Source organism: Sphingomonas lenta (assembly GCF_002288825.1).
In the GTDB taxonomy this organism is placed as follows: domain Bacteria; phylum Pseudomonadota; class Alphaproteobacteria; order Sphingomonadales; family Sphingomonadaceae; genus Sphingomonas; species Sphingomonas lenta.
The window spans coordinates 338,450-395,861 of record NZ_NSLI01000001.1 but is presented as its reverse complement, the minus strand read 5'-3'; the positions used below and the strand labels follow the sequence as shown (position 1 = coordinate 395,861).

The 57,412-nt window shown below is 70.1% G+C and carries 49 protein-coding genes and 1 tRNA gene (2 of these 50 cut by a window edge); 20 read left to right on the top strand and 30 right to left on the bottom strand.

Annotation, left to right across the window (positions count from 1 at the left end; genetic code table 11):
* From serS to CKY28_RS01835, 5 genes are all read left to right on the top strand, one after another.
* Positions 1-9, top strand: partial view of a serine--tRNA ligase gene (serS, locus tag CKY28_RS01855; RefSeq protein WP_095996623.1) — the 3' portion only. It extends 1,272 nt beyond the left edge of the window; the window shows 9 of its 1,281 coding nt (coding positions 1,273-1,281); its start codon lies beyond the left edge, outside the window; the stop codon is at positions 7-9.
* 145 nt (positions 10-154) lie between these two features.
* A complete protein-coding gene (gene surE, locus CKY28_RS01850; RefSeq protein ID WP_095996622.1) occupies positions 155-916 on the top strand; it encodes a 5'/3'-nucleotidase SurE in 762 nt (253 codons plus the stop codon).
* 10 nt (positions 917-926) lie between these two features.
* Positions 927-1,997: a M23 family metallopeptidase gene (locus CKY28_RS01845; protein WP_095996621.1), complete on the top strand. Its 1,071-nt coding sequence runs from the start codon at positions 927-929 to the stop codon at positions 1,995-1,997.
* A 191-nt stretch (positions 1,998-2,188) separates the two neighbouring features.
* On the top strand, positions 2,189-3,412 hold the full coding sequence (gene tyrS / locus CKY28_RS01840) for a tyrosine--tRNA ligase (RefSeq protein WP_095996620.1): 1,224 nt from the start codon (positions 2,189-2,191) through the stop codon (positions 3,410-3,412).
* A gap of 79 nt (positions 3,413-3,491) precedes the next feature.
* The gene (locus CKY28_RS01835; RefSeq protein ID WP_095996619.1) at positions 3,492-3,803 is read left to right on the top strand and encodes a PilZ domain-containing protein; all 312 of its coding nucleotides are present in this window, start codon (positions 3,492-3,494) and stop codon (positions 3,801-3,803) included.
* Between the two features lie 149 nt (positions 3,804-3,952).
* Here CKY28_RS01835 and recG read toward each other — a convergent pair whose 3' ends face one another.
* Complete coding sequence (gene recG, locus CKY28_RS01830) at positions 3,953-6,001, bottom strand: ATP-dependent DNA helicase RecG (RefSeq protein WP_095996618.1); 2,049 nt, start codon at positions 5,999-6,001, stop codon at positions 3,953-3,955.
* Between the two features lie 77 nt (positions 6,002-6,078).
* Between recG and CKY28_RS01825 the strand changes: the two genes are divergently transcribed.
* Both CKY28_RS01825 and mfd read left to right on the top strand, forming a co-directional pair.
* Positions 6,079-6,345, top strand: coding sequence for an FAD assembly factor SdhE (locus CKY28_RS01825; RefSeq protein WP_095996617.1), 267 nt, complete (start codon positions 6,079-6,081; stop codon positions 6,343-6,345).
* A gap of 133 nt (positions 6,346-6,478) precedes the next feature.
* On the top strand, positions 6,479-9,937 hold the full coding sequence (gene mfd, locus CKY28_RS01820; protein WP_095996616.1) for a transcription-repair coupling factor: 3,459 nt from the start codon (positions 6,479-6,481) through the stop codon (positions 9,935-9,937).
* 152 nt (positions 9,938-10,089) lie between these two features.
* On the opposite strand, the gene CKY28_RS01815 is transcribed toward mfd, so the two are convergent.
* Positions 10,090-11,718, bottom strand: coding sequence for a GGDEF domain-containing phosphodiesterase (locus tag CKY28_RS01815; protein WP_245841498.1), 1,629 nt, complete (start codon positions 11,716-11,718; stop codon positions 10,090-10,092).
* Positions 11,719-11,794: 76 nt separating this feature from the next.
* On the opposite strand from CKY28_RS01815, the gene moaA reads away from it, so the two are divergent.
* From moaA to CKY28_RS01795, 4 genes are all read left to right on the top strand, one after another.
* Positions 11,795-12,796, top strand: coding sequence for a GTP 3',8-cyclase MoaA (gene moaA / locus CKY28_RS01810; protein ID WP_095996614.1), 1,002 nt, complete (start codon positions 11,795-11,797; stop codon positions 12,794-12,796).
* The gene (locus tag CKY28_RS01805) at positions 12,793-13,572 is read left to right on the top strand and encodes an NAD kinase (RefSeq protein WP_095996613.1); all 780 of its coding nucleotides are present in this window, start codon (positions 12,793-12,795) and stop codon (positions 13,570-13,572) included. The genes moaA and CKY28_RS01805 overlap by 4 nt, the downstream gene beginning before the upstream one ends.
* Positions 13,573-13,787: 215 nt before the next feature.
* Positions 13,788-13,862, top strand: a tRNA-Asn gene (locus tag CKY28_RS01800).
* Positions 13,863-13,998: 136 nt separating this feature from the next.
* Complete coding sequence (locus tag CKY28_RS01795; protein WP_095996612.1) at positions 13,999-14,613, top strand: CC0125/CC1285 family lipoprotein; 615 nt, start codon at positions 13,999-14,001, stop codon at positions 14,611-14,613.
* A gap of 258 nt (positions 14,614-14,871) precedes the next feature.
* Here CKY28_RS01795 and secA read toward each other — a convergent pair whose 3' ends face one another.
* From secA to CKY28_RS01780, 3 genes are all read right to left on the bottom strand, one after another.
* Positions 14,872-17,613: a preprotein translocase subunit SecA gene (secA, locus tag CKY28_RS01790; RefSeq protein ID WP_095996611.1), complete on the bottom strand. Its 2,742-nt coding sequence runs from the start codon at positions 17,611-17,613 to the stop codon at positions 14,872-14,874.
* Positions 17,614-17,708: 95 nt separating this feature from the next.
* Positions 17,709-17,960, bottom strand: coding sequence for a hypothetical protein (locus CKY28_RS18110; protein WP_141243827.1), 252 nt, complete (start codon positions 17,958-17,960; stop codon positions 17,709-17,711).
* A 48-nt stretch (positions 17,961-18,008) separates the two neighbouring features.
* The gene (locus CKY28_RS01780) at positions 18,009-18,284 is read right to left on the bottom strand and encodes a hypothetical protein (RefSeq protein ID WP_095996609.1); all 276 of its coding nucleotides are present in this window, start codon (positions 18,282-18,284) and stop codon (positions 18,009-18,011) included.
* A gap of 103 nt (positions 18,285-18,387) precedes the next feature.
* Between CKY28_RS01780 and CKY28_RS01775 the strand changes: the two genes are divergently transcribed.
* Entirely contained in the window at positions 18,388-18,948 is a 561-nt protein-coding gene (locus CKY28_RS01775) for a putative antibiotic biosynthesis monooxygenase (RefSeq protein ID WP_095996608.1), read from the top strand.
* Here CKY28_RS01775 and CKY28_RS01770 read toward each other — a convergent pair whose 3' ends face one another.
* Together CKY28_RS01770 and CKY28_RS01765 are read right to left on the bottom strand one after the other, a co-directional pair.
* Entirely contained in the window at positions 18,949-19,266 is a 318-nt protein-coding gene (locus CKY28_RS01770; RefSeq protein ID WP_245841496.1) for a type II toxin-antitoxin system VapC family toxin, read from the bottom strand.
* A 40-nt stretch (positions 19,267-19,306) separates the two neighbouring features.
* Positions 19,307-19,597: a type II toxin-antitoxin system Phd/YefM family antitoxin gene (locus CKY28_RS01765; RefSeq protein WP_217989538.1), complete on the bottom strand. Its 291-nt coding sequence runs from the start codon at positions 19,595-19,597 to the stop codon at positions 19,307-19,309.
* 83 nt (positions 19,598-19,680) lie between these two features.
* On the opposite strand from CKY28_RS01765, the gene argJ reads away from it, so the two are divergent.
* Together argJ and CKY28_RS01755 are read left to right on the top strand one after the other, a co-directional pair.
* Positions 19,681-20,901: a bifunctional glutamate N-acetyltransferase/amino-acid acetyltransferase ArgJ gene (argJ, locus tag CKY28_RS01760; RefSeq protein ID WP_095996606.1), complete on the top strand. Its 1,221-nt coding sequence runs from the start codon at positions 19,681-19,683 to the stop codon at positions 20,899-20,901.
* Between the two features lie 123 nt (positions 20,902-21,024).
* Complete coding sequence (locus tag CKY28_RS01755) at positions 21,025-21,450, top strand: GFA family protein (RefSeq protein ID WP_095996605.1); 426 nt, start codon at positions 21,025-21,027, stop codon at positions 21,448-21,450.
* Here the strand turns inward: CKY28_RS01755 and trxA are convergent.
* The 10 genes from trxA to CKY28_RS01705 form a co-directional block, all read right to left on the bottom strand.
* Positions 21,447-21,770, bottom strand: coding sequence for a thioredoxin (gene trxA, locus CKY28_RS01750; RefSeq protein WP_095996604.1), 324 nt, complete (start codon positions 21,768-21,770; stop codon positions 21,447-21,449). The genes CKY28_RS01755 and trxA overlap by 4 nt on opposite strands.
* Positions 21,771-21,837: 67 nt before the next feature.
* A complete protein-coding gene (gene addA / locus CKY28_RS01745) occupies positions 21,838-25,272 on the bottom strand; it encodes a double-strand break repair helicase AddA (protein WP_095996603.1) in 3,435 nt (1,144 codons plus the stop codon).
* 3 nt (positions 25,273-25,275) lie between these two features.
* Complete coding sequence (gene addB / locus CKY28_RS01740) at positions 25,276-28,245, bottom strand: double-strand break repair protein AddB (RefSeq protein ID WP_095996602.1); 2,970 nt, start codon at positions 28,243-28,245, stop codon at positions 25,276-25,278.
* Positions 28,238-28,996: a nucleotidyltransferase family protein gene (locus tag CKY28_RS01735; RefSeq protein WP_095996601.1), complete on the bottom strand. Its 759-nt coding sequence runs from the start codon at positions 28,994-28,996 to the stop codon at positions 28,238-28,240. The genes addB and CKY28_RS01735 overlap by 8 nt, the downstream gene beginning before the upstream one ends.
* A complete protein-coding gene (locus CKY28_RS01730; RefSeq protein ID WP_176472936.1) occupies positions 28,993-29,955 on the bottom strand; it encodes an aminoglycoside phosphotransferase family protein in 963 nt (320 codons plus the stop codon). Before CKY28_RS01730 ends, CKY28_RS01735 begins: the two co-directional genes overlap by 4 nt.
* Positions 29,952-30,392 (bottom strand): tRNA (adenosine(37)-N6)-threonylcarbamoyltransferase complex ATPase subunit type 1 TsaE, encoded by a 441-nt coding sequence (tsaE, locus tag CKY28_RS01725; RefSeq protein WP_245841547.1) that lies wholly within the window; start codon positions 30,390-30,392, stop codon positions 29,952-29,954. The genes CKY28_RS01730 and tsaE overlap by 4 nt, the downstream gene beginning before the upstream one ends.
* Before the next feature lie 115 nt (positions 30,393-30,507).
* Positions 30,508-32,850 (bottom strand): sensor histidine kinase, encoded by a 2,343-nt coding sequence (locus CKY28_RS01720; protein ID WP_245841494.1) that lies wholly within the window; start codon positions 32,848-32,850, stop codon positions 30,508-30,510.
* Between the two features lie 116 nt (positions 32,851-32,966).
* On the bottom strand, positions 32,967-36,311 hold the full coding sequence (locus CKY28_RS01715) for a TonB-dependent receptor domain-containing protein (protein WP_095996598.1): 3,345 nt from the start codon (positions 36,309-36,311) through the stop codon (positions 32,967-32,969).
* Between the two features lie 216 nt (positions 36,312-36,527).
* On the bottom strand, positions 36,528-37,949 hold the full coding sequence (gene ahcY / locus CKY28_RS01710) for an adenosylhomocysteinase (RefSeq protein ID WP_095996597.1): 1,422 nt from the start codon (positions 37,947-37,949) through the stop codon (positions 36,528-36,530).
* Positions 37,950-38,143: 194 nt separating this feature from the next.
* On the bottom strand, positions 38,144-38,704 hold the full coding sequence (locus tag CKY28_RS01705) for a YqgE/AlgH family protein (RefSeq protein WP_095996596.1): 561 nt from the start codon (positions 38,702-38,704) through the stop codon (positions 38,144-38,146).
* Between the two features lie 98 nt (positions 38,705-38,802).
* On the opposite strand from CKY28_RS01705, the gene CKY28_RS01700 reads away from it, so the two are divergent.
* The 3 genes from CKY28_RS01700 (at position 38,803) to CKY28_RS01690 (ending at position 41,615) form a co-directional block, all read left to right on the top strand.
* The gene (locus CKY28_RS01700; RefSeq protein ID WP_095996891.1) at positions 38,803-39,282 is read left to right on the top strand and encodes a peroxiredoxin; all 480 of its coding nucleotides are present in this window, start codon (positions 38,803-38,805) and stop codon (positions 39,280-39,282) included.
* Between the two features lie 228 nt (positions 39,283-39,510).
* Positions 39,511-40,941, top strand: a complete 1,431-nt coding sequence (locus CKY28_RS01695) for an AMP nucleosidase (RefSeq protein ID WP_095996595.1) — start codon at positions 39,511-39,513, stop codon at positions 40,939-40,941.
* Between the two features lie 179 nt (positions 40,942-41,120).
* Positions 41,121-41,615, top strand: a complete 495-nt coding sequence (locus CKY28_RS01690) for a hypothetical protein (protein WP_176472916.1) — start codon at positions 41,121-41,123, stop codon at positions 41,613-41,615.
* Between the two features lie 135 nt (positions 41,616-41,750).
* Here the strand turns inward: CKY28_RS01690 and CKY28_RS01685 are convergent, their stop codons facing one another.
* From CKY28_RS01685 to CKY28_RS01630, 12 genes are all read right to left on the bottom strand, one after another.
* Positions 41,751-42,491 (bottom strand): SIMPL domain-containing protein, encoded by a 741-nt coding sequence (locus CKY28_RS01685; protein WP_095996594.1) that lies wholly within the window; start codon positions 42,489-42,491, stop codon positions 41,751-41,753.
* Positions 42,485-44,323: a M2 family metallopeptidase gene (locus CKY28_RS01680; protein ID WP_095996593.1), complete on the bottom strand. Its 1,839-nt coding sequence runs from the start codon at positions 44,321-44,323 to the stop codon at positions 42,485-42,487. The genes CKY28_RS01685 and CKY28_RS01680 overlap by 7 nt, the downstream gene beginning before the upstream one ends.
* Positions 44,324-44,353: 30 nt before the next feature.
* Positions 44,354-45,115, bottom strand: a complete 762-nt coding sequence (locus tag CKY28_RS01675; RefSeq protein WP_095996592.1) for an alpha/beta fold hydrolase — start codon at positions 45,113-45,115, stop codon at positions 44,354-44,356.
* Positions 45,096-45,542 carry a GFA family protein gene (locus tag CKY28_RS01670; protein ID WP_095996591.1) on the bottom strand — a complete coding sequence of 149 codons (447 nt, stop codon included), beginning with the start codon at positions 45,540-45,542 and terminating at the stop codon, positions 45,096-45,098. The genes CKY28_RS01675 and CKY28_RS01670 overlap by 20 nt, the downstream gene beginning before the upstream one ends.
* Positions 45,535-45,939 (bottom strand): type II toxin-antitoxin system VapC family toxin, encoded by a 405-nt coding sequence (locus CKY28_RS01665; RefSeq protein WP_176472915.1) that lies wholly within the window; start codon positions 45,937-45,939, stop codon positions 45,535-45,537. The genes CKY28_RS01670 and CKY28_RS01665 overlap by 8 nt, the downstream gene beginning before the upstream one ends.
* Positions 45,936-46,187, bottom strand: coding sequence for a FitA-like ribbon-helix-helix domain-containing protein (locus CKY28_RS01660; protein WP_095996589.1), 252 nt, complete (start codon positions 46,185-46,187; stop codon positions 45,936-45,938). Before CKY28_RS01660 ends, CKY28_RS01665 begins: the two co-directional genes overlap by 4 nt.
* A gap of 31 nt (positions 46,188-46,218) precedes the next feature.
* On the bottom strand, positions 46,219-47,247 hold the full coding sequence (locus CKY28_RS01655; protein ID WP_095996588.1) for an aspartate-semialdehyde dehydrogenase: 1,029 nt from the start codon (positions 47,245-47,247) through the stop codon (positions 46,219-46,221).
* A gap of 59 nt (positions 47,248-47,306) precedes the next feature.
* Complete coding sequence (locus CKY28_RS01650) at positions 47,307-49,544, bottom strand: S9 family peptidase (RefSeq protein WP_095996587.1); 2,238 nt, start codon at positions 49,542-49,544, stop codon at positions 47,307-47,309.
* A 126-nt stretch (positions 49,545-49,670) separates the two neighbouring features.
* Positions 49,671-51,053: an APC family permease gene (locus CKY28_RS01645; RefSeq protein ID WP_245841492.1), complete on the bottom strand. Its 1,383-nt coding sequence runs from the start codon at positions 51,051-51,053 to the stop codon at positions 49,671-49,673.
* 66 nt (positions 51,054-51,119) lie between these two features.
* On the bottom strand, positions 51,120-51,593 hold the full coding sequence (locus CKY28_RS01640) for a hypothetical protein (RefSeq protein ID WP_095996586.1): 474 nt from the start codon (positions 51,591-51,593) through the stop codon (positions 51,120-51,122).
* A gap of 5 nt (positions 51,594-51,598) precedes the next feature.
* Positions 51,599-51,943 (bottom strand): DUF6152 family protein, encoded by a 345-nt coding sequence (locus tag CKY28_RS01635; RefSeq protein WP_095996585.1) that lies wholly within the window; start codon positions 51,941-51,943, stop codon positions 51,599-51,601.
* A gap of 257 nt (positions 51,944-52,200) precedes the next feature.
* On the bottom strand, positions 52,201-53,736 hold the full coding sequence (locus CKY28_RS01630) for an aminoacyl--tRNA ligase-related protein (protein WP_095996584.1): 1,536 nt from the start codon (positions 53,734-53,736) through the stop codon (positions 52,201-52,203).
* 139 nt (positions 53,737-53,875) lie between these two features.
* On the opposite strand from CKY28_RS01630, the gene CKY28_RS01625 reads away from it, so the two are divergent.
* Positions 53,876-54,784, top strand: coding sequence for a DMT family transporter (locus CKY28_RS01625; protein ID WP_095996583.1), 909 nt, complete (start codon positions 53,876-53,878; stop codon positions 54,782-54,784).
* Here the strand turns inward: CKY28_RS01625 and CKY28_RS01620 are convergent.
* Positions 54,781-55,374 (bottom strand): DUF938 domain-containing protein, encoded by a 594-nt coding sequence (locus CKY28_RS01620; protein ID WP_095996582.1) that lies wholly within the window; start codon positions 55,372-55,374, stop codon positions 54,781-54,783. The two genes, CKY28_RS01625 and CKY28_RS01620, sit on opposite strands and share 4 nt — an antisense overlap.
* Before the next feature lie 45 nt (positions 55,375-55,419).
* Here CKY28_RS01620 and CKY28_RS01615 point away from each other — a divergent pair, with 45 nt between their 5' ends.
* Together CKY28_RS01615 and CKY28_RS01610 are read left to right on the top strand one after the other, a co-directional pair.
* Complete coding sequence (locus tag CKY28_RS01615; protein WP_095996581.1) at positions 55,420-57,147, top strand: DUF885 domain-containing protein; 1,728 nt, start codon at positions 55,420-55,422, stop codon at positions 57,145-57,147.
* On the top strand, positions 57,144-57,412 hold the start of the coding sequence (locus CKY28_RS01610) for an FRG domain-containing protein (protein ID WP_095996580.1). It continues 499 nt past the right edge of the window; the window shows 269 of its 768 coding nt (coding positions 1-269); it begins with the start codon at positions 57,144-57,146; its stop codon lies off the right edge, out of view. The genes CKY28_RS01615 and CKY28_RS01610 overlap by 4 nt, the downstream gene beginning before the upstream one ends.

The following is a 57,412-nucleotide window of genomic DNA, read 5'->3' as shown; positions in this document are numbered from 1 at the left end:
AAATCGTGACCCGCCCCGTTACTCTCCTTTGTCATGCCGGACTTGTTCCGGCATCCATCGTTGTGCGAGCTAACCGGCCGGAGTGCGCGGACCACGATGGACCCCGGAACAAGTCCGGGGTGACGGGCTCTGTGGGTGCAGAGCCGTTCGGCTGATGCGCATCCTACTCACCAACGACGATGGCTACCACTCGCCCGGCCTCGCCGTCCTCGAACGCATCGCGCGCACGCTGTCCGACGACGTCTGGGTCGTTGCACCCGCCGAGGAGCAGTCGGGCACCGCCCGCGCGCTCACCATCACCAAGCCCGTGCGCGTCCGCCGCTTCGACGAACGCCGCTACGCCGTCGGCGGCACGCCGACCGACGCCGTCATGATGGCGCTCGCCAAGCTCGTGCAGCCCTGGCCCGACCTGATCCTGTCGGGCGTCAACCGCGGCGCGAACCTGGCGGAGGACGTCAGCTATTCCGGTACCGTGTCCGCCGCGATGGAGGGCGCATTCGCCGGCATCCGCTCGGTCGCGCTCAGCCAGCTCTACGCCGCCGCTGGACCCGGCGAGAACGTGTCCTTCGCCGCCGCGGAAGCCTGGGGCGAGCGCGTGCTGCGGCCCATCATGGCCGCCGACTGGGCGCCGCGCACCGTTGTCAACGTCAACTTCCCGCCCGTTGCGCCGGAAGAGGTACGAGGCGTGCGCGTCTGCCGGCAAGGCCTGCGCGACCACGGCCGGCTCAAGCTCGACCACCGCACCGACCCGCGCGGGTTCGATTATTACTGGCTCGCACTGCAGCGCATCCCCCACGACCCGGAACCCGGCACCGACCTGGAAGCCGTCATGCAGGGCCATGTCGCCGTCACCCCGCTCCATCTTGACCTGACGCACGAGCCGTCGCTTGCTGCGTTCCGGCGGGCGTTGGCGTAAGGGGTTTCGCATGCGGGGGCTGGTGTTGACGGGAACGGTGCTGCTCGGCGGCTGCATCCCGCAAGGCGTGCGGTCCGAGTACGCAGCGCGCCCGCCCGCCCCGGTCGCGCAAGCGGCCGAGCCGCCCGCGCGCGACTACCAACCGCGTCGCGCCGATGAGGACGTGGTCGCCCTTCCCGCCCCCCGCCCCGCCTGGGAGTCGCGCCTCGTCACCCCCGACGCGCGCACCGTCGAGGCGTCCACCTACGTCGTCCAGCCCGGCGACACGCTGCGCCGCATCGCCGACTCCACCGGCGCGGGGTCGGAGGCGATCGCGCGCGCCAACGGCCTGATCGCTCCCTACACGATCCGCGCGGGCCAGCGGCTCAGCATCCCTGCCGGCCGCTATCACCTCGTCCGCCCCGGCGAGACGGGCATCGCGATCGCCCGCGCCTATGGCGTGCCCTGGTCGCGCATCATCGAGGCGAACGCGCTCGCCGAGCCGTACGTGCTGCGCCTGGGCCAGCGCATCGACATCCCCGCGCCCGCCAGCCCGCGCTCCGTCGCCGCCGAGCGCGCCGCCGCGTTCCAGCTCAATATCGAGGACATCCTGACCGGCGGGGAGCCCGCGCTGGCGAGCAATCAGGCGCCCGCTAAGCCCGTCGCCAGCCCTAAGCGCGTGCTCCCCGCCACCGCCGCGGTCGTCGCCCCCGCCCGCCTCGCGAGCGGTTTCACTTGGCCCGTGGACGGCCGCGTCGTCGCGCGGTTCGGGCCGGGGGGGAGCGGGGTACGCAATAACGGCATCAAGATCGCCGTACCGGCAGACACGCCGATCAAGGCCGCCGCCGACGGCGTGGTCGCCTATGTCGGCAGCGGCATCGCGAACCTGGGCGGCATCGTCATCGTCCGCCACGGCGAGGGCTGGACGAGCGTCTACGGCCACGCGTCCAAGCTCCTCGTCCAGCGCGGCCAGAGCGTGAAGCGCGGGCAGCGGCTGGCGCTGTCGGGCGAGACGGGCAGCGCCGACCGGCCGGCCTTGCATTTCGAGCTGCGCAAGGGCCGTACGCCCGTCGACCCGCTCGCGCAGTTGCCGCGAACCTAATCTCCCTCTCCCCTCTGGGGAGAGGGCCGGGGAGAGGGGCAGTGCGCCAGCGTTTCGATGCTGCCCCTCTCCCGCCTCGCCACGCTCGGCTCCCGCATCAGGTAAACCGTCCCCCGGACGGTTTACCTGATGCGCCCCGGAGGGGAGAGGGAGGCTTGGCGGACAGTTCCGGTGGCTGCTACTCGCCCGCCATGACCTACAGCTCCGACCTCCTCCGCACGCTCGACGAGCGCGGCTACATCCACCAGCTCACCGACGCGGCGGCGCTCGACGCGCTGGCGGGCAACGAGGTCGTCCCCGGCTATATCGGCTTCGATCCGACCGCACCGTCGCTGCACGTGGGCTCGCTCGTCCAGATCATGCTGCTGCGCCGCCTCCAGCAGACCGGCCACAAGCCGATCGTCCTCATGGGCGGCGGCACGGGCAAGATCGGCGATCCCAGCTTCAAGGACGAGGCGCGCGCACTGATGGACGACGAGCGCATCGCCGCCAACGTCGCCTCCATCCGCCGTATCTTCGAACGCTTCCTCACCTTCGGCGACGGCCCGACCGACGCGGTTATGGTCGACAACGCCGACTGGCTCGACCGGCTCGAATACATCCCGTTCCTGCGCGAGGTCGGCCGGCACTTCTCGGTGAACCGGATGCTCAGCTTCGACTCGGTTCGGCTCCGCCTCGACCGCGAGCAGTCGCTGAGCTTCCTCGAATTCAACTACATGATCCTCCAGGCCTACGACTTTCGCGAGCTGTCGAGCCGGATGGGCTGCCGACTTCAGATGGGCGGTTCGGACCAGTGGGGGAACATCGTCAACGGCGTCGAGCTCACCCGCCGCATGGACGACAGGCAAGTGTTCGGCGTCACGACCCCGCTGCTCACCACCGCCGACGGTGCGAAGATGGGCAAGACCGTCTCCGGCGCGGTGTGGCTGCACGAGGATCAGCTACCGCACTTCGATTATTGGCAGTTCTGGCGCAACACGGCGGACGCGGACGTGGGCCGCTTCCTCCGGCTCTTCACCGACCTGCCCCTCCCCGAGATCGAGCGGCTTGAGGGCCTGCGCGGCGCGGAGATCAACGAGGCCAAGAAGGTGCTCGCGACCGAGGCCACCGCCATGTGCCGCGGCCGCGAGGCGGCCGAAGCGGCGGCCGAGACCGCGCGCCGTACCTTCGAGGAGGGTGCCGCGGGCGAGGCGCTGCCGACCTTCGCCGTGTCCGGCCCGGTCGGCATCGTCGATGCGCTCGTAGGCCTCGGCTTTGCCAAGTCTAAGGGCGAGGCGCGCCGCCTCGTCGCCGGCGGCGGCGCGCGCGTGGCGGGCGAGAAGATCGCCTCCGACGCCGCCGTGATCGAGGTCGGCGAGGAGCCGGTGCGCGTGTCGGCGGGCAAGAAGCATTACGGGTTGCTCGTTCGCGGTTAGCCGCGCGTAAACCACCCCTGTTGCGGGCGTCTTGAGGCGCGGCCCGCTACCGCCGCCCGGTCTCGAACAGGAGCGCCGAGTGGCGAGCAACCCAAGGCTGGTGGACGAACGCAGCGAACCTCGCGACGAGGTCCATTACCGCGCGCGCGCCTTCGGGCCCGACAACCGGCCGCTCAACCTCGTCGTGGTCAATATGTCCGCGCGCGGCATGATGGCGCGCTGCGAGACCGAGTACGCCGTCGGCGAGCGCGTGCGCGTGCACCTGCCCGTGGTGGGCCTGATCCAGGCGGAGATCCGCTGGTGCCTGGGCGGGCGGATGGGCTTCCAGCTGGACCGCACGATCGGGCTGGGCGACTATTACGGCCTGCTCGCGGCGATGGTGCGAGGGTGACCGCTCTCCCCCTCTCCCACTGGGAGAGGGGCAAGCCTGCGCAGCAGGCGCGGGGTGAGGGTGACGAGCGCACCGTCACTTGGTTCACCCTCACCCTTCCGCCGCCCTCCGGCCGGCTCCCTCCCTCTCCCGACGGGAGAGGGATGAGGTCATCCCGACCGCAGCAGCTGCACGCCCGCGTCGCGGTCGAACAGGTACAGCGCCACCCGCGCCGCCTGGCCGCGCTCGCCTTCCAGCCCGCCGTCGCGGTCGATCAGCAGCCGCGTGTCGTCGTGCGCGCATTCGAGCAGGTCGCCCAGCATCTCCGGCGGCGCGAGCTTGAACCCGACCTCGCCCGACTGGCGCGTGCCGAGCAGCTCGCCGCCGCCGCGCAGGCGCAGGTCCTCCTCGGCGATGCGGAAGCCGTCGTTCGTCTCCCGCATCAGCGCCAGCCTCGCGCGCGTCGTCTCGCTCATCGCAGAGCCGCGGATCAGCAGGCAGCGCGACAGCCCTCCGCCCCGCCCCACGCGTCCGCGCAGCTGGTGCAGCTGCGCCAGCCCGAACCGGTCCGCGGCCTCGATCACGATCAGCGTGGCGTTGGGCACGTCCACGCCCACCTCGATCACCGTGGTCGCGACGAGCACGCTCAAGCGCCCGCCCGCGAAGGCGGTCATCACCGCGTCCTTCTCCGCCGGCTTCATGCGCCCGTGGACCAGCCCGACGCGCTCGCCGAACCGCTCCTGCAGCGCCGCCGCGCGCGCCTCGGCGGCTGCGAGGTCGATCTTCTCGCTCTCCTCGACCAGCGGGCACACCCAGTAGGCCTGGCCGCCCTCGCTCATGTGCCGACCGAGCGCGTTCACCACCTCGTCCAGCCGGTCCTCCGAGATCACGCGCGTCTCGATCGGCTTGCGGCCGGGCGGCATCTCGTCGAGCTTGCTCACGTCCATCTCGCCATACTGCGCCAGCGTCAGCGTGCGCGGGATGGGCGTCGCCGTCATCGCCAGCAGGTGCGGCGTGGTGACGCCCTTGTTGGCGAGCATCAGCCGCTCGGCCACGCCGAACCGGTGCTGCTCGTCCACCACGACCAGCCCCAGATCCTTGTAGCCGACCGCTTCCTGGAAGATCGCGTGCGTGCCGACCAGGATGTCGATCGAGCCGTCCGCCAGCCCCATCAGCGTGGCCTCCCGCGCGCGGCCCTTGTCGCGGCCGGTGAGCGCGGCGACGTTCACGGGCAGCCCGGCGAGCGTCCGCTGGAGCGTGTCGAAATGCTGCCGCGCCAGGATCTCGGTGGGCGCGAGCATCGCCCCCTGCGCTCCCGCCTCGACCGCGATCAGCAGCGCGAGCGTCGCCACCAGCGTCTTGCCCGAGCCCACGTCGCCCTGCAGCAACCGGAGCATCGGCGCGGTCTGCACCAGGTCGCCCTCGATCTCCCGTACCGTGCGCGCCTGCGCCCCCGTCAGGGAGTAGGGCAGCTTGAGCATGTCCCGGAGCCGCCCGTCGCCGTTCAGCGCCCGGCCCTTCCGCCGCCGCGTGTCGGCGCGGACCAGCATCATCGCCAGCTGGTTCGCGAACACCTCGTCGTAACCCAGCCGCTCGCGCGCCTTCGCGTCCGCCGGGTCGGCGTGCACGCGCGCGACCGCGTCGTGCCAGTCGGGCCAGCCGCGCGCCGCCTTTAGTCCCGGCTCGATCCACTCCGGCAGGTCGGGCGCGCGCCCGATCGCCTGCCCCGCCAGCTGCGCCAGCCGCCGCGACGTGATCCCCTCCGACAAGGGATAGATCGCCTCGCGCTCGCGGAAGCCCTCTTCGCCCTCGATGTCGGGGTGGATGATCTGCAGCTCCTGGCCGTATTGCTCCAGCCGGCCTGAGATCCGCTTCGGCTCGCCGAGCGGGTAGAGCTTCTTCACATAACCGGAAGCGCCGCCGAAGAAGGTCAGGCTGACATAGTTGCCGCGCTTGTCGGTCGCGAGCACGCGGCTCGGCCCTCGTCCGTGGCTCAGCCAATAATCGACCGCGCGCACCGTGATCGCGATCGTGCGGCCCACGTCGCCCTGGTCTAGCTCCTCGCGCGGCCAGCGGTCGAGATGACCCGTCGGCAGGTGAAACAGCACGTCCTTGACGCGCTCCAGCCCCAGCCGCTCCAGCGGCTTGGCGAGCGCGGCGCCCACGCCCTTGAGGCTCGTCACCTCGGCGAACAACGGATTGAGGAGTGCGGGGCGCATAGCTATCTGCGTTCACGATATAGCCTCGCCGACGACGCCCGCCAGCGTCTGCCGGCTTTTCGTCGTCGGAGTGCAGCATGGACCACGAGACCCGCCTCAAGCGCCTGCGCTACCGCGCCTGGCACCGCGGCACCAAGGAGGCCGATCTGATGATCGGCGGCTTCTTCGACGTGCACCACGCCGACTGGACCGCGGCCGAGCTCGACTGGTTCGAGGCGCTGCTCGAGGAGCAGGACGTCGACATTATGGCCTGGGCGATCGGCGTGCAGCCCTGCCCGGACCGTTGGACCGGACCGATGATGGAGCGGATGCGTTCGATCACCTACGTGCCGGTGAGCCGATAATCCCTCTCCCCTCTGGGGAGAGGGGCGAAGCTGCGCAGCAGCAAGGGGAGAGGGGCAGTGCGAAGTTCCTGTCCCAGTCACTCTCCCTCTCCCCAACCGTCTCCCCGGAGGGGAGAGGGAGCTTAGGACTCGAATGCCCGACCTGAAGACCATCCTCACCGCCCGCGCACCCCTCACACTCGCGGGCGTCCCCACCGGCTTCCAGCCCCAACTCCTCGCCGACCTCGCGCGGGCGGCCCCGAGCCGCGCCGTGTTCGTCGCCCCCGACGAGGCCGCGATGCGCGCCGTCGTCCAGTGCGCGCCCTTCTTCGCGCCCGACCTGGAGGTGCTGAGCTTCCCCGCCTGGGACTGCCTCCCCTATGACCGCGCATCGCCGTCGTTGCGCGTTATGGCCGAGCGCATCGCTACGCTCCATCGCCTTCAGGCCAAGAGCGACAAGCCCCAGCTCGTCCTCACCACCGCCAACGCCGCCACGCAGCGCGTCCTCACGCCCTTCCGCATCCGCCAGCTCGTGGCGCGCTTAGCGCCCGGCGAGCGGATCGACCGCGACCGCCTGGCGAGCATTCTCCAGGCGAACGGATACGTCCGCACCGACACCGTCCACGATCACGGCGAGTACGCGGTGCGCGGCGGCATCGTCGACCTGTTCCCGTCCGGCGAGGAACAGGCGCTCCGCCTCGACTTCTTCGGCGACGAGATCGAGTCGGTGCGCACCTTCTCGCCCGAGGACCAGCGCACTACGGGTCGCGTCGACGGCTTCGTCCTCCTCCCCGCTTCCGAGGCGCTGCTCGACGAGGAGTCGATCAAGCGCTTCCGCTCGCATTACCGCGAACGCTTCGGCGCGACCGCGACGGGCGACCCGCTCTACCAGGCCGTATCCGACGGCCGCCGCCTGGCCGGCATGGAGCACTGGCTCCCGCTGTTCGAGGACCGGCTGGAGACGCTGTTCGACCATCTCGGCCCCGACGCGGTGATCGTCCGCGACGCAGGGGTCGAGGGCGCGGCGGAGGGCCGCTTCGAGGCCGTTGCCGACTATTACGAGAACCGAAAGCGCGCCGAGGCCGCCCAGCCCGGCAGCTACCGCCCGCTGCCGGCCAAAGCGCTCTACCTGGACAGCCAGGAATGGGCGCAGCGCCTGGCCGACCACCGCGTCCACCTGACGACCGCGTTCCACGAGCCCGAGTCGGCGGCCGTGCTAGACTTCGGCGTCGACAACGCCCGCGACTTCGCGCCCGAGCGCTCGGGCGGCGCGAACGTGTACGAGGCGGTTGTCCAGCACCTCGACCGCCTGCGCCGCGACGGTCGCAAGCCGGTCCTCGCCAGCTACTCGGCGGGCGCGCGCGAGCGCTTGTCTGGCCTGCTCAAGGATCACGGCCTGACCGGCGCGCGCCCCGCCGAGATATGGCAGGACGCGCTGGGCGCGGCGCAGACCGGCGTCGCGCTGGTCGTGCTACCCCTCGACCACGGCTTCACCGCGCCCGGCGTGGCGGTCTTGACCGAGCAGGACATGCTCGGCGACCGCCTGATCCGCCGGACCAAGCGCAAGAAATCCGCCGACGCGTTCCTCGCCGAGCTCGCCACGCTCTCGCCCGGCGACCTCGTCGTCCACACCGACCACGGCATCGGCCGCTATGTCGGCCTGACCTCGATCCCCGTCGGCCAGTCGCCGCACGACTGCGTCGCGCTGGAGTACGCGGGGGGCGACAAGCTGTTCGTCCCTGTCGAGAATATCGACGTCCTCTCCCGCTACGGCTCGGGCGAGGAGGGCGCGGCGCTCGACCGGCTCGGCGGCGAGGCGTGGCAGCGGCGCAAGTCCAGGATGAAGGAGCGCATCCGCGAGATCGCGGGCGAGCTCATCGCCACCGCCGCCGAACGCGCGCTCCAGCCAGGCGACGTGCTCGAGCCCGATCCGTCCGGCTATCCCAGCTTCGTCGACCGCTTCCCCTATGAGGAGACGGAGGACCAGGACAGGGCCATCGGCGACGTGCTGGAGGACTTGGCCGCCGGCAAGCCGATGGACCGGCTCGTCGTCGGCGACGTCGGCTTCGGCAAGACGGAGGTCGCGCTCCGCGCCGCGTTCGTGGCGGCGATGGCGGGCAAGCAGGTGGCGATCGTCTGCCCCACGACGCTCCTCGCGCGCCAGCACTACAACAACTTCAAGGCGCGCTTCGAAGGCTTCCCGATCGAGGTCGGCCGCCTGTCGCGCCTCGTCACCGCCAACGAGGCCAAGAAGACGCGCGACGGCCTGTCGGAGGGCACGATCGACGTCGTCGTCGGCACCCACGCCGTCCTCGCCAAGGGCGTGTCGTTCAAGCGCTTAGGGCTGGTCGTGGTCGATGAGGAGCAGCGTTTCGGCGTCACGCACAAGGAGCGGCTGAAGGCGATGCGCGCCGACGTGCACATGCTCACCCTCACCGCCACGCCCATCCCGCGCACGCTGCAGATGGCGATGTCCGGCATCCGCGAACTGTCGGTCATCCAGACCCCGCCCGTCGACCGCCTCGCGGTGCGCACCTACGTCATGCCCTGGGATCCCGTCGTGCTGCGCGAGGCGCTGCTGCGCGAGCATTATCGCGGCGGCCAGAGCTTCCTCGTCACGCCGCGCATCGCCGACCTGCCCGACCTTGAGGAGTTCCTGCGCAAGGAGGTGCCGGAGATCCGCTACGTCGTCGCGCACGGCCAGATGTCGCCGACCGAGGTCGAGGAGCGCATGTCCGCTTTCTACGACCGCAAGTTCGAGGTGCTCGTCTCGACCACCATCGTCGAGAGCGGCCTCGACATCCCGTCCGCCAACACGATGATCGTCAACCGCGCCGACCGCTTCGGCCTGGCCCAGCTCTACCAGCTCCGCGGCCGCGTCGGCCGGTCCAAGACGCGCGCCTACGCCTACATGGTCACCCCGCCCGAACGGCAGATCACCGAGACCGCGGACAAGCGCCTGAAGGTCCTTTCCGACCTCGACTCGCTCGGCGCCGGCTTCCAGCTCGCCAGCCACGATCTCGACATCCGCGGCGCGGGCAACCTGCTCGGCGACGAGCAGTCCGGCCACATCAAGGAGGTCGGCTACGAGCTCTACCAGTCGATGCTGGAGGAGGCGATCCTCGAAGCCAAGGCGGGCGGGCTCGCGCGTCGGCAGCCAACCGACTTCTCGCCCCAGATCACGGTCGATGCGCCGATCCTCATTCCGGAGGACTACGTCCCAGACCTCGACCTCCGCATGGGCCTCTACCGCCGCCTCAACGACCTAGGCGAGGCGCGCGAGGTGGAGGCGCTGGCGGCCGAGATGATCGACCGCTTCGGCCCGCTGCCCCCCGCGACCGAGAACCTGATCCGCGTCATCGAGATCAAGCTCAACGCGAAGAAGGCGTGCGTGTCGAAGATCGACGTCGGCCCCAAGGGCGTGCTCATCGCCTTCCACGGCGACGGCCCGCCCAACCCGGCCGGCGTCATGGCCTATGTCGACCGCTTAGGCGGCATCGCCAAGCTCCGCCCCGACTCGAAGCTCGTCGTCACCCGCGCATGGGGCGACCCGAAGGCCCGCCTCAACGGCGCGTTGCAGATCAGCAAAGGCCTGGCGAAGGCGGCCGCCTAACCCAAATTCCTCCCCCGCTAACAGCGGGGGAGGGGGACCAGCCGCAGGCTGGTGGAGGGGGAACAACGGGATGCGGCATCGCCCCGTACCCCCACCACCATGCCCTACGGGCGCGGTCCCCCTCCCCCGCATCTGCGATGCGGGGGAGGAACTTAGCTTGAGACCAACCCGACCAACTCCCCCACCGACACCGCCCCGGCGCACAGGAACCCCTGGTACAGCTCGCACCCGTGCGCCGCGAGGAGGTCGCGCTGCGCCTCCGTCTCCACCCCCTCCGCGACGACGTGCAGCCCCAGCGAGCGCGCCAGCGCGAGCACGCCCTGCGCCACCACCCGCTCGCGCCCGTCGCGCTCGACGCCCCTCACCAGCGCCTTGTCGACCTTGAGGTAGTCGAGCGGCAGCGCGTTGAGGTATGCCAGGCTCGAATAGCCCGTTCCGAAATCGTCGATCGCCGTCCGGCACCCCGCCTCGCGCAACCGCCCCAGCAGCGCCCCCGCGCGGTCCAGGTCCGCGATCAGCCCCGTTTCCGTCACCTCCACGGTCAGCCGCGCCCGCGGGAACCCGGCCTCCTCCACCCGGGCGAGCAGGCGGTCGGCGAAGTCGGCGCCCGCGAGGTCCTCCGCGGTCACGTTGATCGACAGCCGCAGCGCGTCGAGCGCCGCCGGCCAGCGCGCCGCCTCCCGCAACGCCACGCCCTGCACATGCTCCGACAGCGCAGCCGCGAGCCCCGCGCGCTCCGCGGCCATGAACAAGGCGTCCGCCCCGACCGTGCCCCGTTTCGGATGCTCCCAGCGCGCCAGCGCCTCGACCCCGACGATGCGCCCGCTCGCGATCTCGACCTGCGGCTGGAACAGCACGCCGATCTGCCCGCCGCCGATCGCGTGGTGCAGCTCGACCGCCAGCTCCTCGATCGCGCCTCCCTCCTCCGCCGGCCCGAGCGCGTCGCCCGCCCGGCGGAGCAGCGCGCCCGCGTCCTCGCCGGGCCGCGACGACGCCGCGCCCACGCGCGCGCCGACCAGCGCGCGCCCGAACGGCCGGGTCAGCGCGTCTGCGATCCGGGCGCTCAGCGCCTCCCCGCTCGCCCGCGCGCCGTCGCCCGCCAGCAGGAACTCAGGCCCCGACCCGCGCGCCACCATCGCCTCGCCCGCGAACAGCTCGTCCGCCACGCTGCGCAGCCGTTCCGCGGCCTCGTCCAGGATCAGGTCGCCCGCCGCGCGCCCGTGCGCGCTATTGACCAGGTCGAAGCTCGCCAGCGCCGCGCGCGCGGCGACCACGGGGCGTCCCGCCGCCAGCCGTCCCGCCGCCCAGCGCCGCACCGCGTCGCCGACCGCGGCGACCGCGACCGGATCGCCACGCCGCCTGCCGAGCGACGGCGTCCCCCGCCGCCCCAGCCGCTCCGCGAACCGCTCGGCGAAACGGATCGCGTGCACGAACTCGCCCTCGCCCGCCGGGCTCAACAGGAAATGCGTCGCACCCGCCTCGTGCACCGACCCGATCGCCCCCGCGTCCCTGTGCGACACCAGCGCGAGCAGCGCCGCGCCCGCCCGCTCGACCTCCGGCGCGAGCGCGCGCATCGCGTCCAGCCCGTCGGCGAACGACCCGCGCGCATCGACCACCGCCACCGACGCGCCGCTGTCCGCGAACGCGCCCGGCTCCAGCCGGCGCGCGCCGACGACGGCCCACCCCGCGCCGCTCGTGAGCTGCAGGAGCTCGTCGAGCTGCCGGAACGACAGCACGTACAACGGCGCTGCCCGCACCTCCGATTGTTTCTCCCCGCCCACGCGCCGGGTCTAGGCGCGACGGGGCCGCCGGGTAAACGGGCTTGTGGCGCGGCTCGTCCCGTCCTAGCTCACGTTCATGGCTGCGCCCACGAGCTCCTTCGCACCGCTCGTCGACGCGCACGGCCGCGCCATCCGCTATCTGCGCATCTCGGTCACCGACCGCTGCGACCTGCGCTGCCGCTACTGCATGGCGGAGCAGATGACGTTCCTGCCCCGCGCCGAGCTGCTCGCGCTCGAGGAGATCGCCATCATCGCCGAGCGCTTCATCGCGCGCGGTGTCAGCAAGGTCCGCCTCACCGGCGGCGAACCGCTCGTCCGCCGCGACGTGGGCGAGCTCGTCGACCGCTTAGGGGGGCATGTCGGGCGCGGGCTGGAGGAGCTGACGCTCACCACCAACGGCGTGCGCCTAGCCGAGCACGCCGAGCGCCTCTACGCGTCGGGCGTCCGGCGCGTGAACGTCAGCCTCGACAGCCTGGACCCTGCCACCTTCCGCCACATCACCCGCCACGGAGATCTTACCCAAGTCCTCCGCGGCGTGTTCGCGGCGCGCGACGCCGGGTTGCGCGTCAAGATCAACACCGTCGCGCTGTGCGGGCTGAACGACCGCGAGCTTCCCGACCTGCTCGCCTGGGCGGCTGCGGAAGGCTTCGACCTGTCGCTCATCGAGACCATGCCGCTCGGCAGCGTCGACGAGGACCGGACCGACCGCTTCCTGCCGCTCACCGCCGCGTTCGACGTGCTGGCGGATCGGTTCCGGCTCACCCGCGACGCGCACCGCAGCGGCGGCCCGGCGCGCTACTGGCTGGTGGACGGCGGGCCGACGCGGCTCGGGCTGATCTCGCCGCTCACCGCCAATTTCTGCGACGGCTGCAACCGCGTGCGGCTGACGACGGAGGGCAAGCTCTACCTTTGCCTCGGCCATGACGACCAGGTGGACCTCAAGGCCGCGCTGCGCGAGGGCGGCGTCGCCGGGCTGGACGCCGCGATCGACCGCGGGCTCGGCCTCAAGCCCGCGCGCCACCGGTTCGACCTCGCCGTCCCCGCCGTCGCCCGCCACATGAGCGTGACCGGCGGATGACGCGCTACGCGCGGCGCGCGCTCGTCGCTTCGCCCACCCCGCCCGCCCAGGCCGCCGCGCGCGAGCTCGCCGACGCGGACGAATGGTGCGACCTGTCCGAGGCCGACGTCGTGATCGCGCTGGGCGGCGACGGCTTCATGCTCGACACGCTCCACGCGATGCTCGAGCGTCGCCGTCCCGAGGTGCCCGTGTTCGGCATGAACCTCGGCACCGTCGGTTTCCTCATGAACGAGTGGCGCCGCCACGGGCTGGAGGAGCGGCTCGGGCGCGCCAAGCCGTTCAAGGTCACCCCGCTCGCCGCGACCGTGCGCGGCAATGACGGCCGCTCGCACCAGCTGCCCGCGATCAACGAAGTGTCGCTGCTCCGCGAAACGCGCCAGACCGCCAAGCTGGAGGTCACCGTCAACGAACGCGTCGTCATGGACGAGCTGGTCTGCGACGGCATCCTCGTCGCCACGCCCGCGGGATCGACCGCGTACAACCTGTCGGCGCACGGCCCCATCCTGCCGCTCGACTCGGCGCTGCTCGCCCTGACGCCGATCAGCCCATTCCGCCCTCGCCGCTGGCGCGGCGCGATCCTGCCCGACCGCGCGCGCATCGGCGTGCGCGTGCTCGAACCGGGCAAGCGGCCCGTTTCCGCGGTCGCGGACCAGCAGGAGATCCGCGACGTCGCGTCGGTCGACATCCGCGTCGACCGCTCGCGCGAGCTGACGCTGTTGTTCGATCCGGAGCATGCGTTGGATGATCGCATCACGATGGAGCAGTTTATAGCTTGAGGCGGCTTGGCGCGCCCCGCGCCAAGACTCGCCGCAAGCTCGGCCGGCGTCGGCCCGCCGACGACCGACGACGCGGCTTCGCCGCGGCGCTTACCCCGCCGCCGCAAGCCCGCTCGCGACCCACGATACCGCCCCGCCGCGCCACGTGCCAAACTCCTTACAAGAGGCTTGCACCGCGCGTCCGCCCGCGTATAAGCCCGCCCCGACGACGCTGTTCCCTGATAGCTCAGCGGTAGAGCTCTCGACTGTTAATCGAGCGGCCGTTGGTTCGAATCCAACTCAGGGAGCCAGCGTCGTGCTCTCCCGCACGACATTGATTTTGTTTAGCAATTCGTCGCGGGACACATTCCGTTCATCGCACGTTCCACTTCGCGCTGGTAATGCGAACGCGCTTCGCCGCATCCCGCGCGAACGGAGAACGTAAAAATGCGTCTTAACCTTGGTCGAAAGGGCCTGCTGGCTGCGCTCGCCACCAGCACGCTCTTGGTCGCCGGCTGTGCGACCCCCACTACCTACCGCCCGGCGACCGGCTCCGGCTTCAGCCGCCAGGGTTTCAGCGAGCAGCAGGTCGCCCCCGACCGCTTCTTGGTCAGCTTCGCCGGCAACAGCGTGACGGAGCGCGACACGGTGGAGCGTTATCTGCTCTTCCGCGCCGCCGAGCTGACGCTGCAGCGCGGTTATGACTACTTCATCACCGTCCAGCGCGACACCGATCGCCAGGCGCGCGTCTACTCGACGCCGGGCTTCAACAACTTCGGCGCGTTCGGCCCCTATTGGGGTCCGGCGTGGAGCTTCTACGGCAGCCCGTTCGGCTATCGCCGCTTCGGCGGCTTCTATGGCGGTTACGGCGGCTTCGGCGGTTTTGGTGGCTTCGGCTTCAACGATTTCGACATCCGCACCGTCGACCGGTTCGAGGCGACCGCCGAGATCCTGATGCGCCGCGGCCCGATCGCCCGCGACGAGGTCCGCGCCTTCGACGCGCGCGCCGTCGTGCAGACGATCGGCCCGACGGTGGTCTATCCGGGTCAGCGCCAGCGGTAGAAGCGAGCTTCTACCGCGCCCGGGCGCTGACCCCGGCCGGCGACCGGGCGGGCCTTCCTCGCCCGTGTCGACCGACGACGCGGCTTTGCCGCGGCGGGCCATCTAAGATAACGCCGCCGGAGCACCCGCTCCGGCGGCGCTTTTCGTTTCAGACCCACTCAGTGCACGCCGCGGCGAAGCCGCGTCGTCGGTCCTAGCTGAAGCTAGGCCGGCCGGGCTTGGGCGTCTCGCGGCTAGCGTAGGCTAGCCGCGTGCGCCTTACGCCGTCACCGCCCCGTGACAATGCTTGTACTTCCGCCCCGACCCGCACGGACAAGGCGAGTTGCGGTTTACCCGCCCCTCCCACTGCTCCGGATCGTCGCCCAGGTCCGCCGCCTCCGGCCGCACGATCGACAGCGGCGGCAGCTGCGGCGTGACCAGCCCGCGCGCCGCCGCGTCCAGGTCGGCGGTGTCGTCCTCGCCCGTGAACGGGTCGAAGTGGCTGGTGATGAAGTCCGGCAGCTCGGGCAGCTCCGGCGGCATCTCCATGCGGAACTGCGCGTGGGCGACCGTGCGCGTCACGTCCTCGCGGATGCTGTCGAGCATGCGCTGGAAGAGCGCGAACGCCTCCTGCTTATACTCGTTGAGCGGCGTCTTCTGCGCGTACGCCCGCAGGTGCACCACCTGCCGCAGCGCGTCGAGCGTCGCCAGATGCTCCTTCCAGTGGTGGTCCAGGTTCTGGAGCATGATCGACTTCTCGACCTGGCGCCACGTCTCCGGCTCGAGCTCTTGCGCCTTTTCGGCGACCATCGCGTCCGCGGCCTGCTCGACACGCTCCTCGATGATCTCCGGGTCGACCGCCTCCTCCTTGAGCCAGTCCTCGACGGGCAGGTCGAGGCCCAGCACCTCGGCGAAGCGCGTCTTCATGCCCTCCACGTCCCACTGCTCGGGGTATGAGTTGGGCGGGCAGGCCTCGCCGACGATGACGTTCACCGTCTCGTGGCGCATGTCGGTGACGACGTCGTCCACCGTGTCGGCGTCCATGATGTCCGCGCGCTGCTCGTAGATGACCTTGCGCTGATCGTTCATCACGTCGTCATATTCGACGACCTGCTTGCGGATGTCGTAGTTCCTGGCCTCGACCTTCTTCTGCGCGGTTTCGATCGCCTTGGTCAGCCACTTGGACCCGATCGCCTCGCCGTCCTCGATGTTCGACCGCATCATGCGCGCGAACAGCGTGTCGGGACCGAAAATGCGGAGCAGGTCGTCGTCGAGCGACAGGTAGAAGCGCGACAGGCCGGGGTCGCCCTGACGGCCCGAACGGCCGCGGAGCTGGTTGTCGATGCGCCGACTCTCGTGGCGCTCGGTGCCGAGCACGAACAGGCCGCCCGCGTCCAGCACGCGTGCCTTCTCGTCGGCGATCTCCTGGCGGATGCGCTCGACCGCGGCGTCGCGCTCGGGGCCCTCGGCCATGCCCGCCAGCTCGTCTTCAACCCGGAACTCCAGGTTGCCGCCCAGCTGGATGTCGGTGCCGCGGCCCGCCATGTTGGTCGCGATCGTCACGCGGCCCAAGCGTCCCGCCTGAGCGACGATGTGCGCCTCCTGCTCGTGGTAGCGCGCGTTCAGCACCGCGTGCTCCACGCCCTCCTGTTGCAGGAACTCGGACAGCAGCTCCGACTTCTCGATCGACACGGTGCCGACCAGCACGGGCTGCCCCTTCTCCGCATGCTCGCGGATCTTCTTGGCGATGGCGCGGAACTTGTCCTGCGTGTTCTTGTAGAACTCGTCCTCCTCGTCGACGCGACGCACGGGGAGGTTGGTCGGGATCGTGACCACGTTCATCTTGTAGATTTGGTAGAACTCCGCCGCTTCGGTGGCCGCGGTGCCCGTCATGCCGCTGAGCTTGGGATACATGCGGAAATAGTTCTGGAAGGTGATCGAGGCCATGGTCTGGTTCTCGGGCTCGATCGTGACGCCCTCCTTCGCCTCGACCGCCTGGTGCAGGCCCTCCGACCAGCGCCGCCCGTCCATCATGCGGCCGGTGAACTCGTCGATGATGATGACCTTGCCGTCCTTGACGATGTAGTCGGTGTCGCGCTTGAACATGACGTTCGCGCGCAGCGCCTGGTTCAGGTGGTGCACCACCTGCGTGTTCTCGAAATCGTAGAGGTTCTGGCCCTGGAGCAGACCCGCGGCCTCCAGCATGCGCTCCGCCTTCTCCGTGCCTTCCTCCGTCAGGACGATCGAGCGCTGCTTTTCGTCCTTCTGGTAGTCCTCGGGGCTGAGCTGCTTCACGATCGCGTCGACGGAGATGTACAGCTCCGACTTGTCGTCGGTCGGGCCGGAGATGATGAGCGGCGTGCGCGCTTCGTCGATCAGGATCGAGTCGACCTCGTCCACGATGGCGAAGTTGAAGGGCCGCTGCACCATGCTGCTGCGCTCGTACTTCATGTTGTCGCGCAGATAGTCGAAGCCGAACTCGTTGTTCGTTCCGTAGGTGATGTCGGCGGCGTAGGCCGCGCGGCGCTGCTCGTCCGTCAGGTTCGGCACGATCACGCCCGTGGTCAGGCCCAGAAAGCCGTAGACGCGCCCCATCCACTCCGCGTCGCGGCGCGCGAGGTAGTCGTTGACGGTGACGACGTGCACGCCCTCGCCCGGCAGCGCGTTGAGGTAGGTGGCGAGCGTGGCGACCAGCGTCTTGCCCTCGCCCGTGCGCATCTCCGCGATCTCGCCGCGATGAAGCACGACGCCGCCGATCATCTGCACGTCGTAGTGTCGCTGCCCGAGCACGCGCCGCGCCGCCTCGCGCACGGTCGCGAACGCTTCGGGGAGCAGGTCGTCGAGCTTCTCGCCGTTCGCGAGCCGTTCGCGGAAGCGCGGCGTCTGCGCGGCGAGATCCTCGTCGGACATGGCCTGCAGCGCCGGCTCGAACGACGCGATCTTGGCGAGGACGGGGTTGAGCGAGCGGACGTAACGGTCGTTGGACGAACCGAAAATGGATTTGGCGAGACCGCCGAACATGGGCGTGTTCCTGTAGAATGGAGGGGCGCGAGCCGAAGGCCGCGCCGGACGAGATGGCTGCTAAGATGGTGCGGCGCGGGCCGCGCGGAAAAGCCCTATTCGCGCCGGCGCTGCAGCCAGAGACGCGGCGCGGCCGTCACGATCGCGGCGGGCGCGGACGCCGCCGGCTCCGCGACCCGATCGGCCGCAGGGCGTGCCGCGAGGAGCACATGCGCGTGGGCGCGCTCCCGCTCGGGCGCGGCGACCCGCACGGCGACCGCTACCGCCTCCGCTCGCGGCGCACGCGCGTCCGCGCCGCCGCCGGACAGGGCGGCGAGCAACGCGGAGAGGAGAAGCAGCAGCTTCATCGCCTGCCGCTCTAACCGCGCGCGGCTGTATCGTCCACTAATGGCGGCTCAGCGCTCGCTGACGATGCTGGTCGTCGACACGGTCATGAGGCCGCCCACGGGCTTGCCGTTTTTGCGCAGCGGCGCCGAGACGACGCGGCCCTTCTTGAACCCCGCGCACGCCGCCGCTCCGCCCACGCCCGACCTGCACGACAGGACGCGCCCTTGCGGGTCGAGCGTCACCGTGACCGCGACGGTCGTGGTGCTGACCGGCCCTCGCGAAAGGTCCATCACCTGCGCGGGCGCGGCGGCCTGCATGAGCAGCATGATCCAGTGCACGCCCATCGCCGTTTCTCCTCGTCCGATCGCGCCAACGACTGGTCGCCGGTTGCTTACCGAAACGTAAAAACGGCCGGGCCGTTGCGGCGGGCCGACGCGTTGGGGCGGCATGGAGCATTGGAGCCGTTCCGCCGTGCTGGTCGCGAGCCGTCTGATCCACGCCGGCCGCGAGGAGGAGTTCGGCCGCTGGGCCGACCGTTTCGACCAGGCCGCGCGCGAGTGCGCGGGCGGGCGGGGCGGCATGCGGCTGGAGCAGCCCAACGGACTGGTGCACTTCATCCAGCGCTTCGAGTCGGAGGAGGCCGCGCGGCGCTGGTGCGACTCCGACGTGCGACGCCGCCTCGCGGCCGAGGCGGACGCCTTTTCGATCGAGCACAGCGAGATCGCGACCGGCGACCGCGTCCAAGTCAGGCTGCCGAGCGAGGCGTCCGTGCCCAAGTGGAAGCTATGGCTCGCGACCTGGGCCGCCGTTTTCCCGCTGCTGCTCGTCATGAACGCGGCCGTCAAAGCGGTGGCGGGCGGCCTGCCTCAGCCCGCGCAGCTCGCGATCACCTCGCTCGCTATGACGGCGGTGCTGACCTGGTTCGTCCTGCCCGAGCTGCGTAAGCGACTCCGCCCCTGGCTGTTTCGCGACGACAAGGACGGCAGCTTGAAGAAGGAGCCGGGCTGATCACCAAAGGGAGCGGACGGGGTACTCGCGCATCTTCGTGTCTGCGGTGACGAGCGTCAGATCGGCGTGGATCGCATGCGCGATCAGCATGCGGTCGGTCGGATCCTTGTGGAGCATCGGCAACAAGGGCAGCAGCCGATATGCCTCGCCCGGGAAGTCGAGCAACGTCGCGTTCAGGCCCGAGAGCAAGATGCCGATGTTATCGACGCCCCCGAGCCGGTTCCGCACCCGTAACTCTTCATATTCATAAGCGGTGACCGCGCTCACCCCGAACTGCACGTCGGCGTCGGCGAGCGCGGCTCGAACGGCGGAGCTCAACCGAGGGTCATCGAGCCCGATCCAAACCAGGACGTGGGTATCAAGCAGCAGGACCAAATTTGCGGTTCCAACGCTCCTCGACTTCCTGGTCGGTCATGGACGGCGCGAGCATAGCGTCGTCGTCGGATACCTTGCCCTTCCAAATACCCAACGTGTTCAGACGTCGCCTGACGATCGCGTCCCGCTGCGCCTCGCTAAGTTCTCGTACCGGAGCAAGCCGGACTTGCGGAGCGCCCGCCTTCGATAACACCACCTCCTCGCCGCGCATCGCAGCCGCGACGAGTTCGGACAGTCGCGTCTTCGCTTCGCCGATGTTCACGTGGATGGTCACGAGCCGGATGGTAGGTTGGCCAACCTGCTTGGTCAAGCACTCGCGACTGGTTCCCGACCCCCCGCCCGCGTAGAGGCGCGCGCATGACCCGCTCCCCCCTCGCCCAGCCCTTTCCCGACATGCCCGCCGTCGCCGGCGTGACCGTCCGCACGGCGCGGGCGCGGTACAAGGAGTGGGACCGGGCCGACCTAACGTTCGTAACGCTGGACGAGGGCACGACGGTGGCGGGTGTGCTGACGCAGAGCCGCTGCCCTTCGCCCGAGGTGGAATGGTGCCGCGCCGCGCTGACGCTGGGCCGCGCCCGGGCGCTGGTGGTGAACGCGGGCAATTCAAACGCCTTCACCGGCCATCGCGGCCGCGCCGCGGTGGAGGCGATCGCCGCGCGTGCGGCGGGCGGGTTGGGCTGTCTACCGTCGGACGTGTTCGTCGCCTCCACGGGGGTGATCGGCGTGCCCTTGCCGATCGACAAGGCTGAGGCCGGAGTCGACGCCGCGCTCACGGTACCGCCCGCGAGCTGGCTCGACATGGCGGAGGCGATCGGCACGACCGACACTTTCCCGAAGGGCGCGATGACGCGGGCGGTCGTGGACGGCCGCACGGTGACGTTGGTCGGCGTCATCAAGGGTTCGGGAATGATCGCGCCCGACATGGCGACGATGCTCGGCTTCGTGTTCACCGACGCCGCGTGCGAGCCCGAGTTCCTGCAACGCGCTCTGACGGGCGCCAACGCGCGCAGCTTCTCGTGCATCACCGTCGACGGGGACACGTCGACGAGCGACACCGTGCTCGCCTTTGCGACCGGGGCGGCGGGCAATTCGGCGTTGGTGGACGAGGACAGCCCCGGCGCCGACGCCTTCCGCGCCGCGCTCGACGACCTGTGCCGCCAGCTCGCGCTGCTCGTCGTCCGCGACGGCGAGGGAGCCGCCAAGCTGATCGAGATCCAAGTGACCGGCGCGGAGAGCGACCGCTCTGCGCACCGAGTCGCTCTCTCGATCGCCAATTCCCCGCTCGTGAAGACGGCGGTGGCGGGCGAGGACGCGAACTGGGGCCGCGTCGTCATGGCTGTCGGCAAGGCCGGCGAGCCTGCCGAGCGCGACCGCCTCTCCATCCGCTTCGGCGACACGCAGGTCGCGCGCGAGGGGCTAGCGGTCGAAGGATACGACGAAGCACCCGTGGCCGCGCACCTCAAAGGCGACGAGATCGAGATCGGCGTCGACCTAGGCCTCGGCGAGGGCGCGGCCACCGTGTGGACCTGCGACCTGACGCACGGCTACATCAGCATCAACGCCGATTATCGGAGCTGACCCGCCTGCTCGTCACCCCGGACTTGTTCCGGGGTCCATGGCTGTGCGTACGATCCGGCCGGTTTGCGTGTACCACGATGGATCCCGGAACAAGTCCGGGGTGACGAGGTAGGGAAAGTACAAATGGAGGGCGGCTGCTTCTGCGGCGCGGTGCGTTACCGGCTCGACGCCGACTCGTTCGACACCGGCTGGTGCCATTGCCGCATCTGCCAGCGCGTTTCCGGCGCGCCGGCGCTGGTCTACACGACCGTGCCGCGCTCCAGCCTCACGATCACCCGCGGTGACGGACTGACGACCATCCAGACCACCAGCTTCGGCGAGCGCCGTTTCTGCGCGCGTTGCGGTACGCACTTGGCGATGACGGTCGCGCACGAGCCGGATATGATCGACGTCACCGTCGCCTCGCTCGACGCGCCGGAGCGCGTCGCGCCCGGCTTCCACATCTTCTGGGCGGACAAGATCGCCTGGTTCGATCCGGGCGACGACCTGCCCCGGCACAAGGCGTCCCGCTCGGGCGACCCAACGCCGCCCGAGCAGGGCGCGGCTTAGCCCAACTGGCCCTCGAGCCAGCCCTTCAGCTGGCTCTTCGGCGCGGCCCCGACCTTGGTGGCGGCCGGCACGCCGGCCTTGAACAGGATCATCGTCGGGATGCCGCGCACGCCGTAATTGCCGGGCGATTCGGGGTTCTCGTCGATGTTGAGCTTCACGATCTCGACCTGCTCGCCCAGCTCGTCCGACAGCTCTTCCAGCGCCGGGCCGATCATCTTGCACGGCCCGCACCACTCCGCCCAAAAATCGACGAGCACGGGCTTGTCGCTCTTCAGCACCTCGTCCGGGAAGCTCTGGTCGGTGACGGTCTTGGTGGGCATGTGGGTACTCCTTCGTTTCGGGTCCGGCATCTAGGACGCCGGCGTCCGTCCCTCAACGACGCTGACCCTAGCTTTGCTCCGCAGCCGCAAAGCGCGGCTTGTGCCTGTCGAGCAGATCGGGCGGAAGCGTGAACAGCACCGGCCCCGCGGTATAGAGCAGCCCCGCCTCGAGCGTCCGTCCGGGGAAGATCACCCGCAGCGCGGCGGCGTAGGCGGCCATCTGCCGCAGGTGGAACTCGGGTATCTCGTCCAGCGACTCCGGCACGAGCCGCGTCGTCTTGAAGTCGACCACGCGCACGAGCGCGTCGCCGATCAGCAGCCGGTCGACCGTGCCCGTCACGACGCCGCCGTCCACCACCGCCGTGATCGGCGCCTCGGCGAGCGAGTCGGGCCCGAACAGCTCGGCGAAACGAGCGTCCTCCAGCACGGCGAGCACCGCGTCGATGATCTCCGCGCGCTCGCCCGCCTCCTCGACGCAGGCCACCTTCTCCAGCCAGTGATCGGCCGCCGCACGGCGCTTATCGGGTGGACAGGGCGGCAGCCGCTCGAACAGCGCGTGCATCAGCGTGCCGCGCTCCGCCGCCTTGCGCTGCGCCTGAGAGGGCGGCGGGTTCGCCACCTCGTCGCCGCGGATCGCCGAGGGCGCGAGCGGCCGCGGCGGACGCGACTCCTCCGGCAGCGGCCGCCGCGCCCAATCGGGCAGCATGGGCTTGGGTCCGTCAGGACCCCGGTCCGCCCCGCGCCGGCCCACCGGCTTCTGCGGCTCGATTCCGCGGAACTCGCGTGGCGCCCCGCCGTACACCCGCGGCACGCCCAGCGCGTCGAACGCGCGGTCGGCGGCCGTGTACCAGCTCATCACGGGCGCGACGCCCTTGTTGCGCGGCCCCAGCGAACCGGTGATCACCAGCCGCTCCTCCGCGCGCGTCGCGGCGACGTAGAAGAGCCGCCAATGCTCCTCCAGCTCGCGCCGGTCCGCCTGGGCGATCGCATCCGCCATCGGCCCGCCCCGCTCGGCGGCGCGCGGGCGGAACACGGGGATGGGCTCCGCCCCCTCCTCCGGCGACCATTTCAGGACCGATCGCGGCGTCAGCGTCGGATCGACGGTCGCGTCCGCCAGGATCACGAGCGGCGCCTGCAGGCCCTTAGCCGCGTGCGCCGTCATCACGCGCACCGCGTCGAGCGGGGCGGAGGGGTCACGCTTGATCTCCACCTCGCCGCGGTCGAACCAGTCGAGGAAACGCTGGAGCGACGGCGTGGTTGTTGTCTCGAACTGCAGCGCGGAGTTGAGCACCTCCTCGATCGGATCGCGCGCTTCCTCGCCCAATCGCAGCAGCAGCTTACGTCGCCCGTCGAGCTGGCCCGAGAGAAGGTCCTCCAGAAACGCGTAAGGTGTGAGGAAGTCCGCGACGCTCAGCATGTGGCGGAGCGGCTGGAGGCGTTCGGGCGGCTGCGTTTGCTGCAGGTGCCGCCACAGGCTCGTCGAGCGTCGCACCGCCGCGTGCATCAGCTCGTCCTGCGTCCAACCGAGGAGCGGGCTGACGAGCAGCGACGCGAGCGACAGGTCGTCGTCGGGCTGGAGCACGAAGCGCACCGCCGCCAGCAGGTCCTGCACCGCCAGCGGCGCGTTCAGCCTGAGCCGGTCGACGCCCGCCACCGGCACGCCCTCCGCGTAAAGGCGGGCCACGATCAGCGACGCGAGCTCGCCCCGGCGCTTCACCAGCACCATGATGTCCTCAGGGCGAAGCCGCCGGCCCTTGGACTCGAGCATCAAGCCGTCGCGCAGCCACTTCTTGATCTGTGCGGCGATCCGGCGGGCGTTCTCGCGGACGGTGTCGCTGACCCAGCCCTCCTCGTCCTCGTCCGCGCCGCCGTCGACCACCGGCTCCCACAGCGTCACGGTACCGGGGCCGGGCACCTCGCTCCGATGCGGCTCGGGCCGGTCGTAGAGGCCGAGGCCGGGCGCTGGGATCACGTCGAGCGCGCGGTCGACGAACTCCAGCACGGGGCGCGTGGAGCGGAAGGACTGCACCAGCGACAGCCGCTCGAACGGCAGGCCGCGGTCGTTCTCGGGCACGTCGGCGTCGTACACCTCGCCCGCGCGCCGGGCGAAGCTCTGCTCCGCGGCCTCGAAGAAGCGCGGGTCGGTGCCCTGGAAGCCGAAGATCGCCTGCTTGTAGTCGCCCACCGTGAACAGGGTGCGCGTACGCGGAGCGTAGATGCCGCGACCGACGAAGAACTCGTCCACCAGCGCCCGGACGATCCGCCACTGCGACAGGTTGGTGTCCTGCGCCTCGTCGATCAGGACGTGCTCGGTCACCTGGTCGAGCTTGTAGCGCACCCATTCGCCGATGCCGGGTTGATCGAACAGGTCGACGGTGCGCTGGATCAGGTCTTCGAAATCGACCGCGCCGACGCGCCGCTTCGCCGCGGTGTAGGCGCCCGCGAACTCGCGCCCGACCTCCAGCCCGTCGGCGAGCAGGTCGGCGTACCCCGCGCGCGCGGCCTTGGCGAGCATCTCGCCCGACCAGTCGGCCAGCTCCTCCGCGAGGCGCTCGTACTGCGGCTCGGCGTCGAGCACCTTGGCGGGGATCTTCTTCAGCTCACCTTTCTGGGTCAGCACCACGCCCGCGAGCTCGTCGAGCGTCGCGAGCCGCGCATGCGCCTCCGAGCCGATCCAGCGCTCCACCGCATCGGCGTTCTTGGTCCCTGTCGCCGTTCCCCAAGCCCGGTTCGCCGCCGCGATCCGTCGGAGGCCGCCGCAGTCGAACCCGCCGCACTCGCCCGCCAACGCGTCGGCGATGTCGCCGTCGGGCAGGTCGAGGTTGCGCCGAACCCATGCCTGTATCCCGAGCGGCAGCGCGTCCATCGCCCGTGCGCTCCGGGCGCACTCGATCAGGAAGCTCTCCGCCGCGCCCTCGCCCAAGCGCCGGCTCAGCGCGCCGACGATCTCGACCGGCCGCCTGCGCCCCTCCCGCTCCGCTTGGGCCAGCATCAGCGCCAGCGTCTCGCGCAGCAGCACCGCCTCCTCGCGCGCCTCCAGCGGGCGGAAGCCGGGCGCGAGCCCCGCCTCGACCGGAAAGGCGGCGAGGATCGACTGGCAGAAGCTGTGGATCGTCTGGATGCGGATGCCGCCGCCCGGCGCGTCGAGCACCTTGGCGAACAGCGTGCGCGCTTGGGTTTGCAGCTCGGGCGTCGGGTCCTCGCCCAGCGCCGCGAGGTCGCCCGCCAGCTCGCCCAGCGGCATGCGCACCCAGGCGGCCAGCCGCTCGCTGATCCGCCCCGCCATTTCGGCCGCGCCCGCCTTGGTGAAGGTGAGCGCCAGGATCGCGTTCGGGTCGACGCCGCGCAGCAGCAGCCGGAACACGCGCGCGGCGAGCACCTGCGTCTTGCCCGTACCCGCGGAGGCGGACAGCCACACATGCGCGTTCGGATCGGACGCCGCCTCCTGCGCGCCCTTGAGACGCGGCAGCGGCGAGATGCGATCGAGGGCTTTGGCGGCCATCGGCTACTCCACCCGCCCGTACCACTCGTCGCGGCGCATGAGCTGGTCGTACTCCGCATAGGGCGCGTATTCCGGCACCAGCTTGGCGGTGAACGGCTCCTCGCCCGTCAGCCATTTGCGCGCCGCCTCGACGAACTGCGCCGCCGCGCGCGTCGTGAACTCGTCGGTGACGATGCGGTCGCGCTCGCCCGACGGGTGCACCGGCGAGACCACGCGCCCGAAACCCTCCTTGAACTTCGCCAGCGACCAATATTCGAACGCTTTGGCCCGCCCCTCCACGTTCGGGAACCCGCCCCGCTCGGCGATGACGCCCAGCATGCCGAGCTGCATGGAGAAGCCCTCCTTGACCGCCGCGGTCGAGGGCGCCTGGCCCGTCTTGTAGTCGATAACGCCCAGGCTCCCGTCGGGCAGTCGGTCGATGCGGTCGTAGCGCCCGGTCAGCGTCACGCCCGCGATCTCGGTCCCGCCCGAACCCTCGACGGACAGGATGCGCCGCCCCTCCGCCGCGGCCTCGGCGACGGTGGACGCGATCCACTCGACCGCCTCCATCAGCCGGGGCGACCACAGCGCCCGGATCATCGGATGCGTGAGCTCGTCCTCCATCAGCGCCCGCGCGCGCTCGGGCAGCTTGGCGGGGTCGGCGCGGTCGTGCCGGAACCACTGCTCCAGGATCAGGTGCACCGCCGTGCCGCGCCAGCGTGCGGACGGGTCGGCGTCGACCGGCTCCAGCGGGTTCAGCCCCAGCACGCGCCGCGCGTAGAAGGCGTAAGGGTCGGCCTTGAGCCGGTCCACCTCGGTCACGGAGATGCGATCGGGACGCAGGTCCGCCGGCGGTGAGGGCGCGGGTCGGTCGGCGGGCTTGAAGTCGCCGGGGTCGTCGATCGCCTCCGCCCAGCCCTCCAGGTCGTACGCCCGCTCGAACCGCTCGCCCGCCAGCGCCTCAAGCCTCAGCCAGAAGCGCGACGCCAGCGTCGGCGCGCTCTCGTCGCGCCTGGCCCGCGTGATCAGCGCCTGCGGGGCGCCCAGCGCCTGCCCGAAATCATGCGCCGCTAGGCCGACGCGCCGCTCCAGCCCCGGCAGCCCGAGCTCCTGCCGGATGCGCGGTGCGAGCCAGGGGTCGGGCGCGGGGATGCCCGGCCATACGCCCTCGTTCAGCCCGCCGAGGATCATCAGGTCGGCCGATTGCAGCCGCGCCTCGATCTGCCCGTAAATGGCGAGCCGCGGGTGACCGCCGAACGGCGGCCGCACCGCCTGCTCGTCGAGCAAGGTGCGCAGCAACGGCGCGACGCCCTGCGGGTCGATCAGTCGCGGCCCGTGCCCGCTCTCCCGCTCGAGGTCAGCGAGGAACTCCGCCGCGCACCGCCCTTCCGGCCGTGCCCAGATCGCCTCGCCGCACAGCGCCTGCGCCGCCTCGCGCAGGCACGCCACGAACGCGCCCAGCGGCTGCGGCCCGTCGCCGTACGTCCGCGCGACCGGTTCAAGGCAGGTCCGCGCCGTCGGCCACCAGTCCATCGCGATCGCGCGCGCCTTGCCGTCGGGCGCGAGCGGATCCTGCAAGTGCCCGTCGATCCCCTCCAGCCCCGGCGCGGGCCGCGGGCCCCGCAGCACCTGGTCGAGCGCCCGCGCCCCGCGCAGCCACTCGCCCCTACCCTCGCCCGACTTGACGAGCGGGTGCTTGAGCAACGTCAGCAGCGACAGCGGCGGGAAACGCTGCGCCGCCGCGTCCGCCAGCGCCAGCAGGAACGTCCCCGGCGGCAGGATCGCGAGCGGTCGCCCGGCGGAGTCGTCCGCCTCCACGCCCCAGCGCTTCAGGTGCGCGCCCACGCGCCGCGCGAGCTTGCGATCGGGCGTGACCAGCGCGGCGGTGCGCCCCGGCGTCTCCAGCACCTCGCGCATCGCGAGCGCGATCCCCTGCGCCTCGGCGGCGGGCGTCGGGAACTCCGCCGCGCGCACGCCCGCCAGCCGCCGCTCCTCCGGCCGGAGCGCGCTCCACGCCCCCGTCGCCTCGGCGGGTGCCAGCGCGTTCTGGATAGCCTTGCCGCGCGCCGCGCTCGCGTCGTGGTCGGATCCGTAAGGCCAGGTCGCGACCTCCGCCCGGTTCACGCCCATGCGGTCGAGCAGCACCTTGAGCCCGAACTGCGGGTGCGTCTCGATCGAACGCCGCGCGCGGCCCGTGTCCGGGTCGGGCTCGTGCGGTCCCAGCGAGTCCCACTCCTCGTCCGGCATGGCCGTCGCCAGCCCGGCGAACACGACGGTGCCGTCGCGCATCGACGCCACGCACCGCATCAGCCGCGACACGCAGGGCGACGAGTCGGTCACGCCCGCCGCGCAGACGAAGCCCGCCGGCGGCTCGACGGCCCAGCGCTCCGATAAGCGGCTGATGAGCCGCGAGCGGCGGTCGACGGGGTCGATCATGCCTAGCCTGGCGAGCTCGTCGGGCCAGCGGTCCAGGATCACCTCGAACAGCTCGAGCGAGCGCTGCCAATGCTCCGACAGCTCGGGCGTCAGATCCAGTTCGCGCAGGCGCTCGGGCTCGATCTCCTCGAGGCGCATCTGGTCGAGCGTGCGCGCCAGCTCGCCGGCCAGCCGCACCGCCTCGCCGGCGTCGATCTCCGCGCCGCGCCGCGCCCGCTCCTCCGCGATTAGCCGCGCCAGCATCATGCGCCGCCGCATCGGCGGCACGGCCGGCGGGACGGGATCGTCGCCGACGGGGTCGAGCGCGGCGCCCACGCCTTCGCCGATGTCCGGATCGCCCAGCGCCACCATGCGCGGCAGCAGCAGCCCGCCGCCGCTCGCGCGTACGAACGCTTCCGTGATCGCGCGGACGGAGCGGTTGTTGGGCAGCAGGATGATCCCGCGCGCGATGCGGCCCGGCTCGTCGCCGTACCGCTTCATCAATCCCGCGACGAGCGAGTCGGCGAACGCCCGGTGGGCGGGGATGGTGTAGACGCGGGGCTTGCGCGCCTCAGCCACCGGCGAGCACCGCCTCCGTCGCCGGGATCGCCTTGGGAGAGCCGACGTCGAACCACATGCCCTGGTGGACGACGCCGTAGAGCCGCTCCTTCTCGAGCGAGCGGTTCCAGAACAGGTTGGTCGAGAACGGCCCGTCCGGATGGTTCTCGATCACGCGGGGGTCGAGGATCTGCACGCCCGTATAGACGAAGGGCGCGACGCGGCCCTGCTTGCGCCGCGCGACGATCCGCCCGTCGCCGCCGATATGGAAGTCGCCGCGGCCGGGATGGTTGTACGCCCTCGCGAACGGCACCACGAGCAGCAGCGCATCCATCACGTCGCCGTCCCAGCGATCCGCCAGCAGCCGGATCGCGTCCACCGGCCCGTCGACCCAGAGATTGTCCGAGTTCACCACTAGGATCGGCTCGTCGCCCAGCAGGTGGCGCGCCTTCACCAGCCCGCCGCCCGTCTCCAGCAGGCGCTCGCGCTCGTCGGAGACAATGATCTCGATGTCGGACGCGTAGCGCGCGAGGTGCGCCTCCAGCGCGTCGGCGAGATAATGGACGTTGACCACCGCACGCTCGACGCCCGCCGCGCGCAGCCGGTCGAAGACATGGTCGATCAGCGCCTTGCCCGCGACCTCGATCAGGGGCTTGGGCCGCGTGGCGGTGAGCGGGCGCATGCGCTTGCCCAGGCCCGCCGCCATCACCATCGCGGTGCGCGGCACGGGCGCCGACGGCTGCGGCCTCAGCGCGAGCGCCGCCCTCCTCATCGCGCCAGCGCCACCGGATCGCCGCGCATCTCGGGAGGCAAATTCGCGTCGAACCAGCGCGTCACGGGGCCGAGCACCTCTTGCTGGAGGTCGCGCTCCAGATAGCCCCAGACGCGCGGCAGCAGCGTCGGGTAGCGCGGCTTGCCGTCGCGCTTCCACAGCCGCGTGAAGATGCCGACGATCTTCGCGTTCCGCTGCGCGCCGAGCACATGGTAGGCGCGCATGAACGCGTCGCCCGCGCCGGTGGCGTCGCGGTAGCGGCGGAGCATCAGCTCCTCCAGCCCCGGATCCACGTCGCGCCTGGCGTCCTGCAGCAAGGAGACGAGGTCGTAGGCCGGATGCCCGGCGAGCGCGTCCTGAAAGTCGAGCAGCCCGAGCCTGTCGTCGACGAGCATCAGGTTCTCGGCATGATAGTCGCGCAGCACCGTCACCGGCTCGGGCGTCAGCGCGTGCTCGAAGACGCTGTCCCACGCGGCGCGATAGCCCTCGACGTCGACGTCCAGACCCACCGCCGGGCAGTACCACTCGGTCAGCAACGCCGCCTCGCGGTGCAGCACGTCGCGGTCGTACGGCTCCAGGGGTCCGGCCGGGTGCTTGTGCAGGTCGACGAGCACGTCCACCGCCGCCTCGTAGAGCGGCGTCATGCGGCCCGGCTCGGCGTCCACCGTCTCGCGCATGCGCCGGTCGCCGAAGTCCTCCAGCAGCACTAGACCCTGGCCCAGGTCGGACGCGAGAATGCGCGGCGCGCCGAAGCCGCGCTCGCCCAGCCACTCGCCCACCGACAGGAACGGCCGCGGGTCCTCGTGCGGCGGCGGCGCGTCCATCAGAACGGCGGACGCGTCGCCGCGCTTCACGCGGAAATATCGGCGGAAAGAGGCGTCGCCGGCGAGCGGCAGCACCTCAGCCCCGCTCCATCCCGCCCGTCCCAGAAACTCGTCCGCGCCCGCAGGCGGCGTCATGTCGACCATCGGCCTTCCCATGCCGCGGGCGCATCCCAAGTCAAGGCGCGTGCGCCGTCCGGTTCGATCGAGAGCGTGAGGCGCAGCGCGTCGGGCCAGCGGTCCGGGCCCGCGCGCTCCGGCCATTCCACGACGAGCACGGAGTCGCCCAGCGCATCGTCGAGCCCAAGCTCCTCCACCTCGTCCGGATCGTCGAGCCGGTACAGGTCGACGTGCAGCACCGGCAGCCGCACCTCCGGCGGGCCATAGGGCTGCACGATCGCGAACGACGGCGACGGCGCCTCCCCTTCCAGCCCCAGCGCGGCCAACAGCCCGCGCGCGATCGAAGTCTTGCCCGCGCCGAGCGGTCCGGACAGCGCGACCACATCACCGGGACGGAGCTTCAGCGCCAGTTCCGCTCCGACCGCCTCGGTCGCGGGCGCATCCGCTAATCTCAGCACCTCCCTCTTCCCTCCGGGGAGAGGGTCGGGGAGAGGGGCAGTGTCGAGACGGCGGCGCTCGGCCCCTCTCCCCTGCCCTCTCCCCGCTCTGCGGGGAGAGGGAGAATGTGGCTCACCTTCTCGGCAGCTCCACCGTGACGAGCGTCCCCTCGCCCACCTCGCTGACCAGCTCGATGCGCCCGCCATGCGCTTCCACGAACTGCTTGGCGAGCGGGAGCCCCAGGCCCAGCGCGCGCTCGCCGCTCGGCTGGATGCCGGGCTCGGCGAAGCGCTGAAACGCCTGTGCCTGCGCACCCTCATCCATGCCCGGGCCGTTGTCCGACACCACGATTCGCGCGCTCGTCGCGTTGCCGTCGGCGTGGAGCAGGACGCGCCCGCCCTCCGGCGTGGCGGCGACCGCGTGGCGGAGCAGGTGCTCGACCACCTCGCGCAACCGCTTGGCGTCGCCCGTCACGCGCCCCGTCGAGCGCGCCACCTCGACCGCGAAGTCGAGCTTGCGGCGCTTGGCGGCCGGCAGCACCGTCTCGGCCGCTGCGCGCGTGACGGAGGCGAGGTCGACGTCGCCGCGCTCCATCGCCCCGTCCGCCGTCGCCCCCTGCGTCAGGTCGAGCACGTCGTCGATCAGCAGCCCCAGCCGCTCGACCGAGTCGAGGATCGCTTCGACATAGGCCGAGCCTTGGCTCGACAGCTCGCCCGCATAGCCGGAGTGCAGCATCTCCGCGAAGCCGCTGATCGACGTCAGCGGCGTGCGCAGCTCGTAGCTCATGTTGGCGACGAACGCCGTCTTGACCTTGTCCGCCGCCTCCAGCGCCTCCGCGCGCTCGCGCAGGGCCCGCTCGATCTTGCGGCTGTCGGTGATGTCCAGCATCGTGAACAGCGCGTTGCCGTCGGGTAGCGGCACGGCGGCGAACTCGAAGTGCCGGCCGTCCGCGAACGCCACGCGCCCGCCGCGCTGCTGCCGCTCGACGGTGGCCGAGCGCACCAACTCGCCGATCAGCGCCGCGCGGTTCGGCGTCGCGAGCCTGGGCGCGGCCTCGGCGGCGAAAGCGTCGACGCGGGGGTGCCCCGCCAGGAACTCCTCCTCGAAGCCCCACAGCGCGCGAAAGCGGTTGTTCCACAACTGCAGCCGGCCGTCGGAGCCGAACACGCCGATCGCCTCGAACAGGTTGTCGAACGTCGCGGTGCGCACGCGCAGCAGCGTGTCGCGCGCGCTCGCCAGCTGCACCTGCTCCGTCCGGTCCTCGAAGATGAGCAGCAGTCCCCCATCGGGCAGCGGCTGCGCCACCACGCGCAGGTGCGTGCCGCCCGACAGGTGCCACGCCTCCTCGGCCGCGCCGTCCGTCGCGGTGAACCACTCGCGCCGTTCGGCCTTCCAGCCCGGGAAGTCGCGCACCTCGGGCAGGCGGTTCGCCTCGCGCATGCGCTCGAGCACGCGGTCGAACTCGGGCCGGTCGGCGAGCCACTCGGTGCGCATCGCGAACATGCGCCGGAAGGGCTGGTTGCAGAAGACGAGGCCACGGTCCGCGCCGAACTGCGCCACGCCGGCGGAGAGCCGGTCGAGCATCGCGCGCTGCGCCTCGGCGAAGCGCTTGGACGCGGAGCGCGCCTCCTCCAGCTCGGTGATGTCGATCGCGAAGCCCGCGACGCCGCCGGTGTGCAGCGGCACGTCGAACAGCCGGAGAGCGCGCCTGGCGCCCGCGATGGTGGCGGGCAGCACCTGCGTCTGCGGCCGCCCGCTCTCCCGCGCCGCCGCGGCCCCGCCTAAAGGCCCGCCCGCGCCCGTAGTCTCGACCAACTCGATCCCGCGCGCCACCACGTCGGCCGCGTCCTTGCCCTCGACGGCGTCCACATAGGCCGAGTTGACGATGGCCAGCTTCAGGTCGCGGTCGCGGTACCACATGGGCAGCGGCGCCGCCTCGATCAGCCCCGTCATGGCGTCGAACGCGCCGCCGAGCTCGCCCACGTCGCGCCGCAGACGCGTGATCTCCGCCTCGCTCTCCGTAGCGTCGAACGCCCAGAGGATGACGTTGCCCTCGCCCAGCTCGCCCGACGAGCGCATGCCCTTGAGCGTCAGCGTCCGTTGCGCGCCGACGGGCCTGACCGCGCGCGTGAAGCTCCGCCCCGCCAGCCTCGCCGCCTGCACGTCGCCCGCCAATCCTTTGGCGTCCGCGGGCTCCAGCTCCGGGTCGAGGTCGGTCAGGAACTCAGGAATTTGGGCGAGCCCGAGCCAGTCCGCCATGCGCCGGGGCATCTCGACGCGCCCGTCGGGCCTGACCGTCGCGGCCAGCGCCGGCGCGCCCGACAGCAGCGCGTGGAGGCGCGCATTCTCGCGCAACGCGTCGCGCGCCTCGCCGCGCGCGCGCAGCCCCAAGAACGCGCACCCCCCCGCGCCCGCCACCAGCACGAACAGCACCGCGCCGACGACCGCGAGCGTCGCGCCCGTCACCCCTTCCAAGAACCGCCCCCGAGCATCGCACCAGCCTAGCCGAAGGGAAGCCGCGCCGTGAACCCCGAATGACGGGCCGGTCCTCCGATGTCCCGGAGGGCCGGCCCGCCACCGCGGCGTTCAAATCAGAACAGCGGACCCGTCTTCACCCGCACGCCCAGGAACGGGAATCGCCCCAGCGGGCTCACAGGATAGGAGGTGTTGGTCCGGTACGGGTCCACGTCCGTCACGTTGTTGACGCCGCCATAGAGCGAGAACCGGTCGTTCAGGTCGAAGTTGAACGACACGTCGTGGACGAACAACTCGTCGACAAAGCCGGCGGGTCCCGCCACGCGGTCCGCCGTCTCGATCTCCACGCCGCCGATCGTCTGTCCGTCGATATACTGGACGCGGTAGCCCAGCGAGAACGGCCCACGCTGCCAGTTAACCGAGCCCACGGCGCCGAACTCCGGCCGTCCCTGCTCGCCCAGCTCGGGGTCGTTGGCGGTGGGGTCGCCGGGATCGAAGAAGAAGTTCAACTTCTCCGTCCAATTACCCGTCGCGCGCAGCTGGAAGCGGTTCTCGCCCAAGCGGAACTGGTAGCTGATCGTGGCGTCGATGCCCGACGTCTCGATGCGTCCGAAGTTCAGCTGCGTCTGCCGCAGGAAGTTCAGTCCCAGGAACGTCGGCGACGCCGGGTTGCGGTTGCGCGTGAACAGGTCGCAATACTGGTTCTCGATCGTCGCGGCGTCGTAGCAGCTGTCGACGATGTCCTGCGCGCTGACCGCGTTGATCGCGTCCTCAATCTCGATGTTGTAATAGTCGGCGCTGATCACCAGCCCCGGGATGAAGCGGGGCGCGAGGACGCCGCCGAAAGTGTAGGTCTTGGCCGTCTCCTCCCGGAGGTCCGGGTTGCCGCCCGTCGTTCCCGAGAAGCGTGCGGAGAGCGGATCTTCGAAGCCGATGGGGAGACCGTCGGCTTGGCAGTTCGCTTGGCGTCGTGCGGGATCGGGGGCGCTCGCGATCTGCGCCGCGTCGCACGGGTCTGCGGGACGGAATACCGTTCCCTGCTGCGGGTTGAACAATTCGGCGATGTTGGGTGCGCGGATCGCCTGCGCGTAGGTGCCGCGCAGCCTGATGTCGCTGATCGGCGCGTACACGCCGTTGACGTTCCAGGTGAAGGTTCCGCCCACCGTGGAGTAATCGGAATAGCGCGCCGCGCCGCTCAGCTCCAACTGCTCGAAGAAAGGACGACCCTTCGCCAGCGGCAGCCGAATCTCGCCGTACACCTCCTTCACGTCGTATGCGCCGCCCGAGTTGAAGATGCGGGTCTGCGCATCGAAGGTGAGCGCCTGGTTCGAGCTGAGGTCGCCGATGAAGGTGCCGGCCGGCCCCGCCGGAGAACCCGACGGAAGGAGGCCCAGGTCGAGCGGGTCGAAGCGCGTCCGGCTGCTCTCTTCGCGGTATTCGCCGCCCAACGCGAACTGGACCGCGCCCCCCGGCAGATTGAAGAAAGCTCCCGTATTGCCGACGAGGCTGGCGGACGCGACGAACTGCTCGACACGCGCCCGCGTCGTGGTGGGCGCAGTGATGAAGTCGACGCCCGCCTGGCTGACGGAATTCGACCCGTTGAACAGCGATACCGGCGCGCACTGACCGTCGCCCGGCCGGAAGGTGAAGAACCCGCCCTCGATGAAGGGGAAGAACTCCGAACCGCGGTAAGGTGTCGGGTCGGTGTCGGACCGGCAACGCGGGCCGTTCGGACCCTGCACCACGTCGATCGCGGCGAACAACCTGTCGTACAGCACCGAATTGCTGAAGGTCACCGCCGAGTCGGTACGGCCGTAGTTGGTCGCGACCTCGTAGCTGAGCTCGGGCGTGATCGCGCCCCGGGCGCCGCCGACGATCCGATAGGTGTCGCGCACCGCCTCGGTAAAGCCGGGGCCCAGATCGGTGAAGTCGCGCGACACGCGGAGGCCGCCCGCCTCCACCGCGTCCGCGCGCAGCACGGCGGGAATGAACGGATTGTCCGGGGCGATATAAAGCGAGTCGTAGAAGGTGTTGTACGGGTTCTGCGAGCGCGTCTCCGTGCGGACGTACTTGCCTTCGGCGAAGAGCGTCAGCGCATCCGAATACTCGTACTGGGTCAGCAAGTTGACGTTCACGCGCATGTTGCGCGGCAGCAGCGACTGGGCGCTGAACCGCTCGGCGGCGCCGTCACCGCCGAATTGGTTCGACCCCGACGCGATCAGGCCGTCCTCGAAGATCTTCACGCCCCCGCCGGGCGTCGATACGTAGCAGCCGCCGAAGAAATTCGGCACGGTGGTCACGCCGATGAAAGACTCGTCGCAGTCCTGCACGCCGTTCCGGTTCGCGTCGTAGATGAAGCCCTGGTAATCGTCGCGCGCGATCAGGCCGGCGGTGGACGAGATCGCGAAAGACGGGAACGACTGGAAGGCCAGCGACGGCGCACCCTGGGTGCGCGCAATGAGCGCCTGCTCCGCCGAGGTCAGCGAGGGCGCGGTCCCGAACAGGCGCTGATACTCGGTGGAGAAAGCCGCCGCGGAGGGGATCCGATACCCGTAGGGAAAGTACTGGTTGCCGTCCTCGTCGAAGTTGCCGAGCTGGTAAAGGCGCGCGAAGTTCGGCGTCGCGCCGGTGATGTCGCCCCGCTGGAAACGCAATGCCGGGTTCGGATAGGTCTGGCCGACATTGGCCCGCGCGTTGTTCGCCGTGTAAGGCCGATCGCCGTATTGGAGTTCGTCGCTCGTCGTGTAGCTGCCCGCGAGCGTGATGTTGCCCCGGCCCTCGTCGAAGTTCTTGCCGATCGCCGCGTCCAGCGTGAACTGGCGCCCATCGCCCTCATCGGAGATACCCTGGGTGACGTTGAGATCGAGCCCCTCGAAATCACGCTTCAGGACGAAGTTGACCACGCCCGTCACCGCGTCGGCACCGTAGACCGCCGACGCACCACCGGTCAGGACCTCCACGCGGTCGATCAGGATGTTGGGGATGGTGGAGATGTCCACCGCTTGCGACCCCGGCACGCCGGCCACGTGCCGGCGCCCGTTCACCACGACGAGCGTGCGGTCCACGCCCAGCCCGCGCAGGTCCAGCGAGGCCACGCCGAGATTGGTCCCGACGTCGCGCTCCAGCGAGTCGCCGATCGTGATCGAGTTGGACAGCGCGGGAATTTCACGCAACGTCTCGGACGCGTCGACCTGGCCGGTCGAGCGTATGTCGGCGGCGGTCACCGTGCTGATGGGCGAGGGCGCCACCTCGTTCGGGTCGCGGGCGAGGCGGGTGCCGGTGACCACCACGTCCTCGGTCGTCTGCGGCTCGGGGTCGAGCACCGTCTCGCCCTGACCGCCCGCGGCGGCGGTGCCGACGGGTACGTCCTGCGTCTGCGCCGCGCCTGGAACGGCCCAGGCGAGCGCGACCGCGCTCCCGGTCAGCAACGTCACTCTATTGAAGCTCTTAGCGATGGTCATTCGCGATCCCCCTTCACGATTCCGCACGGTCCGGCGGTTCCGCCGCGCATGCACGACGACCGCCTCCCCTCCCGCGCGCGCCTCCCCTCTCGCCGGGAGTTCCGCCGCGATGCACAAGAGGTGACAATCCGATGACGCTGTCAAGCCGTACCCGTCACGAAAAAGGCCGCTCCCGTCGCCGGGAGCGGCCCTTCCTGAGCGACCGGCCGGAACCGATCAGTAGCGGTAATGGTCCGGCTTGAACGGCCCCTCGACCGGCACGCCGATATACGCGGCCTGCTTGGGCGTCAGCTTGGACAGGTGCACGCCCAGCTTCTCCAGGTGCAGCGCCGCGACCTTCTCGTCGAGGTGCTTGGGGAGGACGTAAACCTCGTTCTTGTACTTGTCGCCCTTGGTGAACAGCTCGATCTGCGCCAGCACCTGGTTGGTGAAGGACGAGGACATCACGAAGCTCGGGTGGCCCGTCGCGCAGCCCAGGTTCACGAGCCGGCCCTTGGCGAGCACGATGATCTGCTTGCCGTCGGGGAACTCGACCAGGTCGGTGCCGGGCTTCACCTCCGTCCACTTGTAGTTGGACAGCGCGGAGATCTGAATCTCAGAGTCAAAGTGGCCGATGTTGCAGACGATGCTCATCGGCTTCATCGCGCGCATATGGTCGGCGGTGATGACGTCCGCGTTGCCGGTGGCGGTGCAGAAGATGTCGGCGCGGCTCACCGCCTCCTCCATCGTCACCACCTCATAGCCCTCCATCGCCGCTTGCAGCGCGCAGATCGGGTCGATCTCCGTCACGAGCACGCGCGCGCCGCCGTTACGGAGCGACGCCGCGGAGCCCTTGCCCACGTCGCCGAAGCCCGCCACGCAGGCGACCTTGCCGGCCAGCATCACGTCGGTGGCGCGGCGGATCGCGTCGACCAGCGACTCCTTGCAGCCGTAAAGGTTGTCGAACTTCGACTTGGTGACGCTGTCGTTGACGTTGATCGCCGGGAAGGGCAGCTCGCCCTTCTTGGCGATCTCGTACAGGCGGTGCACGCCGGTCGTGGTCTCTTCGGACACGCCGCGCAGGTTCTTGACGGTCTCAGTCAGGTAGCCGGGCTTGCGCTGGATGAACGCCTTGAGCGCGCGCTGGAACTCGACCTCCTCGTCGTTTTCCGGCTCGCCGAAGCTCTCGCCGCGCTCCAGCTTCGCGCCCCAGAGCGCGAACATGGTCGCGTCGCCGCCGTCGTCCAGGATGATATTGGCGGTCGTGCCCGAGCCGTCCTGGTCCCAGTCGAAGATCTCGCCGACATAGTCCCAGTAATCCGCCAGCGTCTCGCCCTTGATGGCGAAGACGGGGATGCCGGCCGCGGCGATCGCGGCGGCGGCGTGGTCCTGCGTCGAGAAGATGTTGCAGGTGGCCCAGCGCACGTCCGCGCCCAGCTCGACTAGCGTCTCGATCAGCACCGCGGTCTGGATCGTCATGTGCAGCGATCCGGTGATGCGCGCGCCCTTCAGCGGCTTGGACTGGCCGAACTCGCGGCGAAGCGCCATGAGGCCGGGCATCTCCGTCTCGGCGATCTTGATCTCCGCGCGGCCGAAATCGGCGAGCGCAATGTCCTTGATGGCGTAGTCGTGGGTCTCGGCCTTGAGTGCGGTTGCCACGTCTGAAACTCCGATTTGATGGGGCCGACCAAGACGCCTGAACCGTCGATCGGCACGGGCGGCACATAGGGCGAGCGCCGGCAAAGAGCAAATATAAAGAAATCTTTATATGAGCTCCGGCGCGAGCCCGGCCGGCGGTCGGCCTCGGCCGAACCGTCCGACGACGCGGCTCCGCTGCGGCGCGCTCTCCAAGCCTAAGCCGTCCCCGCCCCGCCCACCAGCAGCCGCGCGTCCACCCCCGCCATCGCCAGCCCCGCCGCCCAGCGTCGCTCGGCGGGCGTCGCGTAGATCAGGTCGGTCGCGCCCTCGACGTTCAGCCAGCCGGGCCGCGCCAGCTCCGCCTCCAGCTGCCCCGAGCCCCATCCGGCATAGCCCAGCGCGATGACCCAGCGCCTCGGCCCGTCGCCTTCCGCGATGGCGCGCAGCACGTCCACCGTGCCCGACAGCGCCCAGCGCCCGGCGACGTCGATCGTGTCCTGTCCCGACCAGTCGCGCGTGTGCAGCACGAAGCCGCGCCGCGTCTCCACCGGCCCGCCGAAATGGACGGGTGCGTCCGGCGTATCGCCCGGTTCGATCTCCAGCTGCTCGAGCAGGTCGTGGAAGCCCAGCCCATCGACCACCGCGCCGAGTCCGACGCCCACCGCGCCGTTCTCGTCATGCGCGCACATCGCGATCACCGCGCGTTCGAAACGGGGATCGCCGATGCCGGGCATCGCGAGCAGGAATTGCCCGGTGAGGAAGCGCGCCGTGTCCATTGCGCCAGCCTACCGCCTCCGTCCGATCGGTACACGCTTGAAATGTCGCGTTCCTTGAACGAGTGGACGCGCGAAACGCAAAAAAGGAGCAAGCGACCATGATCAGCGTCGGCGATCGTCTTCCCAAGGCCAGCCTCGTCAAGGTGACCCCGAACGGCCCCGACGCCGTCGACACCGAGGCGTATTTCCGCGGCCGCCGCGTCGCGCTGTTCGCGGTGCCGGGCGCGTTCACGCCTACGTGCTCCGCCGCGCACCTGCCGAGCTTCGTGAACCGCATGGGCGAGCTCAAGGCCAAGGGCGTCGACGAGGTCGCCTGCACCGCGGTCAACGACGCATTCGTGATGGACGCCTGGGGCCGCCAGGCGCAGGCGGAGGGCGTGACGATGCTCGCCGACGGCAACGGCCATTTCGCGGAGGCGCTGGGCCTCTCCGCCGACGCGTCCAAGTTCGGCATGGGCACGCGCAGCCGCCGCTACGCCATGCTCGTCAACGACGGCGTGGTCGAGCAGGTGCACGTGGACGCGCCCGGCGAGTTCAAGGTGAGCTCGGCGGACCATCTGCTGGCCAACATGGCCTGATCCGGCCTTTTACCTCCCACCCGTCACCCCGGACTTGTTCCGAGGTCCATCGGTGTGCGGGCGATCCGCTCGCCGGGAACGCACAATCGGTCGCCCCAAGCTCGTTGCCGGTGCGCGCAGCCGACGATGGACCCCGGAACAAGTTCGGGGTGACGGCTGAGATCATGAGAGCGGCGGTATTCGCCCGCACGTCTTGCCCTCGTCCCCCGCACGCCTTAACGGCCCCGGATGACTGCATCCGACATCGTCGCCGAGCTCGACCACCTCTACGCCGCGTCCGTGGAGCGCCTGAAGGCGGCGCTCACCGCTTACCTGGTCGATGGCACGCCGCCCGCGCCCGAGTCGCGGCAGGACGGCAGCTTCGCCTATCCCGAGATCCGCCTGACCTATGCCGGCCACGTCGACCGGCCCACGCCCATGCGCTCCTTCGGCCGGCTGGTCTCGCCGGGCGAGTACCGCATCAGCGTCACCAAGCCCGCGCTGTTCTCCGACTACCTCATCGAACAGCTCACGCTGTTGATCGAGGATTACGGCGTCCGCGTCGAAGCCGTGCCGGGGCGTCAGGAGATCCCCTTCCCCTACGTTCTCGATCCCGGCCACGCGCTCAGCCTAGACGCCGTCAGCGCAGCCGAGCTCGCGCGCTTCTTTCCCGCGACCGAGCTCGCGCATATCGGCGACGAAGTTGCGGACGGCCTCTACTTCGCCACCGCTTGGCGCCCGCTCGCGCTGTTCGACGCGCTCCGCACCGACTTCTCGCTCGCGCGCCTGCGCCACTATACCGGCACGCCGCCCGAGCACACGCAGCGCTTCGTGCTGTTCACCAACTATCACCGCTACGTCGACGAGTTCGTCCGCTGGGCGGGCAGCCAGCTCGGGAACGGCAGCCGCTTCACCGCGCTCTCCGGCGCAGGCAACATCGTCATCGAGAGCGCGGACGAGCTGGAACGGCTCGTCAGCGACGGCGCATGGCGGCGGCATCAGATGCCCGCCTGGCACCTAATCGCGCCCGACCGTACCGGCATCACGCTCGTCAACATCGGCGTCGGCCCCGCCAACGCCAAGACGATCTGCGACCACTTGGCTGTGATGCGGCCCGAGGCCTGGCTGATGATCGGCCACTGCGGGGGCTTGAGGCCCTCGCAGCGCATCGGCGACTACGTCCTCGCGCACGCGTACCTGCGCGACGACCACATCCTCGACGACGTGCTCCCGCCTGAGATCCCCGTGCCCGCCATCGCCGAGGTCCAGCTCGCGCTCGCCCGCGCCGCCGAGACGGTGTCGGGCCAGTCGGGCGAAGAGCTCAAGCGGCGGCTCCGCACCGGCACCATCGTCACCACCGACGACCGCAACTGGGAGCTCCGCTACTCCCGCTCGGCGCTGCGCTTCTCGCTCAGCCGCGCGGTCGGCATCGACATGGAGTCCGCCACCATCGCCGCCCAGGGCTACCGCTTCCGCGTCCCCTACGGCACGCTGCTGTGCGTCTCCGACAAGCCGCTCCATGGCGAGCTCAAGCTGCCCGGCCAGGCCAACCGCTTCTACGAACGCGCGATCAGCGAGCACATGCGCATCGGCATCGAAGCCTGCGAACAGCTACGTCAGGAGGGCCCCAAGCTCCACAGTCGCAAGCTCCGCGCCTTCGACGAACCGCCATTCAGATGACCGCGTTCCTCCCCCGCTCGCAGCGGGGGAGGGGGACCAGCGTAGCTGGTGGAGGGGGAGCGACGGGATGCGTTGTCCACCCGCACCGCCCCACCGCCATCGGTGTACAGCTATCGACCGCGGGGAAACGACTCGTGACCGATGCGTTACGCTACCGAACCGGAACAGGGAGAAGCCATATGGCCGACGAGACCAACGACACCCCCGCGCCCGCCGAAAACAAGCCCGCCCCGCGCCGCCGTCCGCCGCGTAAAGCTGCGCCGAAGAACGAGACCCCGTCCAAACCCGCCGCCAAGCGTGCGTCGCGACCCTCCACCGCCGCCCCGAAGAAGCCCGCCGCGACCCGCAAGGCTCCGGAGCGCAAGTCCGCCCCGAAGAGCGACGCGGCCAAATCCTCGTCGCGTACCGACCGCGCGCGCCAGACGCTGAACAAGGCGGCGGACTCGGTCGGCGGCAAGCGCAATGTAGGCCTGATCGCGGGCGGCCTTGCCGTCGCGGGCGCGGCCGCCGCAGCGCTCCTGTCGCTGCGCGGCTCCACGCCCAAGCGCAACGCCGTCCCCGCCAACGACACGAGCGCGAAGGCGCATCAACCGGACGGGACGGACTCGTCCGGGCAGATGGAGGCGATGATCGCGGATGAGAGCATGATCCCCGAGAGCACGCCCAAGGCCTAAGCCGCGCTTAGGCGAGGAAAGGCGTGCTCTCCGGCCGGCGACCGGCTGACCTTGCAGTCAGCCGTGTCGACCGACGAAGCCTGTCCTGAACTTGTTTCAGGGCGGCTCCACCACGGCGCTACCCGCCTACCCCAGTCACCTCGGCACGAGCGCATAGTCGATCCAAACCGTCGCCGTCCGCTCCATTTCCCCGCTCGCGACGGGCGGCGGCGGAGGCGGGGGTGGCGGAGGCGGCGGACCGCCGCCGACCCGACTTCCCGTCACGACCACATAGTCGACCGGCCGCGCGTAGTTGCCGCGCTCGCTCACCCTGAGCACGCGCGAGACCCGCATGCCGAGTCCCGCGGCATAGGTGTCCGCCTGCGCCTTGGCGTTGGCGAGCGCGGCCGCACGCGCCTCGGGAAGGCCGCTGCTCGGGTCGAGCGTGCCCAAGTTCGGCCCGTTGACCGAGTTCGCCCCGGCCGCGAACGCCGCGCCGATCACGTCGGAGGCCCGGGCGAGCTGCGTCACCGTGACGGCGACGCTGTTGTTCGCGACGTAGCCGCTGATCCGCGGCTGGCCCTCATAGTCCTGGGGACTGCCGCGTTGGAACCGCGGCTGGACGCTGATCTGCTGCGTCCGGATGAAGCGTTCGGCGATCCCGGCGTCGCGCACCGCCCGGATCACCGCCGCCATCTGCCTGGCGTTCGCCTCCGTCGCCTCCTGCGCGGTCGCGCCCGTGCTCACCACGCCGATGCTGATGAAGGCGGCGTCCGGCCGGAACTTGTGGTTGCCCGCCGCCTGCACCTCCAGCAACGTCTCGCCGGGCTGCAACGCGATCTGCGCCGCAGCCGGCGAGGCGATCAGGGCTAGGACGAGGGCGGCAAATCTCACCATCCGCTCGGCTTACCCCGGTTCTGCTGGTCGAGCCACTTCTTCAACGGCGCGAAATAGTTCGCCATCGCCTTGCCCGACATCTCGCGGCTGCCGGTGAACGCCTGCAGCGCGTCGGGCCAAGGCTTGGATTGACCCATGGCCATCATCGCGTTCAGCCGCTCGCCGACCTGCTTGTTCCCGTAAAAGCTGCAGCGGTGCAGCGGGCCCTTCCACCCGGCCTGCCGGCACGCCGCCTCGTAGAACTGGAACTGCAGCACCCGCGCCAGGAAGTATCGCGCATAAGGCGTACCGCCGGGAATGTGGTACTTCGCACCCGGGTCGAACTTGGTTTCGTCGCGCGCGACCGGCGCCTTCACGCCCTGGTACTTGAGCCGGAGCTGATCCCACGCCGCCTGATACTGGCCCGGCTGGATCTGCCCGGAATAGACGCCCCAGCGCCACTTATCCATCAGCAGGCCGAACGGCAGGAACGCGATCTTATCCATGCCTTGCCGCAGCAGCAGGCCCACGTCCTTGTCGGCGCTGGGCACCTGGCTCTTGTCGAGCAACCCGATCTGCGTGAGATACTCCGGCGTGATGGACAGCGCGACGAAGTCGCCGATCGCCTCGTGGAAGCCGTCGTTCGCGCCGTTCATGTAGAGGAACGGCTGCTGGTTGTACGCCCGTTGGTAGTAATTGTGGCCGAGCTCGTGATGGATGGTCACGAAGTCGTCGGAGTTGACCTTGGTGCACATCTTGATGCGCAGGTCGTCCTTGTTGTCGAGGTTCCACGCGGACGCGTGGCAGATCACCTCGCGGTCCGCGGGCTTCACGATCTGCGACCGCTGCCAGAAGGTCTCCGGCAGCCCCGCTAAGCCGAGCGAGGTGTAGAACTGCTCGCCCGCCTTGACCATCTTGGTCGGGTCGTACCCCTTGGCTTTCAGCAGCTCGCCCGTGTCGAAGCCCAGCTCGCCCGCACCGGCGGGGGCGACGACGTCATAGATGTTGCCCCACTCCTGAGCCCACATGTTGCCGAGCAGGTCGGCGCGGATCGGGCCGGTCTTGGGCTGCACGGCGTCGCCGTACTTCTCGTTGAGCTTCCAGCGCGTGTAGGTATGGAGCGACTTGTAGAGCGGCTCCAGGTCCGCCCAGATCTTGTCCACGGCCTTTTCGAACTCGGCGGGCGGCATGTCGTAGCCCGAACGCCACATCGCGCCCGTATCGGTGAAGCCCAGCTCCTTCGCACCTTCGTTCATCAGCGTGACCGACTTGGCGTAGTCCGCCCGCATGGGCGCGCCGACATTATCGTGCCAGCTGACCCACATCTCCTGCAGCTTGGCGGGGTCGCGCACCTCGCCCATCGCCGCCTCGATGTCGGAGCCGTTGACCGGCTTGCCGTCCAGCGTGCCCCGGCCCTTGCCGTAGGTGGACGACATGCGCGTGCTGATCTCCGACAGCTCGCCCGCCGCGCCAGGGCGCGACGGCGCGGGGCTGGTGATGCCGCCGCGCAGGATCTCCAGCTTGCGCTTGGTGTCGGCGGACAGGCCGGCCGTGCGCAGGTGCTGCGCCGCCTCCAGGCCGAAGCGCACCTGCATTTCCGTGATCTCGGCGCCCGCCTTGGCCGCCATCGCGTCGGTGTCGTCGGTGATGTAGGTCTGGTTGACCCAGGCGACCCGGCCGGCGTCGACCGACGCGTCGGCGAGCGCTTTCTCGGCCTGCGCGACGAAGGCGTCGGCCGCCGCGGGCGTGCCCGCCGCGGCGGCGGTGGCGACCGGCGCGGCCTGGGGCGCGTCGGCGTAAGCGGGAGCGGCCATCGCGCAGGCGAGCGCGAAGAGCGACGTACGACGGATCATCTGGATCTAACCCTCTCTTCTGTTCTGAACTCAACCGGCCAGGAAGTCGGCGATCGCCCGCCCCAGCTCCGGCTTGACCACCGCGCTCATATGCCCGCCCGGCACCTCCGCATAGCGGGCGTTCGGGATGGCGTCGGCGAGCGCGGCCGCCGAACCGTTGTCGAAATCCTCTGCCCCGCAGACGATGAGCGCGGGCTGAACCAGTTGAGATAGCACGTTTTCCGGCGTGTCCACGAACGTGTCGAGCACGCCCAGCAGCGCTTGCGGATCGCCGCCCGTCGTCTTCAAGAACGCTTCCGCCATCCACTCCGGCGACCCGCGCTCGTGCGAGCCAAGATTGGTCAGGATCTTGCGGAAATGATCCACCCGCCGACCGGTATGTAGCAGGCCTTCGAGCCCCATGCCGGAGAACACGACGCGCCGCGGCGAAGCTTCCGTCGTCAGCATCCGCGCCACCGTCCGCGCGCCCAGCGAGTAGCCGCCCAGGTCATAATCGGTCAGCCCCAGATGCTCGACCAGCGCATGGCCGTCCCGCGTCAGCGCGTCGGGCGGGTACGCGGCCGGACCGTGCGGCTTGTCGCTCTCCCCGTGCGCCCTAAGATCGGGCATAATGACTCGGAACCCCTCGGCCGCGATCGCCGCCGCGTGTCCGTATCTAATCCAATTGGTATTCGCGTCGGAGAAATAGCCGTGGATCAGGACCACGGGCCGACCCTCGCCCATCTCCCGATAGGCGATCCGCACCCCGTCGAAGCTGTGAAAAAAACGAGTCTCAGTCGGGGAGCTTGCCACAGGCGGCGATCCACTTGGCGGTGATGTTGGGCAGTTCGTCCGTCCGCTTACCGGGAAGCGCGGACGTGTCCAGCCACGCCTCGTGCCGGCTCTCGATCCCGGCGTGCGACGTCGGGCGGAACCGGCCCGGCTCGTCGAAGCTGCCCACCGTCAGGTCGAGATGCGTGCTCCCGTCGCCCTCATAGGTCAGCGGCGTCCCGCACTCGGCGCAGTGTCCGCGCACCGCGATCGGCGAAGACCGATACCGGTCCGGCTCCGCGGCGTTCCAGGTCACCGCGTCGCGCGGCACCTCCTTCAACGCCGCCGCCACCCCGCCCGTCGCCCGCTGGCACATGCGGCAATGGCAGAGGTACGCGTCATCGTCCGCGATCTCGACCGAGTAGCGGACTCGTCCGCATTGGCAGCCGCCGGAGGCGGTGTTAGACATCCACTACCTCGAGCAGCTCCCGGTAGCTCGTTCCACCGCAGGCCTCCACTAGCCTCTTGTCCGCCGTCACTACGCGCGTCTCCACAGCTTCCGCGAGCGCGAGAAACACACAATCATATACGGGGTGGTCCAACGCGCAGCCGATCTCCAATGCTCGGGACACCAGCGTCTGCTCATCAAGCCGGTTCACGGCCGTCTCAGCGTCCGCGAGCGCCGCCGCCGCTTGCAACGCGTCGATCTCGCGTCGTCTAACCTTTTTCCAGAGCGCGTTCGCCAGCTCCGACCACATCAGCCCCGGCGCCACCAATGATTGTCCAAGATAGTTCGCCGCCGCTGCGCTACCCTCCTCCGCCACGTACCAGGCGAGCACCACGCTGGTGTCCACCACACGAGTCACGCGCCGCGATATCCGTCCCGATCCTCGCGAACCAACTCGACGGCCGGCGTCTGCGGCACCGGTGGCGTCATTGCGCGGATCGCTGCCGCCCTCTCCCGCAACGCGCTAATCTGGGCGCTGGTCCGGGGCCGCATCGCCTTGAGCGCCTCTCGAAGCTCGGCCTCTAGAGACCTAGCGTTGCGTTCGGCTGCTTCGCGATAAGCGGCGACCGTCTCGTCATCGAGGTTGCAAATAAGCACCTGCGCCATGCCGGCGTGATATCAAAGTGATATCACCCGCTCAAGCCGCCTTCTTCAGGTGCCGCCGCCCGAGCAGCTCCGCGATCTGCACCGCGTTGAGCGCCGCGCCTTTGCGGAGATTATCGCTCACGCACCACAAGGACAGCCCGTTCTCGACCGTCGGGTCCTCGCGCACGCGGCTGACGTAGGTCGCGTATTCGCCTACGCACTCGATGGGCGTGACGTAACCGCCGTCTTCGCGCTTATCGACGAGCATGACTCCCGGCGCCTCGCGCAGGATGCGTTGCGCTTCGGCCGCGCTGATCTCGTCCTCGAATTCGATATTGATCGCCTCCGAGTGGCCCACGAACACGGGCACGCGGACGCAGGTGGCGGTCACCTTGATCTTGGGATCGAGGATCTTCTTGGTCTCGACCACCATCTTCCACTCCTCCTTGGTCGAGCCGTCGTCCAGGAAGCTGTCGATGTGGGGGATGACGTTGAAGGCGATCTGCTTAGTGTATTTCTTCGGCTCGGCGGGGTCGCCGACGAAGATGTTGCGCGACTGCTCGAACAGCTCGTCCATGCCCGCCTTGCCCGAGCCGGAGACCGACTGGTAAGTCGCCACCACCACCCGCTTGATCTTGGCGCGGTCGTGGAGCGGCTTCAGCGCCACCACCATCTGCGCCGTCGAGCAGTTGGGGTTGGCGATGATGTTCCGGGCGCGGTAGCCGTCGATCGCGTGCGCGTTTACCTCCGGCACGATCAGCGGCACGTCCGGGTCCATGCGGTAGAGCGACGAGTTGTCGATCACCGTGCAGCCGGCGGCCGCGAACTTCGGCCCATAGACCTTGGTCGCCTCCGACCCGATCGCGAACAGCGCCATGTCCCAACCGGCGGGATCGAAATGCTCGATGTTCTTGACGGTGAGCATCCGCCCCGTCTCGCCATATTCGATCTGGTCGCCCTGGCTGCGCGAGCTCGCCAGCACCGCGATCTCGTCGGCCGGAAACTCGCGCTCGGCGAGGATGTTGACCATCTCGCGCCCGACATTGCCGGTGGCACCCGCGACCACGACACGATAACCCATTCGATCCTCCAACAGTCGCGGGACACATAGGCCCCGGCCGCGAAGCCGCCAACCAAGCTTTACTTAACCGGCGTGCTCCTGACTTCCCGATCCAAGAAGCCCAGGATCGTCCGCCACAAATGCGCGCTGACCCCCGGCCCGCCGACGCGGTGCGTCTGGCCCGGATAGAGCATCATCTCGAACGGCCGCGCCTCGCGCTGCATGGCGGCGGCGAAGGCGGTGGTGTTGTCCAGGAACACGTTGTCGTCCGCCATGCCGTGAATCACGAGCAGCGGGTCGGCGATCTTGCCCGCCTCCTCGATCGCGTTCGACCGCTTGTAGCTCTCCGACGCGGTGCGCGGGTCGCCCAGGTAGCGCTCCGTGTAATGCGTGTCGTAGAGCTGCCACTCGGTCACCGGCGCGCCCGCCACGCCCGCCGCGTACACGCCGGGGTTCGCTTCCAGCATCTTGATCGTCATGTACCCGCCGTACGACCAGCCGTATGTCGCGATCTTGCCCGCGTCGACGAACGGCAGCGTCTTCAGATACTCCGCCCCCGCGAGCTGGTCGGCGACCTCTACGCCGCCCATCGCGTGGAAGATCTGGTCCTCGAACGCCTTGCCGCGGTTGTACGAGCCGCGATTGTCGATCTGGAAGAAGATCCAACCCTGATCGACCAGGAACTGCGGCAACGGTCCCTTCCACCCGCGCGTCACCGACTGGTTGTGCGGCCCGCCATAGTGCTGGAAGAACACGGGGTACCTTTTCCCCGGCTCCAGCTTGGGCGTGATCATCTCCCAGTGCAGCGTCGAGCCGTCCGCGGCCTTGATCGTGCCGAAGCGCGACGGCTCGTGGCTCGCGAGGAACGGCTGATACGGGTGCGCGCCCGCCACCGCGTTCTCGTTGATCCAGCTCAGCCGCTCGCCCGCGCTGTCGGCCAGGTACACCTGCGTCGGCTGGTTCGTATTCGACCGCGACACGATGAAGCGCTCGGCGTCGCCGTCCGCGACCGCCGTGTGCGTGAACCCGCGCTCGGTCAGCCGCTTCGGCTGGGCGCGGCGCTTATAGTCGAGCGCGTAGAGGTGCTGCTCGAGCACGTCGTCCTTGTTACCCAGGAAGTAGAGCCGCCCCCGCCCCTCGTCGACGCCGACCAGGTCCGTCACGACCCAATCGCCGTCGGTCAGCTGCGTCCACCGGCCGCCCGCGAAGCGGTACAGGTGCCCGAACCCGTCGCGCTCCGAGCGCCAGATCAGGCTGCCGTCCTTCATCGGCCGGTACGCGTCGGTCAGGTTGATCCAGCTCCGCTCGCCCGACCGCTCGGTGAACAGCACGCTCGACTTGCCCGTCGCCGGGTCGACGCGCAGCATGTCGAGCGTCTTCTGGTCGCGCGTCTGCCGCTGCACCAGCAGCGCCGAGCCGTCCGGCGTCCAGTCCACGCGCGCCAGGTAGATGTCCGAGTCCGGGCCGAGATCCACCTTCACCCGGCCCGACCCGTCCGGCTTCATCACGAACAGGTCGACCAGCACGTTGGGCGTCCCCGCCGCGGGATAGCGCTGCTCGTAGGTCTTGGTCCCGTCCGCCCCAATCGCCGCGCGCACCGCGACCTTGACCGGCGCCTCGTCGAACCGCTCCACCGCGATGTAGCGCTCGTCGGGCGACCACCAATAGCCCGTGCGCCGGTCCATTTCCTCCTGCGCCACGAACTCGGCCTCTCCGAAATGGACGGTGCCCTTGCCCTCGGTCGTCACCGCGCGCGCGTCCCCGCCCGCCAGCGGCTGCACGAACAGGTTCTGGTCGCGCACGAAGCTGACGTAACCGCCGCGCGGGGACACGACCGGGTTCAGCTCGCCCTCCGGCGTGTTCGTCAGCTTGCGCGTCCGCCCGTCGAGCGTCGCGAGGTAGAGATCGCCGTCGAGCGGCACGAGGATCGACTTCCCGTCCGGCGCCCATTCATACGCTACGATGCCCTTAGACCCGCCGATTCGCGCGCGCTCGCGCTGCATCTTCTCCGCCTCAGACAGCTCCGCGCCCGATCCGACCTGCTTCGAGTCGACCAGCATCCGCTCCGCGCCGGTGCGCGTGTCCCGCGCCCAGAGGTCGAAGCGCTCGCGCTCGTCCGCCCGCGGCCGCAGCGACGTGAGCAGGCTCCCGTCTGGCGACAGCTTCAGCGCGCGGGGCTGCTGGCCCGACAGGTCGGGGCTGCCGAACACGCGCTCCAGCGTCAGCTGCTGCGCCTGCGCCGCGGGCGCGCCCTGCTCACCCGCCAACGCGGCCGTCCCCACCGAAGCCAACGCCAAGCCGAGCCACCATGCGCGCATCCACCTCTCCGTATCGTCTGGATCGGGCCGCGCGGGTAGCGGCCCCGAGATGAACGGGAGCTAGCGGATGGAACAACAGAGGGACAGCCCCCCTTCTCAGCCCTCTCCCGCGAAAGCGGGAGAGGGTTACTCGCTCGGCGCTCGCACCGTCCACTCGCCCCTACGCCGCAGCACCAGGCGGTAGTAGCCGAGCGCCAGCATCACCTGAGCCCCGGTCGCGATCAGCGCCGGCCGCCCCTCCTCCAGGTCCCACCAGCCCACCCACGCCACGTAAGCGAGAGCCGCGAGCGTCACCGCGGGCGCGAGCGGGTAGAGCGGCATCCGGTACGGCGCATGCGCCGATCGCTCGCTCCCCCGTCCCGCTACCGCCGCCAGCGCGATGCCCGCATAGATGACGAGCAGCCCCGTCCCGCTCAGCACCAGCAGCAGCCGGAGCGGCAGAAGGCAGCACGCGACGCCCACCGCGCCCACCATCAGCGTGCCGATCCAGGGAGACCCGAGGCGCGGGTGCACCGCCGTCAGCCAGCGATCCACTGGCCGACCCCAGCATCCATCCCGCCCGCTCGAGTAGAAGAAGCGCGCGCACGCGACCGTCCAGGCGATCACCGAGTTGACGATCGCGACCACCACGCCGACCGCCACCCAGCCCGCGACCGCGTCGCCCGCCCGCAGCGCGACCAGCATCCCGAACGGGTCCTCCGCCGTCAGCAGCGCGCGCAGGTCCGGCGTGCCGACCAGCGCAGCCAGCAGCGGCAGCCCTTCGAGCAACAGCGTCAGCGCCAACGCCGCCAGCACCGTCCGCGCGATCAGGCGGGGCGCGTCCAGCATCTCCTCCGCGAAATAGACCGCCGCGCCGTAGCCGTTGAGAGCGAACACCGCGATCGTCGTCGCCAGCCCGATCCCCGCCGCGCTTGCGGGCGCGAAGCCCTGCGCCGTCGCCTCGACGGGCGCGAGCAGCAACTCCGCCGCCCCGCGCACCGGCTCCGCGAAGCCGAGCCACGCCACGACCGCCAGCGCTACCACCTCGGTGAACAGGAAGGCGCCCGTCACCCAGGCGTTGACGCGGATGTCGAGCACCGCGATCAGCGCCGATCCCGCCACCACCGCCACCGCGATCGGCACCGCCGGCAGGCCGGGCGCAACTGCGGACAGCACCGCCGCCACGCCGAGCCCGGCGACCGGCGGGAAGAGCAGGTTGTTGAACACGTTGACGCCCAGCATCGCGAACCCCGCGGCGGGCCCCAGCGTATGCGCGACCGCGACATACTCGCCGCCCGCCACCGGCCAGGCGGAGGACAGCTCGGCGTAGATGAAGGCGGTCGCGACGCACACGACCGCAGCGATTGCCATCGCCCACACCGCGCCCGTTCCCGCTTCGGCGAACATGCCCGGCACGATCACGAAGACAGACGAGGCGGGCGTCGTCACCGACAGCGTCAGGAACAGCACGCCCCACAGCCCCAGCCGGCGCACGAGCGGCGTCGCCGCGGGCGTCTCCCCCTCGATCACGTGCGTTCCCCCAACCCCGGGCAGCGTGATGACGTGGTTAACGGACCCGCGCAAGGCCGCTGGGGGTCAGCTGTAAGCGATCATCCGCCCGGCATAGACCACGCCCAGCCACAGCCCGATCGACGTGATCGCCAGCCCGCGCGCGAGCGCGTCCGGCCGTCCGCCCAGCCGCCTCCATCGCCAACGAAAGAATAGCGCGTTCGCCGCCGCCAGCGCGATCAGCACCAGCTTGCGCTGGAACATGGCCGACGCGGCCAGCGCCTCGCCGTCGGCGGCGAACAGGACCGTGCCGCTCGCCACCATGATAGCCAAGCCCGCCACCGCGACGGGCGTCAGCGCGCGGGCGAGCGGCTCGACCAGCAGCGCCCGCCACAGGCCTGCGAGCCGGAGGTCGACGACGCCGATCCCGCCGACCAGTATGACGAGGCCGAGCAGGTGGAGCACGTTGGCGATCGGGTACACCTGCCCCGACCCGCGCGCCCAACCGGACAGGCCGATTGCGTCGAGCCAGGCGGCCGCCGCGCCGATCGCCGCTTCCACTAAGGTCAGCGCAGCTCGACGGTCTCGGAACCGACGGTGATCCGCTCGATCCGCATCTCGGCCGTGCCGTCGCGCCGGGCGTAGCCGACCAACGTCACGGGCTGGCCCTTGTTGATCTCCTCGAGCGCGAGCCCGCGCGCCTGCATCCGCTGCACGGGTGCCAGCACCACGTCCCAGGTCTGATTGCCGCGCCGTATCTTCGCGGTCCCGTGGGGGTTGCCCCAGCTGACCTGCTCCAGCCGGCCCTTGACGGTCAACGGCTTGGCTTCGTCGTACGAGCTCCACCCGTGATGCGCCGCCGCGGGCGCGGCGAGCGGGAGAAGGGCGAACGTGGCGAGGATGGTGCGCATCGGTTTGCTCCTGCGAACGACAGCAGGAACGCACGATGCGGGAGCGGGGTCAAGCGCCGCCGTCCTACAAGGCGCGACGCCACAAACGTCCCCCTCCCTCGTCACCCCGGACTTGTTCCGGGGTCCATCGTCGCACACGCATCCCCGTACATTAGCGCGCACCAACGGTAGTTCGAGACCCGCAACCGGTTCGTCCGGACAGCGATGGACCCCGGAACAAGTCCGGGGTGACGGCAGGGCGTTCCGTTACCCTGGACCTAGTAAGCCCGCCCGATCAGCACCCGCTCGACCGCGGGCCGGCCCGTAAAGACGCAACTCCCCTCCGGCCTCCCCTGCCCCATCGGCGCGTTGCGGATCGTAAGCTTGAGCGCCTTCAGCCGCTCGACCACCGCGTCCAGCTCGTCGCCGCTCGGCCGCGACCAGGCGACCTCGGCCCAGCCCGGATTGCGCGCGGACTCGGCGAAGCGCGCCTCCACGCCCGCCCAGTCAGCGACGGGCCCGATGCCGTCGCGCAGGCGCTCGGTCGCCTCGGCGTGCAGCGCGGCCTGGATCGCCTCCAACAGGCCCGCCGCCTCGCCCAGGAACGCGTCGCGCTGGCTGATCGCGCTGTCGACCTTGCCGTCCTCGCGGTACAGCCGGTCGCGCCGGATCACCGACACGTTGCCGCCCGCCACATCGCGCCCGCCGACCTCGATGATCACCGGCGCGCCCTTCTTGACCCAACTCCAGCGCTTGTTCGCCGCCTTGCCGTGGCGTTGGTCGAGCAGCGCCCGCACCGGCTCGCCGAACGCGCTCAGCTTCGCCAGCTCGCCCTGCAGCTCGCGGCAATAGGCGACGATCGCCCCATCCTCCGGCTGATCGCGCAGCATGGGGACGATCACCACCTGCCACGGCGCGATGCGCGGCGGCACGCGCAGGCCGTCGTCGTCGCCGTGCACCATGATCACGCCGCCGATCATGCGCGTCGACACGCCCCAACTCGTCGTATTGGCGAGTTCGAGCTGCCCCTCCGCATTTTGGAACCGGATGTTCTGCGCGGAGGCGAAGTTGGTGCCGAGGAAATGGCTGGTGCCTGCCTGGAGCGCCTTGCCGTCCTGCATCATCGCTTCAATCGAGTAGGTCGCGACCGCGCCCGGGAAACGCTCGTTCTCCGGCTTCTCGCCCGCGATCACGGGCAGCGCCAGGCAGGTCTCCGCGAACTCGCGATAAACCTCCAGCATCCGTAGCGTCTCCTCGCGCGCCTCGTCCGCCGACGCGTGCGCGGTATGCCCCTCCTGCCACAGGAACTCGGCGGTGCGCAGGAACATGCGCGTGCGCATCTCCCAGCGCACGACGTTCGCCCATTGGTTGATCAGCACCGGCAGGTCGCGCCACGATTGCACCCAGCGGGCGAAGGCCGCGCCGATCACCGTCTCCGACGTCGGCCGCACGACCAGCGGCTCCTCCAGCTTGGCTTCCGGGTCCGGCGTCAGCCCGCCCTTGCCGTCGCCGACGAGCCGGTGGTGCGTGACCACCGCCATCTCCTTGGCGAACCCCTCCACATGCTCCGCCTCCTTCTCGAAATAGGAGAGCGGGATGAAGAGCGGGAAATAGCAGTTCTCGTGCCCCGTCGCCTTGATCCGATCGTCGAGCAGCCGCTGGATGCGCTCCCAGATGCCGTAACCCCAGGGCCGGATCACCATGCACCCGCGCACGCCCGACTCCTCGGCCAGATCGGCCTCGGCGATGACGGCTTGGTACCAGGCGGCGAAGTCCTGCTCGCGGGTGACGGGGAGCGCGTGTTTGATGGCCATGGGCGGGGCGCTTACCGCTCCTCCTCCTTTTCGTCACCCCGGACTTGATCCGGGGTCCATGCGCGGTCATTCGCGACGCGACTGCGGCCAGCGGACGCGCATGGATGCCGGGTCGAGCCCGGCATGACGGAAGAGAAGAGTGGCCGACACGCAAGACCGCATCCCCGCCGCCATCGGCCTGCGCCTGCTCTCCGTCGCGCTGTTCGGCACCATGAACGCCGTCATCAAGCTCGCCGAGGGCGCGGGCGCGGAGCTGATGGAGATCCTGTTCTTCCGCCAGTTCGGCGCAGCGCTGCTCATCACCGCCGTGATCGCGGCCGGTCCCGGCCTCGGCTCCGTCCGCACGCGGCGGATGGGCTCGCACCTGCTCCGCGCGGTCGTCGGGCTCGCGGCGATGGCGTGCTTCTTCACCGCGATCATGGCGCTGCCGTTGGCCGAGTCGACCGCGATCGGCTTCACCATCCCGGTCTTCGCCACGATTATAGGCGCGCTGGTGCTCAAGGAGCCGACGGGCGTGTGGCGCTGGGGCGCGGTGCTGGCCGGCTTCTTAGGCGTGCTGATCGTGACGCAGCCGGGCGGGAGCAGCATCCCGCTCTGGGCCGCGGGCGTGGCGTTGTGCGGCTGCCTGCTGACCGCCTTCGTCTCCATCCTGCTCCGCCGGATGAGCCGGACGGAATCGACCGGAACGACGGTGTTCTGGTTCTCCGTTCTGTCTCTTCCGCCGCTGGGCGCGCTCTACTTGTTCGACGTGCAGGCGCACCCGCCGCTCACCTGGGCCTACCTTTTCGGCATCGGCTTCCTCGGCGGCGCGGCGCAGTTCGCGATGACGGGCTCGCTCCGGCTCGGCCCCGTGTCTGTGGTAGTACCGATGGACTATTCCAGCCTGCTCTACGCGACGTTGCTCGGCTGGCTCCTCTTCGACGCGCTGCCTGCGCCGGCAACCTGGGTCGGCGCGCCGATCATCATCGCGAGCGGCCTCGTCATCGTCTGGCGCGAGCAGGTCCGCCGTCGCCAGGAGACGAGCCAGGCGATCGGCGACCCGGCCTAGCGGCGGCGGTACACCACAGACAGGTTGTTCGCCGGCATCTCGACCAGCCGCTCGAAGGTGAACCCGGCCTGTTCAGCGACGCGCGTGACCTCCTCCAAGTCGCGCAGGCCCCATTCGGGGTTCCGCATCCGCAGCGACTGGTCGAACGCCTCGTTGGACGGCGCGGTCGGCACGTCGGCTCGCCTGTACGGGCCGTAGAGGTAGAGCGGCGCTCCCGCCGGCAGCAGCCGTGTCGCGCCCGCGAGCAGGCCCAGCGTCGCCGCCCACGGGCTGATATGGACCATGTTGATGCACAGCACCGCGTCCGCCCGCTCGACCGGCCACTCGCCCGCGGCATCGAGCGCGATCGGCGGACGCACGTTGGGCAGCCCCTCGCACCAGGCTGTGATCGACGCGAGCGCCTGCCCATCGGGATCGCTCGGCTGCCACTCCAGCGCGGGGAACAGCCCGGCGAACCAGGCGCAATGTTCGCCCGTCCCGCTCGCGACCTCCAGCACCAGTCCGGACATCGGCAGCACCTCGCGGAGCACCGCGGCGATCGCGTCGCGGTTGCGGACCGTGGCTGGGGCGTACCGGCGGGGATCGGTCATCGCCGGGGCCTTGCCCTAGGCCCGGCCCGCCGCCAAGCTCGGCGCATGCGTTTCCTGCCCTTAGCCCTGCTCGTCGCCGCCGCTGCCGTGCCGTCCGAGGACGCACGGTTCGCCGCCATCTGGCAGGCAGAATGGAAGCAGCGCGTCGCCGAGCACCTGGCCGACGACGATCCGGACGCCGTCTCCGCGCACCTCGCCGACGTGTCCGCCGCCGCGCACGCCCGGCGCGAGGCGCGCTGGACCGACGTGCTGCGCCGCCTCGACGCGCTGGACGAGGCGAAGCTCTCGCCCCAGGCGCGCATCGACCACCAGGTTTATCGCAACCAGATCGCGACGCTGCTCGACGACGAGCGCTTCCGCGAGTGGGAGAAGCCGGTCAACGGCGACTCCGCCTTCTGGGGCGACCTGCAATACGCCGCCCGCGGCGGCTTCGCGCGCGGCGAGGCGGACTACCGCGCCTACCTGTCGCAGTTGGCCGAGCAGCCGCGCTACATCGACCAGCAGATCGCCAGTATGCGCGCCGGCCTGGCCCGCGGCTTCACACCGCCCGCGATCGTGATGCAGGGGCGCGAGCGGCCCGTCGTCGCCATCGCCGAGGCGAAGGACCCGACGGCCACCGTCTATTACGAGCCGTTCGCCAAGCTGCCCGCGACCATCCCGGCCGCCACGCGGACCGCGCTGCAGGCGGAGGCGCGGCGGGTGATCGCGGCGGGCGTGATCCCGGCGCACCAGCGCCTGCTCGCCTTCTTGCGTACCGCCTACTTCCCGGGGCTGACGGAGACGCTCGCGGCGGAAGCTTACCCCAGCGGCGGGGCCTATTACCGCTCCCGCATCCGCGCTTTCACCACGCTCGACCTCAGCGCCGACCAGGTGCACGCGATCGGCGTCGCCGAGGTCGCGAAGATCCGGGCGGAAATGGAGGTGATCCGCCGCGAGGTGAAGTTCGACGGCGACCTCAAGGCGTTCCTCACGTTCCTGCGCACCGACCCGCGCTTCTATGCCAAGACGCCCGACCAGTTGTTGAAGGAGGCCGCCTGGCTGTCCAAGCGCTTCGACGGCATGGCCGAGCGGTGGTTCGGCCGCCTGCCTCGCGGCCGCTTCGCCGTGAAGCCTGTGCCCGACGACATCGCGCCCTTCTACACGGCGGGCCGCGGCGGGCGCGACACCTACTGGGTCAACACCTACGACCTGCCCGCGCGGCCGCTGTTCCAGCTGCCCGCGCTGACGCTCCACGAGAGCGCGCCCGGCCACTCGTTCCAGATCTCGCTGGCGGCGGAGAACGACGACCTGCCGCCCTTCCGCCGTCAGAGCTATATCTCGGCGTACGGCGAAGGCTGGGCGCTCTACACCGAGCGGCTGGGCGACGAAATGGGCTACTACCGCGACGCCTACGAGCGGTTCGGCATGCTCAGTTATCAGATGTGGCGCGCGGCGCGGCTGGTGATCGACACGGGTATCCACTCGAAAGGCTGGACGCGCGAACAGGGGCAGGCGTTCTTTCGCGACAACACCGCGCTGTCCGAACGGGAGATCACGACGGAGGTCGACCGCTATATCGGCTGGCCCGGCCAGGCGCTGAGCTACTATCTCGGCCAGCTCGCGATCCAGCGTGCCCGCACGAAGGCGGAGAAGGCGCTGGGCCCGAAGTTCGACGTCCGCGCCTTTCACGATACGGTGCTGTCCACCGGCTCCGTCCCGCTCCCCGTGCTGGAGGCGCGGATCGACCGCTTCATTGCCGAGGGCGGGCGAGCACCTTATGCGGAGTTGTTATGACCGAAACGACGCGTGCGGACCCGGACGACAGCTCCCTGAAGCGTTGGCGTGCGTTTCTGGACTGGGTCGATAAGCACAGCGACTCTGGATGGGTGTTTAGAGGCATGGGAGACGCGAGTTTTCGGTTACTTCCATCGATTGGACGCATCCCGAACTATTCGTTGGCTCGAGAGCGATCTGTGCTCGCCAGCTTCCGCCGCGCGGTACCGCTGCATCAAACGGACACTGGCTTTCGGGATTGGGAATACCTGGCGCTCGCACAGCA

Coding starts and splice junctions, on each gene's coding strand:
- surE (WP_095996622.1), top strand. CDS start 155: ATGCGCATCCTACTCACCAACGACGATGGCTACCACTCGCCCGGCCTC.
- CKY28_RS01845 (WP_095996621.1), top strand. CDS start 927: ATGCGGGGGCTGGTGTTGACGGGAACGGTGCTGCTCGGCGGCTGCATC.
- tyrS (WP_095996620.1), top strand. CDS start 2,189: ATGACCTACAGCTCCGACCTCCTCCGCACGCTCGACGAGCGCGGCTAC.
- recG (WP_095996618.1), bottom strand. CDS start 6,001: ATGCGCCCCGCACTCCTCAATCCGTTGTTCGCCGAGGTGACGAGCCTC.
- CKY28_RS01825 (WP_095996617.1), top strand. CDS start 6,079: ATGGACCACGAGACCCGCCTCAAGCGCCTGCGCTACCGCGCCTGGCAC.
- mfd (WP_095996616.1), top strand. CDS start 6,479: ATGCCCGACCTGAAGACCATCCTCACCGCCCGCGCACCCCTCACACTC.
- moaA (WP_095996614.1), top strand. CDS start 11,795: ATGGCTGCGCCCACGAGCTCCTTCGCACCGCTCGTCGACGCGCACGGC.
- CKY28_RS01805 (WP_095996613.1), top strand. CDS start 12,793: ATGACGCGCTACGCGCGGCGCGCGCTCGTCGCTTCGCCCACCCCGCCC.
- CKY28_RS01795 (WP_095996612.1), top strand. CDS start 13,999: ATGCGTCTTAACCTTGGTCGAAAGGGCCTGCTGGCTGCGCTCGCCACC.
- secA (WP_095996611.1), bottom strand. CDS start 17,613: ATGTTCGGCGGTCTCGCCAAATCCATTTTCGGTTCGTCCAACGACCGT.
- CKY28_RS18110 (WP_141243827.1), bottom strand. CDS start 17,960: ATGAAGCTGCTGCTTCTCCTCTCCGCGTTGCTCGCCGCCCTGTCCGGC.
- CKY28_RS01780 (WP_095996609.1), bottom strand. CDS start 18,284: ATGGGCGTGCACTGGATCATGCTGCTCATGCAGGCCGCCGCGCCCGCG.
- CKY28_RS01775 (WP_095996608.1), top strand. CDS start 18,388: ATGGAGCATTGGAGCCGTTCCGCCGTGCTGGTCGCGAGCCGTCTGATC.
- argJ (WP_095996606.1), top strand. CDS start 19,681: ATGACCCGCTCCCCCCTCGCCCAGCCCTTTCCCGACATGCCCGCCGTC.
- CKY28_RS01755 (WP_095996605.1), top strand. CDS start 21,025: ATGGAGGGCGGCTGCTTCTGCGGCGCGGTGCGTTACCGGCTCGACGCC.
- trxA (WP_095996604.1), bottom strand. CDS start 21,770: ATGCCCACCAAGACCGTCACCGACCAGAGCTTCCCGGACGAGGTGCTG.
- addA (WP_095996603.1), bottom strand. CDS start 25,272: ATGGCCGCCAAAGCCCTCGATCGCATCTCGCCGCTGCCGCGTCTCAAG.
- CKY28_RS01735 (WP_095996601.1), bottom strand. CDS start 28,996: ATGAGGAGGGCGGCGCTCGCGCTGAGGCCGCAGCCGTCGGCGCCCGTG.
- CKY28_RS01730 (WP_176472936.1), bottom strand. CDS start 29,955: ATGACGCCGCCTGCGGGCGCGGACGAGTTTCTGGGACGGGCGGGATGG.
- CKY28_RS01715 (WP_095996598.1), bottom strand. CDS start 36,311: ATGACCATCGCTAAGAGCTTCAATAGAGTGACGTTGCTGACCGGGAGC.
- CKY28_RS01705 (WP_095996596.1), bottom strand. CDS start 38,704: ATGGACACGGCGCGCTTCCTCACCGGGCAATTCCTGCTCGCGATGCCC.
- CKY28_RS01700 (WP_095996891.1), top strand. CDS start 38,803: ATGATCAGCGTCGGCGATCGTCTTCCCAAGGCCAGCCTCGTCAAGGTG.
- CKY28_RS01695 (WP_095996595.1), top strand. CDS start 39,511: ATGACTGCATCCGACATCGTCGCCGAGCTCGACCACCTCTACGCCGCG.
- CKY28_RS01690 (WP_176472916.1), top strand. CDS start 41,121: ATGGCCGACGAGACCAACGACACCCCCGCGCCCGCCGAAAACAAGCCC.
- CKY28_RS01685 (WP_095996594.1), bottom strand. CDS start 42,491: ATGGTGAGATTTGCCGCCCTCGTCCTAGCCCTGATCGCCTCGCCGGCT.
- CKY28_RS01680 (WP_095996593.1), bottom strand. CDS start 44,323: ATGATCCGTCGTACGTCGCTCTTCGCGCTCGCCTGCGCGATGGCCGCT.
- CKY28_RS01670 (WP_095996591.1), bottom strand. CDS start 45,542: ATGTCTAACACCGCCTCCGGCGGCTGCCAATGCGGACGAGTCCGCTAC.
- CKY28_RS01660 (WP_095996589.1), bottom strand. CDS start 46,187: ATGGCGCAGGTGCTTATTTGCAACCTCGATGACGAGACGGTCGCCGCT.
- CKY28_RS01655 (WP_095996588.1), bottom strand. CDS start 47,247: ATGGGTTATCGTGTCGTGGTCGCGGGTGCCACCGGCAATGTCGGGCGC.
- CKY28_RS01650 (WP_095996587.1), bottom strand. CDS start 49,544: ATGCGCGCATGGTGGCTCGGCTTGGCGTTGGCTTCGGTGGGGACGGCC.
- CKY28_RS01635 (WP_095996585.1), bottom strand. CDS start 51,943: ATGCGCACCATCCTCGCCACGTTCGCCCTTCTCCCGCTCGCCGCGCCC.
- CKY28_RS01630 (WP_095996584.1), bottom strand. CDS start 53,736: ATGGCCATCAAACACGCGCTCCCCGTCACCCGCGAGCAGGACTTCGCC.
- CKY28_RS01620 (WP_095996582.1), bottom strand. CDS start 55,374: ATGACCGATCCCCGCCGGTACGCCCCAGCCACGGTCCGCAACCGCGAC.
- CKY28_RS01615 (WP_095996581.1), top strand. CDS start 55,420: ATGCGTTTCCTGCCCTTAGCCCTGCTCGTCGCCGCCGCTGCCGTGCCG.